Annotated in this window: 39 protein-coding genes; 29 read left to right on the top strand and 10 right to left on the bottom strand. The window is 42.0% G+C overall.

Going from position 1 to position 48,188, the window contains the following annotated elements; genetic code table 11:
- The first annotated feature begins 264 nt into the window (after nt 1–264).
- The 11 genes from GT641_RS12410 (at nt 265) to GT641_RS12360 (ending at nt 11,945) form a co-directional block, all read left to right on the top strand.
- Nucleotides 265–1,308 (top strand): L-threonylcarbamoyladenylate synthase, encoded by a 1,044-nt coding sequence (locus tag GT641_RS12410; RefSeq protein ID WP_173788488.1) that lies wholly within the window; start codon nt 265–267, stop codon nt 1,306–1,308.
- A 414-nt stretch (nt 1,309–1,722) separates the two neighbouring features.
- Nucleotides 1,723–2,151 carry a ribose 5-phosphate isomerase B gene (rpiB, locus tag GT641_RS12405; protein WP_021944910.1) on the top strand — a complete coding sequence of 143 codons (429 nt, stop codon included), beginning with the start codon at nt 1,723–1,725 and terminating at the stop codon, nt 2,149–2,151.
- A gap of 848 nt (nt 2,152–2,999) precedes the next feature.
- Entirely contained in the window at nt 3,000–3,308 is a 309-nt protein-coding gene (locus GT641_RS12400; RefSeq protein WP_204986402.1) for a hypothetical protein, read from the top strand.
- 38 nt (nt 3,309–3,346) lie between these two features.
- Nucleotides 3,347–5,395 carry a V-type ATP synthase subunit I gene (locus GT641_RS12395; RefSeq protein ID WP_161117698.1) on the top strand — a complete coding sequence of 683 codons (2,049 nt, stop codon included), beginning with the start codon at nt 3,347–3,349 and terminating at the stop codon, nt 5,393–5,395.
- A gap of 5 nt (nt 5,396–5,400) precedes the next feature.
- A complete protein-coding gene (locus GT641_RS12390) occupies nt 5,401–5,874 on the top strand; it encodes a V-type ATP synthase subunit K (RefSeq protein ID WP_008402619.1) in 474 nt (157 codons plus the stop codon).
- Between the two features lie 51 nt (nt 5,875–5,925).
- Entirely contained in the window at nt 5,926–6,519 is a 594-nt protein-coding gene (locus GT641_RS12385) for a V-type ATP synthase subunit E family protein (RefSeq protein ID WP_161117697.1), read from the top strand.
- 13 nt (nt 6,520–6,532) lie between these two features.
- Nucleotides 6,533–7,504 (top strand): V-type ATPase subunit, encoded by a 972-nt coding sequence (locus GT641_RS12380; RefSeq protein ID WP_008402617.1) that lies wholly within the window; start codon nt 6,533–6,535, stop codon nt 7,502–7,504.
- Entirely contained in the window at nt 7,497–7,817 is a 321-nt protein-coding gene (locus GT641_RS12375) for a V-type ATP synthase subunit F (protein ID WP_021944905.1), read from the top strand. The genes GT641_RS12380 and GT641_RS12375 overlap by 8 nt, the downstream gene beginning before the upstream one ends.
- A 21-nt stretch (nt 7,818–7,838) precedes the next feature.
- On the top strand, nt 7,839–9,602 hold the full coding sequence (locus tag GT641_RS12370; protein WP_161117696.1) for a V-type ATP synthase subunit A: 1,764 nt from the start codon (nt 7,839–7,841) through the stop codon (nt 9,600–9,602).
- A 4-nt stretch (nt 9,603–9,606) separates the two neighbouring features.
- Complete coding sequence (locus GT641_RS12365) at nt 9,607–10,977, top strand: V-type ATP synthase subunit B (RefSeq protein WP_161117695.1); 1,371 nt, start codon at nt 9,607–9,609, stop codon at nt 10,975–10,977.
- A gap of 302 nt (nt 10,978–11,279) precedes the next feature.
- Nucleotides 11,280–11,945: a V-type ATP synthase subunit D gene (locus GT641_RS12360; protein WP_021944903.1), complete on the top strand. Its 666-nt coding sequence runs from the start codon at nt 11,280–11,282 to the stop codon at nt 11,943–11,945.
- Between the two features lie 186 nt (nt 11,946–12,131).
- Here the strand turns inward: GT641_RS12360 and GT641_RS13255 are convergent, their stop codons facing one another.
- On the bottom strand, nt 12,132–12,626 hold the full coding sequence (locus GT641_RS13255; protein WP_243143771.1) for a hypothetical protein: 495 nt from the start codon (nt 12,624–12,626) through the stop codon (nt 12,132–12,134).
- Nucleotides 12,627–12,685: 59 nt separating this feature from the next.
- Nucleotides 12,686–12,946: a hypothetical protein gene (locus GT641_RS13250; RefSeq protein ID WP_243143770.1), complete on the bottom strand. Its 261-nt coding sequence runs from the start codon at nt 12,944–12,946 to the stop codon at nt 12,686–12,688.
- 80 nt (nt 12,947–13,026) lie between these two features.
- Here GT641_RS13250 and GT641_RS12350 point away from each other — a divergent pair, with 80 nt between their 5' ends.
- Nucleotides 13,027–13,335, top strand: a complete 309-nt coding sequence (locus tag GT641_RS12350) for a leucine-rich repeat protein (protein ID WP_347562896.1) — start codon at nt 13,027–13,029, stop codon at nt 13,333–13,335.
- A gap of 230 nt (nt 13,336–13,565) precedes the next feature.
- A complete protein-coding gene (locus tag GT641_RS12340) occupies nt 13,566–14,606 on the top strand; it encodes a hypothetical protein (protein ID WP_161117693.1) in 1,041 nt (346 codons plus the stop codon).
- A 114-nt stretch (nt 14,607–14,720) separates the two neighbouring features.
- On the opposite strand, the gene GT641_RS12335 is transcribed toward GT641_RS12340, so the two are convergent.
- The 4 genes from GT641_RS12335 to GT641_RS12320 form a co-directional block, all read right to left on the bottom strand.
- Entirely contained in the window at nt 14,721–15,566 is an 846-nt protein-coding gene (locus GT641_RS12335; RefSeq protein ID WP_243143769.1) for a M15 family metallopeptidase, read from the bottom strand.
- Between the two features lie 162 nt (nt 15,567–15,728).
- Complete coding sequence (locus GT641_RS12330; RefSeq protein ID WP_161117692.1) at nt 15,729–16,334, bottom strand: L-2-amino-thiazoline-4-carboxylic acid hydrolase; 606 nt, start codon at nt 16,332–16,334, stop codon at nt 15,729–15,731.
- Between the two features lie 17 nt (nt 16,335–16,351).
- Complete coding sequence (locus tag GT641_RS12325; RefSeq protein WP_161117691.1) at nt 16,352–17,182, bottom strand: class I SAM-dependent methyltransferase; 831 nt, start codon at nt 17,180–17,182, stop codon at nt 16,352–16,354.
- Complete coding sequence (locus GT641_RS12320; RefSeq protein WP_008402602.1) at nt 17,169–17,834, bottom strand: TetR/AcrR family transcriptional regulator; 666 nt, start codon at nt 17,832–17,834, stop codon at nt 17,169–17,171. Before GT641_RS12320 ends, GT641_RS12325 begins: the two co-directional genes overlap by 14 nt.
- Nucleotides 17,835–18,052: 218 nt before the next feature.
- Between GT641_RS12320 and GT641_RS12315 the strand changes: the two genes are divergently transcribed.
- Entirely contained in the window at nt 18,053–20,872 is a 2,820-nt protein-coding gene (locus tag GT641_RS12315) for a CDP-glycerol glycerophosphotransferase family protein (RefSeq protein WP_161117690.1), read from the top strand.
- Nucleotides 20,873–21,377: 505 nt separating this feature from the next.
- Here the strand turns inward: GT641_RS12315 and GT641_RS13025 are convergent.
- The gene (locus GT641_RS13025) at nt 21,378–21,809 is read right to left on the bottom strand and encodes a hypothetical protein (protein WP_243143768.1); all 432 of its coding nucleotides are present in this window, start codon (nt 21,807–21,809) and stop codon (nt 21,378–21,380) included.
- 190 nt (nt 21,810–21,999) lie between these two features.
- On the opposite strand from GT641_RS13025, the gene GT641_RS12300 reads away from it, so the two are divergent.
- From GT641_RS12300 to GT641_RS12265, 8 genes are all read left to right on the top strand, one after another.
- Nucleotides 22,000–25,269 carry a leucine-rich repeat protein gene (locus GT641_RS12300; protein ID WP_161117689.1) on the top strand — a complete coding sequence of 1,090 codons (3,270 nt, stop codon included), beginning with the start codon at nt 22,000–22,002 and terminating at the stop codon, nt 25,267–25,269.
- Between the two features lie 155 nt (nt 25,270–25,424).
- A complete protein-coding gene (locus tag GT641_RS12295; protein ID WP_008402015.1) occupies nt 25,425–26,207 on the top strand; it encodes a hypothetical protein in 783 nt (260 codons plus the stop codon).
- A 143-nt stretch (nt 26,208–26,350) separates the two neighbouring features.
- A complete protein-coding gene (potA, locus tag GT641_RS12290; protein WP_008402014.1) occupies nt 26,351–27,778 on the top strand; it encodes a polyamine ABC transporter ATP-binding protein in 1,428 nt (475 codons plus the stop codon).
- Between the two features lie 22 nt (nt 27,779–27,800).
- Nucleotides 27,801–28,598, top strand: a complete 798-nt coding sequence (locus GT641_RS12285; RefSeq protein ID WP_021943440.1) for an ABC transporter permease — start codon at nt 27,801–27,803, stop codon at nt 28,596–28,598.
- Nucleotides 28,598–29,410, top strand: a complete 813-nt coding sequence (locus GT641_RS12280; protein ID WP_008402011.1) for an ABC transporter permease — start codon at nt 28,598–28,600, stop codon at nt 29,408–29,410. The genes GT641_RS12285 and GT641_RS12280 overlap by 1 nt, the downstream gene beginning before the upstream one ends.
- Nucleotides 29,403–31,001, top strand: a complete 1,599-nt coding sequence (locus GT641_RS12275) for an ABC transporter substrate-binding protein (protein ID WP_161117688.1) — start codon at nt 29,403–29,405, stop codon at nt 30,999–31,001. Before GT641_RS12280 ends, GT641_RS12275 begins: the two co-directional genes overlap by 8 nt.
- A gap of 405 nt (nt 31,002–31,406) precedes the next feature.
- Entirely contained in the window at nt 31,407–31,733 is a 327-nt protein-coding gene (locus GT641_RS12270) for a nucleotidyltransferase domain-containing protein (protein WP_044945669.1), read from the top strand.
- On the top strand, nt 31,726–32,115 hold the full coding sequence (locus tag GT641_RS12265) for a HEPN domain-containing protein (protein WP_008402005.1): 390 nt from the start codon (nt 31,726–31,728) through the stop codon (nt 32,113–32,115). Before GT641_RS12270 ends, GT641_RS12265 begins: the two co-directional genes overlap by 8 nt.
- A 68-nt stretch (nt 32,116–32,183) precedes the next feature.
- Here the strand turns inward: GT641_RS12265 and GT641_RS12260 are convergent, their stop codons facing one another.
- Both GT641_RS12260 and GT641_RS12255 read right to left on the bottom strand, forming a co-directional pair.
- Entirely contained in the window at nt 32,184–32,825 is a 642-nt protein-coding gene (locus GT641_RS12260) for an orotate phosphoribosyltransferase (protein WP_044945666.1), read from the bottom strand.
- Between the two features lie 41 nt (nt 32,826–32,866).
- On the bottom strand, nt 32,867–33,937 hold the full coding sequence (locus GT641_RS12255; RefSeq protein WP_008402003.1) for a histidinol-phosphate transaminase: 1,071 nt from the start codon (nt 33,935–33,937) through the stop codon (nt 32,867–32,869).
- Between the two features lie 158 nt (nt 33,938–34,095).
- Between GT641_RS12255 and GT641_RS12250 the strand changes: the two genes are divergently transcribed.
- From GT641_RS12250 to GT641_RS12235, 4 genes are read left to right on the top strand one after another with little or no spacing between them, the layout of a single operon-like run.
- Nucleotides 34,096–37,662, top strand: coding sequence for a DUF5717 family protein (locus tag GT641_RS12250; RefSeq protein WP_161117687.1), 3,567 nt, complete (start codon nt 34,096–34,098; stop codon nt 37,660–37,662).
- 25 nt (nt 37,663–37,687) lie between these two features.
- A complete protein-coding gene (locus GT641_RS12245) occupies nt 37,688–38,983 on the top strand; it encodes a DUF5716 family protein (protein WP_161117686.1) in 1,296 nt (431 codons plus the stop codon).
- Nucleotides 38,971–39,807, top strand: a complete 837-nt coding sequence (locus tag GT641_RS12240; protein WP_008402000.1) for a hypothetical protein — start codon at nt 38,971–38,973, stop codon at nt 39,805–39,807. The genes GT641_RS12245 and GT641_RS12240 overlap by 13 nt, the downstream gene beginning before the upstream one ends.
- A 22-nt stretch (nt 39,808–39,829) precedes the next feature.
- The gene (locus GT641_RS12235; protein WP_008401999.1) at nt 39,830–41,200 is read left to right on the top strand and encodes an FAD-dependent protein; all 1,371 of its coding nucleotides are present in this window, start codon (nt 39,830–39,832) and stop codon (nt 41,198–41,200) included.
- A gap of 234 nt (nt 41,201–41,434) precedes the next feature.
- Here GT641_RS12235 and GT641_RS12230 read toward each other — a convergent pair whose 3' ends face one another.
- On the bottom strand, nt 41,435–42,919 hold the full coding sequence (locus GT641_RS12230; protein WP_161117685.1) for a zinc ribbon domain-containing protein: 1,485 nt from the start codon (nt 42,917–42,919) through the stop codon (nt 41,435–41,437).
- Between the two features lie 156 nt (nt 42,920–43,075).
- On the opposite strand from GT641_RS12230, the gene GT641_RS12225 reads away from it, so the two are divergent.
- The 3 genes from GT641_RS12225 (at nt 43,076) to GT641_RS12215 (ending at nt 48,094) form a co-directional block, all read left to right on the top strand.
- Entirely contained in the window at nt 43,076–44,047 is a 972-nt protein-coding gene (locus GT641_RS12225; RefSeq protein WP_243143767.1) for an AraC family transcriptional regulator, read from the top strand.
- A 140-nt stretch (nt 44,048–44,187) separates the two neighbouring features.
- Nucleotides 44,188–45,864, top strand: coding sequence for an alpha-glucosidase (locus tag GT641_RS12220; RefSeq protein ID WP_161117684.1), 1,677 nt, complete (start codon nt 44,188–44,190; stop codon nt 45,862–45,864).
- A 172-nt stretch (nt 45,865–46,036) separates the two neighbouring features.
- Nucleotides 46,037–48,094, top strand: a complete 2,058-nt coding sequence (locus tag GT641_RS12215; RefSeq protein ID WP_161117683.1) for a hypothetical protein — start codon at nt 46,037–46,039, stop codon at nt 48,092–48,094.
- Nucleotides 48,095–48,188: the final 94 nt, after the last annotated feature.

Raw genomic sequence — 48,188 nt, 5'->3', positions numbered from 1 at the left:
CAGTATAGGGAGTACTATGCCTGCTAAGCGATGTGTAGAAACTAAAAATATGTGTCTACTTTTTGTTGACTACTGCAATGAAGACGAAAAAACAGGTGCGATACCCAATGGTAGCATATAATAGAGGGTATAAGTGTGAGAATATAGAGATTATACCCATGATTCGGGAAGCTCTTTTTCACAGGTTGACACTGTGAGGGGATAAGGCTAAAATGAGACTGGCAGGCGATGTGCCTGACTATACAGGTAAGGCTGGTAATTAAAATGAAAACCATAGTAGCGAAAGCTGATCTGGAAAACGAAGAATTATTCCGGAAGGCTTCGGATATATTAAAAAGTGGTGGACTGGTTGCATTTCCAACAGAAACCGTATATGGACTAGGTGGAGATGCGTTAAATCCAAAGGCATCCGAAAAAATTTACAGTGCCAAGGGAAGACCATCGGATAATCCGTTGATCGTACATATTGCTGATACGGCAAGTGTATGGGAGTTGGCGGCAGAGGTATCCACACAGGCACAGATGCTGATGGAAGCGTTCTGGCCGGGGCCACTGACGATCATTTTCAAAAAGAAAGACATTGTACCGCATGAGACAACCGGCGGTTTGGAAACGGTAGCGATTCGTATGCCATCACATCCGGCAGCTATGAAGCTGATCAAAGATTCAGGTGTGTATATTGCAGCACCGAGTGCAAATCTGTCCGGAAGACCATCACCGACAACAGCAGCACATGTAGAGGAAGATCTGTCCGGCAGGATTGATATGATCTTAGATGGCGGACCGGTTGGAATCGGAATTGAGTCCACGATCGTAGATGTGACAGGCGATCGTCCGACAATTTTACGTCCGGGTTATATCTCAGCGGATATGATCAAGAATATCTTAGGAGATGTCATGATCGATCCGGCACTGGAAAGCGTGGATATGAAGGTCAGACCAAAAGCTCCGGGTATGAAATACACACATTATGCACCGAAGGGAAAACTCACGATCGTAGAGGGTGAGCGGGAAAAGGTTGCCGCAAAGATTGCAGAGCTGGTTGCTTGTAAGCAGGCAGAAGGATATAAGACGGCAGTTCTGTGTGATACAGAAAATACGGATTTATATTCCTGTGAAAATGTCCTTGATGCGGGAAGCAAAAAGAATGAAATTACGGTATCTTCATCCCTGTACCGGCTGCTTCGTTTGTGTGATGATATCGGCGCAGACTATATTTACAGTGAATCCTTCCGGGAAGGTGATATGGGATATGCGATCATGAACCGACTGATCAAAGCAGCAGGACATAGAATTATATCGGTGTGATATAATGAACGCAAAATTATTTGCTCGCAAGGATGCTGATTTTGCGGAATGCATAGAATGTGCGAAGCACATGATATAATGAACGCAAAATTATTTGCTCGCAAGGATGTTGATTTTGCGGAATGCATAGAATGTGCGAAGCACATGATATAATGAATGCAAAATTATTTGCTTGCAAGGATGCTGATTTTACGGAATGCATTGAGTGAGCTATGCTCACGATATAATGAGTGCAAGAGAACCAACATGCTTGCATGATTGGTGAACGACGAATTGGATCATGATAGTTGCGAAGCAACGGTAAGCACCAAAGGTGCGAATCATGATATAATGAAAAAAGTTAACATAGAAAAAACGGGTTGGGTGACAACCAACCGAAAAGATTTTGAAAACAAGAAAGGCAGGACAAAGAATATGATAGCACTTGGATGTGACCATGGTGGATACGGATTAATGCAGGATGTGATCAAGCATCTGGAAGAAAGAGGACTGGAATACAAGAATTACGGATGCTACAGCGAGGAATCCGTTGATTATCCGGTATATGCAAAGAAAGTTGCACATGCAGTAGCAGACGGAGAATGTGAGCGAGGAATCCTGATCTGCGGAACAGGAATCGGAATCTCTATTACAGCAAATAAAGTACCGGGAATCCGTGCGGCACTTTGTGGCGATTGCTTCAGTGCACAGGCGACAAGAGAGCATAACGATGCCAATATCCTTGCAATGGGTGCCCGTGTAACCGGACCGGGACTGGCACTCAAGATTGTTGACACCTTCCTTGACACACCATTCTCAAATGACGAACGTCATATCAGAAGAATCAAGATGATTGAAGAGTAAGGAAAAATACTATAAACTGCATATGCCAGCAAATGTGAGTGCCGGTCTGGGCCGACAGGCGAGTTAGCACTGGAACATTTGCGGATAAGGGATATGTAATTTATAGAAGATTATAAGTAGTAAGAAAAACATCATCTATCAGGGTGGAATGTATATACTTTATGTAGCAGACCTTTTCACACGTCGGTACTTAGTGAACTGTGTAAGCAGTGAGCTTAGAACCGTTACGTGTGAAACAGAACGAAAGTGTTCTGCGAAATAAAGGTATATATATCCTGCCCTGATAGATGATGTTTTTTGCATTGGGATTTAATGTATGTAAAATAACAACAACCATATAATAAGACCGCAGTCAGAAGATATTATCGAGGATTTCGATATGAACTGCATATACCAGCAAATGTGAGTGCTTGTTTGAGCCGACAGGCGAGTTGATACTGGTAATGTGGTAGAATAAAAATACAAAAGACCGGATGAGGGCATCTATATTTTATGTAGCAGACATTTTTACACGTCGGTACTTAGTGAACTGCGTAAGCAGTGAGCTTAGAACCGCTACGTGTAAAACAGAGCGAGAGTGTTCTGCGAAATAAAGATATAGATGCCCTCATCCGGTCTTTGTATTTTTACCTTAAAATTGTGCAAAATGACGTGAAAAATGGTTAAACTAAATTTGACAGTTTGTATTGTTTGTCAAAAATGCCTTAAAAACCCGTAAAATTTCATGACCTTTTGATGAAAAATCTATAAAAGAAGATAAATATTGCTTGAAAAGAGCACACTAACATAATAAAATATTAGCAGAGCGGCATTTCATGCCGAGATTAATAATTACGGAGGGAGAAATTATGCTACAGGAAGCCATGAAGACATTAGAAGATGCAGAAGCAAAGGCAGCCGAGATCGTAAAAGAAGCCGGTAAAAAAGCAGAAGCAATTCAGGCGGAAGCAAAGGAAAAGGCAAATGCGATGATCGTAGATGCAAATGCAGGTTCTAAAACAGATATGGCGGCTATCGCGGTCGACCAGAAGAAACTGGAAACTGATCTTGCAGAAAAAGCTTTGAAAGAAGCATCCGACGAGATTGCTTCCTTAAAAAAACGTGCATCCGAGCGAGAGGGTGAAGCCGTAGAGCTTGTGATCAAGCAGCTATTGTAAATGCTTGAATATCAGGATGCAGAAGGGAGGTAATCATTATGGCGGTATTGGCTATAAAAAAGATTGACATATGCGCCATGAAGAAAGACAGAAAAGCCATATTGGAGAAACTCCAGTCCATGGGAGCTTTGGAGATCCGGGCCGGTGGGGATGAGACGGATGTATTTAAGAAGATCAACACAACCAGTCAGCGTTCCAAATATGAAAAACGAGTCCAGAATACCGACGAAGCTTTAGAGATCCTTGGCAGATATGCACCGGAAAAGACATCGATGCTGCAGGCACTTGCAGGCAAAGCTGATGTAGACGATTCTGTATATAAAGATATTGTTGAGAATCGGCATGATTATAATATGATTGTGCAGAAGATCCGGGAAAAGGATAAGAAGATTGGAAACTGCAAAGCAGAGATTGCCAAATGTCAGCTTGCGATCGATGGACTGAAACCGTGGATCAATATGGATGTTCCGATCAATACGACCGGAACCGAACATACAGATGTGATCATGGGAAGCTTAGGACCCGGTCTTACAGAGAATATGATAGAAGAACTGGTTGCAAAAAGGCAGCCGGAGTTATCAGCTCATGAGATCACGGTGATATCTTCTGATAAAGATCAGACATGTATATTTGTGGTATGTTTGAAAACAGAGACGGAAAGACTGGAAGAAGCCTTAAGGGCAGAAGGATTTACCCGGATGTCGTATTTTTCAAAACGGACGCCGGAGAATAAGATCAAGAAATACCGACTCACGATAGAGGGGTATGAGGATGAGATCGAGGATCTGAAAAAACAGATTGCCGGATTTGCAGAAAACAGGCAGGCACTTAAGACCTTATCCGATTATTACAAGATCAGAGCTGAGAAATATCAGGTGCTTGGAACCTTGCTTCAGTCGAACAGTACATTTATCATAACCGGTTATGTGCTGGAACGGGATGAGGAAAAGGTAAAAGAAGAACTGAATCAGAATTTCGTGCTGATGGTGGAGACCGGCGAGATACCTGAGGATGAACCGGCACCGGTACAGTTAAGTAATAAGATGCCATTTGCATCGGCAGAAGGAATCCTGGAATCCTATGGACTTCCTGCCAGAGGCGAGATGGATCCGACGACACCGATGAGTTTATTCTATGTATTCTTTTTCGGATTGATGTTATCGGATGCGGCATATGGACTTATTATATTCCTTGCATGTTTCATCCTGCTTCGGAAGTTCCCGAAGATGGGAGATGGCATGAAGAAGTCGCTGACATTATTTGAATATTGCGGTATATCGACATTGATATGGGGTATCTTGTTTGGAGGATATTTTGGAGATGTGGTAGCAGTCGTATCACGAACCTTCTTCCATCATGAGATCACGATCGCACCGGTATGGTTTGCACCGCTTGACAACCCGATGAAGATGCTGATCTTCTCCCTGTTATTTGGATTGATCCATCTGTTCGGCGGTTTGGCGTTAAAAGGTTATATGTGTTTAAAGAAGAAAGATTTTGTAGGCTTCTTCTCAGATGTTATATCCTGGTATCTGCTCATCATCGGTCTGGTACTGATGCTGATGCCAACCAGTTTATTTGCATCGATCGCACAGGTAAGCTTCCATTTTTCAGATGGACTTAAGACCTTCAGCTATGTCATTACGATCTTAGGTGCAGCGATCATCGTTGTGATGTCCGGCAGAAGTCATAAGAATCCGGTGCTCCGACTGGCACTTGGTTTGTATGATATTTACAATATCACAGGCTGGCTGTCTGATCTGTTATCTTATTCCAGACTGCTTGCACTGGGACTTGCGACCGGTGTTATCGCACAGGTTATCAACCAGATGGGAAGTATGGTAGGAGATGGAATATTGGGCGCGATCGTATTCATTCTGGTATTCATCATCGGACATACATTTAACCTTGCGATCAATATGTTAGGTGCTTATGTTCATACATGCCGACTTCAGTATGTAGAATTCTTTGGTAAGTTTTATGAGGGTGGCGGAGAAGCGTTCCATCCATTTAAAGAAAATACAAAATATATAGATATAGGGAATGCAGGCATGAAAACCTGTAAAACGGAAATTAAGGAGGAATAATCAATATGACAATGGGTACAGTTTTAGCTTTAACAGGAGCTGCATTAGCAGTTATTTTGGCAGGTATGGGATCTGCTTATGGTGTAGGTATCGCAGGTCAGGCTGCATCAGGTGTAGTAAGTGAAGATCCAAGCAAATTCGCAAAGGTTCTTATCATCCAGCTTCTTCCCGGTACACAGGGTATCTATGGACTGCTGGTAGGATTCATCGCTTTATCAAAGATCGGTATTTTAAATGGTGCTCCTGCAGAGCTTTCAACAGCGACCGGATTACTGATCCTTGCAGCATGTCTTCCAATCGCATTAGTTGGTCTTGTATCCGCTATGCATCAGGGAAAAACCGCTGTATCAGCAGTTGGTATTGTAGCAAAGAAACCGGATCAGTTCGGTAAAGCAATGCTTTTCCCTGCAATGGTAGAGACATATGCGATCCTTGCTCTGCTCGTATCAATTCTTGCAATTAATGGTGTACCGGTATAAAACAGGCGCAGATTTGAAACATGATTGAACAAGTAGTACAGGAGGATTTGTATGACAGGATTAGAGAAGATCGTTGAACAGATTCTGGAAGAAGCAAACACTCAATCCGATATGATCCTTGAAGATGCACAGAAAAAGGCAGATCAGATTATAGAAGATGCAAAGGTGGAAGCAGATAAGATCAAGGCGGGTTCGGCTGAAAAGGTCAGCCATGTAAAATCGGACGGAAAGGCAAGGGCAAAATCCTCTGCCGACCTGAAGAAACGCCAGACAGTCTTAAAGGCAAAGCAGGAGATCATCAATGAAGTGATAGGTAAAGCCTATAACGGAATGATCGATATGGAAGTTGACAGATATTTCCATATGATGGAGCGTATGATCGGAAATGCAGTACAGCCGAAGAGTGGACAGATCAGCTTCTCAGCCAAAGATATGGAGCGGCTTCCGGCAGGATTTGCAAAACGGGTATCAGAGATAGCAAAAGCACATGGAGGAGATTTGACGCTCGCAGATAAAGCCAGTGATATAGACGGAGGATTTATCCTGATCTATGGCGGTATCGAGGAGAATTGTTCATTAGCTGCCATGTTCCATGCGCAGAAAGAAGAAATGGCAGACAAATTAAATTCCCTGTTATTCACATAAGGGAGGTAGAAAAATGGCAGACAAATATATATATGCTGTTGCCAGGATCCGGGCACTTGAGATGTCCCTGTTTTCACAGGCTGTGATCGAGCAGTTGATCGCCCAGAAAACATATGCGGACTGCCTTCAGTTCTTAGGTGAAAAAGGCTGGGGTGATACAGAAGCCGGAGTGCAGGATGCAGAGACCATTTTGAACAGGGAACTGGAAAAAACATGGACACTGGTCAAGGAGATGGTATCCGATCAGACAGTATTTGACGTATTGTTGATCCAGGATAGTTTTCATAATCTGAAGGCAGCGATCAAAACCGTTGTAGACGGAGAAGTTCAGGCAAATGTATTTTATGACAATGCATCTGTTTCGGGTGAAGCATTAGTCGAGATCATTAAAAATAAAGATTTCCAGTCATTACCGGAATCTATGCGGGAATGCGCGTTAGAGGCATATGAGTGTCTGGTGCATACCGGAGATGGTCAGATGTGTGATGTTATCATCGATCGGGCAGCCATGCGAGCAATGCTTGCGGCAGCGGAGAAGAATGGAGATGCATTATTAAAAGAATATGCAGAGACAGTTGTGGCAGTTGCAAATATCAAGATCGCAGTCCGTTCTGTAAAGACAGAAAAAGGACTGGATTTTATGAGACGTGCGATGGAGGAATGTCAGACGCTCAATGTGGAACGGCTGATGCGGGCAGCACTTTCCGGCATGCCGGATGTGATCAAATATCTGGAAGAAACACCGTATTCCGGTGGAGCTGCGGCATTATCAGACAGTTCATCCGCATTTGAACGTTGGTGCGACAACCGGATCATAGAGGCGATCCGGCCACAGAAATATAATTCATTTACGATTGGACCACTTGTTGCTTATGTACTTGCAAGGCAGAATGAGATTAAGACAGTCAGGATCATCCTGACCGGAAAGTTAAATCATCTGCCGGATGATGCAATCAGGGAAAGGGTAAGGGAAATGTATGTATAGAATTGCAGTATTAGGTGAATATGACAGCATCTATGGCTTTGCGACTCTGGGACTTGAGACCTTCCCGGTATCCGATGCAGAACAGGGCAGTACACAGCTCAGAAGACTGGCAGAAAGTGGATATGCCGTTATCTATGTAACAGAGAGCATGGCAGAGCAGATCAAGAAAGAGATAGAGAGATATAAGACGCAGATGCTTCCGGCGATCATCCTGATCCCAGGAGTTTCCGGTAATACATCCGCGGGTATAAATGGAGTAAAGAAATCCGTAGAACAGGCAGTCGGTTCGGACATTCTGTTCAGTGGAAACTAGGAAGGAGCGTGACCAGAAAACGTGGCAACAGGTAAGATAAAAAAAGTTGCAGGACCTCTTGTTATCGCAGAGGGAATGCGTGACGCGAATATGTATGACGTTGTCAGAGTAAGTGAGAGCCGACTGATCGGCGAGATCATAGAGATGCATGGAGATCAGGCATCTGTTCAGGTTTACGAAGAGACATCAGGACTTGGACCGGGTGCACCGGTAGAGTCAACCGGAATGCCGCTGTCCGTAGAACTTGGACCGGGACTGATCAGCAGTATCTATGACGGTATCCAGAGACCTCTGGATGATATCATGAAAATCTGTGGAAATAATTTGCAGCGAGGCGTTGAAGTTCCATCATTAAAGAGAGATATCAAATGGCCATTTGTTCCATGCGTTAAGGCAGGGGACAAGGTAGAGGCCGGAGATGTGATCGGAACCGTACAGGAGACAGTTGTCGTAACTCAGAAGATCATGGTTCCATATGGTATAGAAGGAACTGTAAAAGAGATCAAGAGCGGAGATTTCACAGTAGAAGAGACTGTATGTGTGATTGAGACAGCAAAGGGTGATAAGGAACTGACACTGATGCAGAAATGGCCGGTTCGTAAGGGTCGTCCTTATGCAGAGAAGATTCCGCCGGTTATGCCGCTTATCACAGGACAGCGAGTTGTCGATGCATTCTTCCCAATCGCAAAGGGTGGTGTAGCAGCAGTTCCCGGACCATTCGGTAGTGGAAAGACCGTTATCCAGCATCAGCTTGCAAAATGGGCAGAAGCCGATATCGTTGTATACATCGGATGTGGTGAACGTGGAAACGAGATGACAGATGTATTAAACGAGTTCCCTGAACTGAAGGATCCGAAGACAGGATACTCCCTGATGGAGAGAACCGTTCTGATCGCAAATACATCGGATATGCCGGTTGCAGCCAGAGAGGCTTCTATTTACACCGGTATTACGATCGCAGAATATTTCCGTGATATGGGATATTCCGTTGCGCTGATGGCTGACTCTACTTCCAGATGGGCAGAAGCACTTCGAGAAATGTCAGGACGTTTACAGGAGATGCCCGGTGAGGAAGGTTATCCTGCATATCTAGGAAGCCGTCTGGCACAGTTCTATGAGCGTGCCGGTATGGTTAAGACACTTGGTTCGGAAGGAAGAACCGGAGCCTTATCCGTAATCGGAGCCGTATCACCTCCCGGTGGTGATATTTCAGAGCCGGTATCACAGGCAACCCTTCGTATCGTTAAGGTATTCTGGGGACTGGATTCCGCACTGGCTTACAAGAGACATTTCCCGGCGATCAACTGGCTGACCAGTTATTCGTTGTATGTAGATAACATGGGAAAATGGTTTGAGGAAAATGTCAATGAGCACTGGATGGAAGATCGTCAGAAGCTTATGACATTATTACAGGAAGAAGCAGAGCTGGATGAGATCGTTAAGATGGTTGGTATGGATGCCTTATCTGCAGGCGACCGTCTGAAGATGGAAGCAGCCAGATCTATCCGTGAGGACTTCCTGCATCAGAACTCATTCCATGAGATCGACACCTACACACCACTGGATAAGCAGTTCCGCATGATGGAACTTGTGCTGGCATTCTATGAGGAATCATCAGAGGCCTTGAAGAGTGGTGCAACTATAAAGAATATTCTGAACATGGAGGTTCGTGAGAAGATCGGACGTTTCAAATATACACATCCGGAAGATGTGGAAGCAGAATATGACAAGATCATAAAGGCACTTCATCAGGAACTGGAAGCAGCCATAGCAAAGGAGGACTAAGCACATGCCAAAAGAATATAGAACCATACAGGAAGTTGCAGGACCTCTGATGCTGGTACATGGTGTAGAAAATGTCACCTATGATGAACTTGGTGAGATCGAGCTTGCAAGCGGCGAAGTCAGACGATGCAAGGTTCTTGAGATCAATGGTGAAGATGCACTGGTACAGTTATTTGAGAATTCAACAGGTATTAACCTTTCAAACAGTAAAGTAAGATTCCTTGGACGAAGCATGGAGCTTGGCGTATCAGAAGATATGCTTGGCCGTGTATTTGACGGACTGGGAAGACCAATCGATAAAGGACCGGATATCCTTCCAGAGGAGAGAAGAGATATCAATGGTCTGCCAATGAATCCGGCAGCCAGAAATTACCCATCGGAATTTATCCAGACAGGTATCTCTGCTATTGATGGATTAAATACACTGGTAAGAGGACAGAAGCTGCCGATCTTCTCAGCATCAGGACTTCCACATTCGAAGCTAGCAGCCCAGATCGCAAGACAGGCTAAGGTACGTGGAACAGATGAACCATTCGCCGTAGTATTTGCAGCTATGGGTATCACCTTCGAAGAAGCGAACTTCTTCACGGAGAGCTTCAAGGAGACAGGCGCGATCGACAGAACTGTACTGTTCATCAACCTTGCAAATGACCCTGCGGTTGAGCGTATCGCTACCCCTCGTATGGCACTGACCGCTGCGGAATATCTTGCATTTGAAAAGAACATGCATGTACTGGTTATCCTGACGGATATCACAAACTATGCAGATGCGTTACGAGAAGTATCTGCAGCCCGAAAAGAGGTTCCGGGTCGTCGTGGATATCCCGGATACATGTATACAGACCTTGCAACCTTATATGAAAGAGCAGGAAGACAGCGTGGCAAGAACGGTAGTATCACAATGATCCCGATCCTTACCATGCCTGAGGATGATAAGACACATCCAATTCCTGACTTAACAGGATATATCACAGAGGGACAGATCATTTTAAGCCGTGAGCTTTACAGAAAGGGCATAACACCACCGATCGATGTACTTCCATCCCTGTCACGTCTGAAGGATAAGGGTACCGGTGAGGGAAAGACAAGAGGAGATCATTCCAGCACCATGAACCAGTTATTTGCGGCATATTCCCGTGGTAAGGATGCGAAGGAGCTTATGACGATCCTTGGTGAATCAGCATTGTCGGATATCGATATTTTATATGCAAAGTTTGCAGAAGCATTTGAAAAGGAATATGTATCTCAGGGTTATGAGACAGACAGAAGTATCGAAGAGACATTAAACATCGGCTGGAAGCTGTTATCGATCCTGCCTCGTGCAGAACTGAAACGTATCGATGATAAGTGGTTAGATATGTATTATGGAAAGTAACGAGAAGCGCGTGAGTAGACTTGCAAATGGGATGCTTGAGCTTGCTCATAGCAGACGATTTGCAAGGATACGAGCATGGTTCGACAGAACCCACCGAGCCGACAGGCGAGGTGGAGCGCTTCGAGTTAATAAACGGAAGAGCGCTAGAGCCGACAGGCGAGGTGGAGCGCTTCGAGTTAATAAACGGAAGAGCGCTACGAGCCGTTAGGCGAGGTGGAGCGCTTTGAGTTAATAAACGGAAGAGCGCTACGAGCCGTTAGGCGAGGTGGAGCGCTTCGAGTTGACTTTATAAGGAGGCAAAAATGGCAGCTACACAGGTAAATCCTACCAGAATGGAACTGACCCGTTTAAAGAAGAAGCTTGTTACGGCAACCAGAGGCCATAAGCTGTTAAAAGATAAACGAGATGAGCTGATGCGGCAGTTCCTTGATATGGCAAGAGAGAATATGGCGCTTCGTGAGAAGGTTGAGGCCGGTATCAAGGCCGCCAATACGAATTTTGTCATAGCAAAAGCCGGCATGTCTGAACAGATCCTTCATACGGCACTGATGGCACCGAAACAGGAAGTCCAGCTTACCTGCAAGGATCGAAATGTTATGAGTGTAGATATTCCGGTATTTGAATATACAACAAAAAGTGCGGATGAGAATGATATCTATTCTTACGGTTTTGCATTTACCTCCGGTGATCTGGATGATGCAGTAAAGTCACTTGCTGACATCCTTCCGGATATGCTGAAACTGGCGGAGATCGAGAAATCCTGTCAGCTTCTGGCATCGGAGATCGAGAAGACCAGACGACGTGTAAATGCGCTGGAGCATGTTATCATTCCTGAGACAAAGGAGGGCATCCGATATATCAGCATGAAGCTTGATGAGAATGAGCGAAGCACGCAGGTGCGACTCATGAAGGTCAAGGATATGATGCTGGAGGAAGCCCATCACTATAAAGAGCATCAATTTGAGTGATGCAGACGGACGAAAACTCCTGATATTATACATTGTTATTACGCAAAACGCTTGCGCTCTATCCTCGGTGCAACGGTACGTAAGGCAGCAAGGGACGCTGCTTAAGAACCGGCACTCGGATAGGTTTGCTACATAACAAGTATAATATCAGGAGTTTTCTGCTTGTTATTATATATAAATAAGATTTTATTTGTTTCGTTCAGCAAGTTGAGCCTTTAATCTTGCAATCTCATCATTTTTTTCAGATAAGGTAGCATTCATTTTAGATACTGCTGCATTTTTTTCAGCGATGGCTTCATCCCGTTCTTTTTTCAGCTCATCGATCATGTAGTTGACGGTATTCTCATCCAATTTTCGTAATGCTTCAGAAAACATGGTAACAACCTCCTCCGGGTGATACAGATATTCTGACATATCCATGCAGATAGTCTCCATCCATGGATAGTCGGATATCAGTGCTGCAAGGTCATCCATGGTAGTTGCCGTTAACAGGGATAACCATGCGTTAAGTTCGTTGATATCTTTAGAATACTTACTTTTTCGGAAGACGTCAAGGGCAACGACATAGTATTCCTGTAGAAGACGAAGGTCGATCCCGGTATCAAATGCTGCTTTTCCATGATGCAGATAAATGTCAGCCAAGTCGGCAGTCTTACATTCATTCGGGCTGTTTTCAAACATTACGATCGTATAAACGGTTTTCAGATCCTGATAGGTGAATGTACTTCCCTTTTCCCCTTTTACTCTGATAGTTTCTTAAAAAATGGATCATAGGTTAATGGCAGACTTTTCTTCCCTTCCATGAATTCGAGAAAGCGCGATTTCCATTTGTCAGGCCAGTTCAGATATGTCCGGTAAATGGATGGATTCTTCTTTAATTCTAATAGATATTCATCGTTGGTTCGGGATGGGAAAAGCTGTTTAATATTTGTAATAGAAGACTTTGACCTGTTATATTCTGATGTGGTCATGATATTATTGTTTTTATTTTCATTGTACATAAATTTATTTCCTCTTAATTTCCGGCGCCTTTTTTGTCGACAAGAAAGCCAAGAAACTTACCATTCCTGCAACTGTAAAAGTGAAATACGTTACTTATAAAGTAACTGCGGTTTCTGATAAAGCATTCAAGGGCAATAAGAAGCTGACAACAGTTACAATCGGAAGCAATGTAACGAAGATCGGTAAAGAAGCATTCTCTGGTTGCAAGAACCTGAAGAAGATCACCGTTACGGCTGGAAAGCTGAAGACCATCAGTAAGAATGCATTCAAGGGCATTAATAAGAAAGCAACCATTACTGTGAAAGGCACAAAGAAAGCAAAGATTGCTTTAAAGAAACAGTTGAAAAAGAAATCCATCGGATATGTAAAGACATGGAAGATAAAATAATAAGGAACTGAATTTATAAACCCCTTGCCTGTTATGGATATGAGAAATATATGAATCTATAGCAGGCAGGGGTTTTGTTATATTTTATATGATATGAGATGTTGTATCCGGATTTTTTATGGTTAAACTTGTTTTCCCCTCGGATATCCGTTACAATCAAACATGGAGAGACGGCGGCAATATATTAAGATATGCATGTTATTCTGTTCTGTCAGGAAAGGAGATGGGACATGGATAACGAATTAATATATTCCGCTGATGCGACATATCAGAAAGCACAGTATGATGCCAGCGCCAAACGGCTACTGGGTCAGAAGATCATACTGGCGCATATACTGATAAGAATAGTAGACGAATTTAAAGGCATGGATGCAGAGACGGTCGCTTCGCTGATCGAGGGCGAACCGTATATCAGCCAGGTTCCGGTAGAACCCGGATTAACGAACAAAGAAACAGTGGATTCCGGAACCGGTGAATGGATTGTCGGGCTGAATACAGAAAGTTCCGAGATCGATGAGGGAAAGGTGTATTTTGACATCATTTTCTATGTACGGATGCGGGACGGACTGGCAAAAATGATCATTAATCTGGAAGCACAAAAGGATGAACCGACAAAGTACTTTATCTTAAATCGAGCAATCTTTTACGCCGCAAGGCTGGTATCTTCCCAGAAAGATCGGGAATTCACAGGTTCCGACTATAACGAGATCAAACAGGTATATTCGATCTGGATTTGTATGAATATGAAAGAGAACAGCCTAAGCCATATTCATATGGTAAAAGATGATCTGCTTGGAGATCAGGACTGGAAAGGCAATCTGGAGATCCCTAATATCGTGATGATCGGGCTGGCGAAGGAGATTCCACCAAAGGAAGAAAGATATGAACTGCATCGATTGCTTGGAGCGTTACTATCGCAGACAATGACGGCAGAACAAAAATTGAAGCTTATGAAACAGGAGTATGACATACCGGTAGAGAGACGCGGTATAAGAGATGGGGTGAAGATCATGTGCAATCTGAGTGAAGGCGTAGAAGAAATGGGATATGTAAAGGGCGAAGCCGCGGGAATGATTGCTGGCAGAGCAGAAGGCGAAAAAATAGGCGAGGCACGAGGCAAGGCCATTGGAAGGTCTGAAGGAAGATTAGAAGGAAAATCTGAAGAAAGAGCTGATATTATCCTGAAAATGCATAAGAAAGGCTATTCCTTAGAGCAGATCATGGATGTAACCGAAATGAGTGAAGCTGAGATTAAGGCAATCATAGAATAAAGACATAGGCAGAACAGGTAACATGTATATTTTAGTAGAAAATCCAGATATGGCAGAAATGCCGTATCTGGATTTTCTAATATAAATGTAAAACCAAGGAACAGTTTTTTATATTTATTGCTGTATTTCCAGATATTCCTCCAGGCAAATTCCTTTATCGTGGATTTCCTGTGCCACATTTTTACCAACATAGCGGTAGTGCCATGGCTCATAAGAGATTCCTGTAATATCGGATTTATCAGAAGGATAGCGGAGAATGAAACCATATTTGTAGCAGTTTGCCATGAGCCATTGCTGGGTAGCGGTGTCTCCCTGTGAATCATCCAGATTCTGGTTGCTGACAGAACAGATATCAACGGTAAGTCCGAGCTGGTGTTCGCTGGTTCCGGGATAGGCGACCCAGGTAGCGGCATAGGCTTTTGCATCATCACCGCTATAGCCCTGTTCGATATAAGAATTGTATTTATTCGTGTAGAGCTGTTCCTGCTTTTCCTGTGTCCGGTAAGATGAACAGATAAGTGGATCAAGACCTTCGGCTCTGGCATCATCCATCATAGCCTGTAAGCCATCATATGCATGGCGGTCAATGGATTGACCATTTCGGAGCTGTACCAGATCTACGCTCCAGTCAGATGGTAATGTGTGAGACATATTGACCAGAGTTAAGAGCCCATTATTTTCCGCCTCTGTAGCAGAAGCAAGTGTTTGAAGAACTGCCTGAGTATCAAGATCGGATGATTCTGAATTATTATCTGATCTCCGGGTTGAAGTTTGTACTGCCTGTGCTGACAGTTCGGTGGCTTCATCGCTGCCGGTAGTGGAAGCAGATATATTTTCTGATGATAACTTCATTTTTTTGATCTTTCCTGCGATGATTACAATCATTAATAATACTATGTAAAGGACTGCAAGTGATATGACAGTTCTTTTCTTTACCATACTTCCGAATATATGTAACATAATATGTCCTCCTTTGTAACTGCTGTTAAGTCTATAACTGCACTGCATAGAAAGACACTCAAAAAAGCATAAGAAATGAATCAATTCTGCATCTTTTTTTGCACAGATGACCGTCTGCATTTTTTGACAGATTATGCTAATTTGTACATATCGTTTTTCGATTTATTTTCTACTGTATCTGAAATCGCAGAGATCTGCGCCCTCGGCGATTGTCTTCGTCCGGGTGAGCTTCATTTGCATCATATCCGCGAGAACATAGTCCATCCGACAGAGATATTTCGCCAGTTCAAAGCATCCTTCATCCCGGCACAGATTACAGATGCCGCAGGTATGATAATCATAACCAAGTTCAAAATCATCCTGTGGAGTTCCCTCAATGATATCAACGACCCAGTCATTTTCATATCGGCGTAAATGAGAATCTGCTGACCATTTCAGTCTGTCCGGCAGCTTCTTTTTATCGAGATAGCTGTCAACGTTTCCAAGAACCATATGGAACAGCCGATTGGAAGATAAGCCATCCTTGTACAGTTCATAGCAGGCTTCCGGTGACAGGGATGTCTTACGGTTTAAGGCGATAAAATATGCCCCCATGCAATAGGAACTCATGAGTCTGGATTTGCCGATGCCCTTTGCATTTTTCATAATAGATACATATTCCTGCTTGATCGCTTTTTTATTAATATCCAGTTTTTGTTTTGCTGCCTGTTTCATACAGGAGCTGTGATAGAAATATCCAAATAATTTCTGCGTAAATCCATATTCCATTTTAAGCTGCCTCCATATTAATCAAATTCCAATTCGATGATCTGGCACATTTTTGATCGATCCAGATAACGGAAAACTATATTTGTAATAAAACCATAGCGCATGTCCAGCGGACGGTAACCTGTCAGATATGGGTTGCTCACTGCAGATGAGATATGACCGCTCCATTCCTTTAAAGTATGTACATCGTCTACGCTGAAATACACATTGATATCTTTCATTTCAAAGCCCTTTAACCAGGTCTTCAGCATACTTTTCAGTCCTTTTTTCTTCGTTGCATCAAAGACCAGTTTTCCACCGGTGAAATGTTCTGCCATGGCGGTAAACAGCTTTTCCACATCGGTCTTTTTAAAGTAGTAGAATACGCCGGATGCAAAGAATACGATGCCATCTTCAGGGTGGAAATCAATCTGATCGAACCAGGATATATCGTTCAGATCACAGGCAATGTTGAACTCCCGTTCATGGTTGCCGAGCAGCTCGTTCCGGATCGCAATGGTATCCGGAAAATCCAGATTGTAGCCTTTGGCCTTTCCGTTATCGACCTGGTGGAATGTGGTGTCAAGGCCACAGCCGAGGTTTACAACACAGGCATTTGGGTGTGCTTTCAGATAAGCACGACAGGCGCTTGCCATATCATATTGTCTGGTCGCACCCATAATGCAGCCGATATTTCCCAGCATACCTTTCATATTGTCCGGAACTGTAAAATCAATTCTATCGAGAAGCGCCTGGCAGTCATGATCCATGAAGAGATCCGGATAGAGATCCATAGCATATTTTCTTCCATACAGAGGAATCAACAGTGTTTCCTGTACGGTTCCTTTTTCAATCTTAATTTTTTCCATGTTCTGGGTCCTCCTGTTTTCTTATTCCAAGTTCCGCTTCCAGTCCGTGAAGCAGAATATTCATTGCCTCTAAAAATGCCTGTTTGCTCTCAGATGTGATTCCGTTCTTACAGTCATCATCTGCGATTAAATCGCAGACCATAGAGAATTCGGAAGATGAGAGCATGTATATCGTTTTCTCCGATAACATATTTGATGCCAGCCCGCGTCTGTATAATTCTGAATAATACTGCAGGCTGAATGGGACGCAGCGGTCGATATAGATTTTACGAAAACGGTTCAGATATGTACCTGAATCATTTTTCAGCAGCATATGAAATAACTGCATGTCACCTTCTAACAGTTCGAAGGTGCGGACCGATATTCGTGAATATAAGATCTGAATCAGCTGGTCATCAGACATGGCAGAAAAATCTATATTTAACATGGATTCTGTGAGCTGCATAAGTTTATTGCCACTTTCAGCAAAAATCTCTTCAAACATATCCTCCTTACCGGAGAAGTGCTTATAGATCGCTCCCGGGGTTATACCTGCCCGTGCTGCAATTTTTCGCATTGAAGCATCCTGATAACCATACTCCAAAAAGATTTCTCTGGCACTTGTAAGGATGGCTTCTCTTGTTGCTTTTGTACTTTCTCGGATTGTTCTCACTCCTTTTTGTTCAAATGGTAAACACTGTTTACTTTATAGCACAGATCATAAATGAAATCAAGAGAATAATGAATATAAGATTAAAACGCTGAATACAGCCAATATCTTGCACTTGCGTTATATGTAAAATTTATGTACAATATTACTGTATGTCTATTTGTAAGTTGACATAAGTCTAAATGCGTATGAAGTAATAGAAAAGTGCAGGAGAAATGAAAATGAAATTATCGATTATTTGCTATTTGTCGGATGATAAGAAATTAAATCAGACAACAGTGGAAGCACTTGAGAAAATGGCATCCTATAGTCTGGAGCATGACAATCAGGTTACAGTCGCAGGAAAGCATGTTGATAAGAAATATAATAATGGTAAAAAAGACTCGGTAACAGCTTCCTATGAGGTGGAGGTTATTTTAAATACAGATCGTGTACAGGACGATCGTTCATGGTATGAAAATGTTATTACCAGAATCGGAAATCATGCATTTACAAGTAAAGTAAATAAAGAAACGTATGTATCCGAGCAGGACGCACACCAGAAGATGGCAGAGAAGGCTTCCGGTGATTATATTATGATCATACATGCAGGTGATGATATCTCGTCGAATCTGGCAGAAGTATTTGTAAAAGGAAATGTTCACTGCTATGACATGGACACATATATGATAACAAAGGCGTTTCATGATGAGACATTTGGAGCGTTTCGTAATTATAAAAAGGTTACGGATGGAGAGGATATCAAATCCTTTTATATTATTGATCTGAAAAGTAAGTATGATTGTTTTCCATTTGGATTTGGTGGCGTGATCATCCGTGCAGAAGCATTCAAAAAGCAGTCGGTTGATCCGGCTCTTGGACTGGAGGCAGAACGGGATTTTATGCTTCGATTGATGGCGAAGACGATGAAGACATGTTTTCTGCCATATGCGACATTAACAGCGTATGAGTATGAAGAACACGATAATACTTTCTATCGCGGACTGTATATGAGAGAGTGGTATTTTGAATCAGTTACTGATTTCTGGATGCCGTTTTTACAGGAAATGAAAGAGACATATGGAAGTATTCCTGTATTTATCCAGTATAATTTCATGTATTCCATTATGGCGAGATTTAATGGAAACATGGATAATAAGAATAAACATGTGATCGAAGAGGGACATGGTGAAGAATATCTGGAATTGATCGGACAGGCATTTCGTCTGATCGAGGAAAATATCATGTTGAACCGGAATAAGGTAAAAGATTGTATCACCGGTGATACGATGAAATGGGTATATGGAATCCTTCGAAACGGAAAAGACTATAAGTTTGAACGTTTCTTCCTCGCAGGAAAGATCTATTACGGAATTGGAGATACATTATTTAACTCTCTGATGAGCCTTTCCACAAATATATTATTTATAAATTACAGAGATGGTAAGCTGGAGATTGACGGTACGGTTCATCCGATCCTTTATTCAATGGTGGATGAAGTGTATTTCCGGTATGACAATAAGAAATATAAGATCCAGTATAATGAGAGATATGGCCTGACAAAGGCATTTGGTGCGGCAATCTGTAAGAGGCACTCATTCCATTTGTCGATTCCGGTTAAGGATAAGTCTGAATCTGAGTTATTCTGTGAGGCGGCGATCGGAAGTCAGTTAGAGCCAATCAATATTCGCTATCCATCGCATTTCAGCCGTGTCTGCAATGCCTTTGGAAGCAGCCATTGGGTATTCGGAGATAACAGAGAATACATGATGACAGCGGAACGAAAGGGTATCATCATCCGTAAGGTCAATAAGCGTCAGAAGTTTATCAAGGAACTTAAGCTGTTAAAAGACATGCTGATGAAGAATAACTACACCAGAAAATATGCATTACTTAGAGTTCTGTATTTTATCTGCAGACCGTTTATGACCGGAAAGCCGATCTGGATGTATATTGATAAGATCTATAAGGGTGGAGATTCTTCCGAGTATCTGTACAAATATGCAAGTGCGCAGAATAAGAAGATCAAGCATTATTATCTGGTCGATAAGAAGAGTACGGATTATAAGCGTTTGAAGAAAGAGGGCTACAAGCCGTTGGTTCGTGACTCCTTGAAGCACAGACTTGTTTTCCTGTATGCGGATATGATGGTTATATCGAATTCAACAGTATATGCATTTAACGGATATACACTTACAAATTCATCTTATATCAGAGATCTGACGCATTTCCATGTCTGTTGCGTTCAGCATGGCATGTCAGTTCAGAAGATCGCGATCGCACAGAACAGACTTCGAGATAATACCAGATTGTATTTCTGTGCATCGAAGTATGAGATCGATAACCTGTCAAGACCGGTATATGATTACGTTGGCTATGATGCCTTGAAGCTTACCGGTGTGCCGCGTTATGACGGACTGAAGGATCGTGCGAAGAAGCAGATCATGATAAGTCCGACATGGAGAATGCAGGCGGCTATGCCGGTTCGTACCAGTGAGAGCGAACAGCGTGATTATAATCCGTTGTTTAAGGAGTCCGAATATTTCAAGGTATTTAATGCACTTATTAATGATAAGCGTCTGATCGATGCTGCAGAGAAATACGGATACCGGATCAAATATGTATTACATCCGATCGTAAGTTCTCAGGTGGAGGATTTTGATAAGAATGATTTCGTAGATATCGTTCCGGCAGTTGGTGATATGAGTTATGAGGATATGTTCTGTGAGTCCAGTCTGATGGTAACGGATTTCTCAGGAATCCAGTTCGATTTTGCTTATATGAGAAAGCCGTTGGTATATCTGCATCATAAGGATATTCCGCAGCATTATGAGGAAGGAACTTTCCATTATGATACGATGGCATTTGGGGAAATCTGCCATGATAATGATGAGCTGATCCATACATTGATCGAGTATATGCAGAACGACTGTAAGATGAAGCCGGAGTATGTAAAACGTGCCGATGACTTCTTCTATTACAGAGATCATAATAACTGTGAGAGAATCTATAAAGAGATGATAGACTATCAGGAGAAGTATGTCCTTCCTGAGAGATATTAAATAAACAAGTCATAGAAACAGGCAGTTTCAACGATTAAAAAGTTGGAGACTGCCTGTTTTTTTAATAATCCGGCAGATGTTTGAGAATGGTATTTTATTATATCAGGCATAAGAAATATTTTGTTATTGCTATATATTTGCTTGAGTTTCCGCAAAATGTAATTCCAAAATAGTTAAACGTACCCAAAGTGCCAATCTGTCTTTTTTTGAAAGAAAGACAGTTTGTTGATTAGAGGCACTTAAATAAGCCCCGCCGGAACCGGACTTCAGGAGAACTATTCTTTTATCTATCTAAGCGACTAGCTTAAGGCAAAGTTGACGGTATGTCGGACGTTTTGTTCGAAACCAAAGCCTGGCGCCCTCTTTTGCATATGAAAGTATACCAGAGATGCCTTTCGCCAATCGGTAATAGCAGAAGAAAACTTTTTTCTTCACAGGATTTGCTGTTTTTATGATTGCACAAAGCTTCCGTACACGGAAGTTTTCGAATTGAAACATCTGTTTTTTACAACGAAAATATTCTTCGATTTTCCACCTTGAAAAATAGGTTCTTGCCACCTTGATTTATTGCATCAAATGTAATCGTGTTGGCTGATTTATAATCTTTTTCTGAAGATGAGTGTATTCTGGAAAATATACTGACAGGATGGTTGCTGGTGGTAAGAGCACAAGCCTCTGTGACATGATATCCTTTTTTATATACATTTTTTGTGGAAGTACTTTCGGAACCATCACGTACGATGCCAAGAGACTCAAATTTATAGCCGTTCGGTTTTACAACATCGCTGTCATCTATATGAATCACAGGTTCAGAAGGAACCAAGGTTTTGATCATCTGAAGGTAAGAAGCAGCAGCTTTTGCAGGAGTTCCTTTTTCAAGATGTCTGGAAAGCCCTTTTGAAAATTTATTTGTAAAAGTTAAAATTTTTCGTTTCATTTGGTAGGTATTTTAGGCATTTTTTGAAAGTTGTTTATAAGGAAGCGGTAATAATAGGGTGTCTGTGGATAAATCTGCGGAAACTCAAGTATATATTTGAGATTGCACGATTGGAATCTGATATGGTAAAATAGAAAAAATGCAGATATGATTTGGAACAGATTGTGCAAAATGAAAGGGAGCGAGTACTATGAAGAAACGAACAAGGATAGGCGCGATGCTTGCCGGAATGGTATGTGGTATATGCCTGGCGATTGCCCCGGTAACGGGTGTATTTGCAAAAGCAAACAGCGCAGAAGAATATGAACAGGCGTCATCCGCAGAATTATTTGCAGGCACCAAGGCAGTGAAGCTGGATGCGGACAAGATCGGGGAGACATCTTCGTATAATGACATGGTGTATGTACCAGAAAAGAATGGTATGTTTTTTTTGCATACGATAGGGGAAGAAGTATACGACAATTCAAAGCAGTATGAGATCGTCTTTTATGATATGACAAATGAAACATATACAACAGTATATACCAGCAGATATTATATAGAAGATGCATATATGAATGAAGATGCCGTTTATTTTGCGACCACAGATTATAAGAGAAATACAGATGCTTCATCGGATTCATACAGCTATGCCTGTCAGGTAGAGATTGACAGTTATAATTTTAAGACAGGAGCAGAAAAACAGCAGAATTTTGATACATTTAATGTAAATGGATATTGGGCAAATCTTATATCAGCGCTCGGTGTAGATGGAGCGGGCAGATATTATATAGCAACACACGAGGATGAATTATATTTGTTCAGTCCGGATGGTAAGCTGTTGAGCCAGAAAGGCGGAGCAGAGGATATATATGAATTCCTGGGCTTCGATCAGACGAATGGAAACTTTTACTATCTGGGGCAAGAGAACTGGAGATACTGGGGCTTCGATCACAGCATGGCGAGCCTGAAAGCAGGAAAAGTGAACCGTGATAATTCCATCACGATCAAGGGTGCGAACATGATGTATCTGTATCAGTTTGGCTGGTTTACGCATAAGACACCGGTACGGATGCTGAATGGACGATATCTTGCTACATTATCTACATTTAATGGAGAGATCTGTGCACTGGTGGATTCCAATCAATATGATATCAATGATGTCACAGAGAGCTCGACCAGTATCAATCTGATCGATAGCAGCGTATCGGTATCGCCAATTAATATTGCAAATAAAAAGGCATTAAAGATGGCATTTTATACAGCTGATTCCGACTATGGCGATGATGAAAATTTTGATCTTTCCAGTATCGGACCAAGATGTGTATTAAATGGGAGCGGAACCTCACTGATCGTAAAAACAGATAAAAAAGTATTGACAGAATATGATATAGCAGCGAACAAAGAAAAAATCCGTGTGCAGACCACATATCCTATATACACGTTTTTTATGGATAAGAATAACAACTGTATTGTGATAGAAAAAAAGAATAGCAATTACTATCTTGAAACCTTTGACTGGACATATCCGACTAGCTTTAATGTAAATGCACCTGCAAATATGAAGGTTGGAGAATCAGGGACAGTAGCTTGCAGCACAAATGGTGGATTTTCACTGGATTACTCTTATAAGAGTTCGGATCCAAAGGTTGTAAGTGTGGATCAGAAGGGAAATCTGAATGCATGGAAAAAAGGAACTGCTAAGATTACGATTAGTGCATCGCCTATCAATGTAAAGAAGACAATCACGATCAAGGTAACGGATTCGACCTTGTCAAAGAGAAAGACTGCATACAGATCAACCGGAGCAGTTGGGACGGTATCGGCAACGATGCACCGGAGTATCAATTCAGGCTATACATATGGAGATGTTCAGACGGCTTATCTGAATGCCAGAGCAGATGGAACCTTTGAACGTGTGGAATATATCCGGGGCTATGTAGTCCGGGAGATTTATGATTCCTCCTACCGGTTAAAGAGCCGGAAAAAGATCAAATGTGAACTTCCATTATTTGGTGGGTATTACAGTGGTGAGAAATACAACTATCTGGTATTTGGTCAGTCAAATCCAAAAGAGCGCAAATCAAAAGAAGTAATTCGAGTTGTAAAATATGATAAGAACTGGAAACGGCTTAAAGCGTGTTCAATCAAGGGCGCAAATACATATACACCATTTGATGCTGGTGGCCTCTCGATGACGGAGACAGCAGGTAAGCTGTATATCCATACCTGCCATAAGATGTTTAAAAGCAGTGATGGATATCACCACCAGGCAAACTGCACTTTTGTAGTAAAAGAGAACAGCATGAAGCTTGTAGATTCTTACTATGATGTGATGAACCTGTCTGTAGGTTATGTCAGCCATTCCTTTGCACAGCAGATTGCAACCGATGGAACCTATATTTACCGGGCAGATCTGGGGGATGCATATCCGAGAGGGATTGCACTTACAGCAACGGAGGTGAGTAAAAAGGTTGGAGAACCATCTATGTATGGAACCGTTATCTCTATACCGGGGTATGAAGGAAATAATTATACAGGTTATACATTAAATGATCTGAAGCTTGGAGATAATAATTATATTCTGACAGGAACCGGTATTAAAAGCGAAAAGACATCAGTAACGAACGTCTACATTAATGCGGGGTCCAAGACAAAATTACAAAATGATGCTACATGGATCACAAACTATACAGCCAAGGATAAGATCACAGTTATGAATCCAAAGCTTGTGAAGATCAGTGGTTCCCAGTTCCTTCTGTTATGGGAAGAAAAGAATACAAAGAAAAATACATATACGACAAAGATGGTGCTGTTAGACGAAGCCGGAAATAAAGCATCAGCAATCTGCGCATCACCACTTGCACTTGCCATGTGTGAACCGGTCGTTACAAAATCCGGTATGGTTGTATGGTATGTCACAAATAATGGTTCTCCTGTATTTGTAGAGATCAATCCATACCAGTTATCCAAGGTACAGACAAAGTCCAAGCGCGTGAAAACTTTCAAGAAGGATAATACTTTATCATTTGATAATACAGTAAAGACAGGATATCGGAAAGGTGATGTCGTGATCAAAAATAAGATGATCTATAAGATCACTTCTTCAAAGACGGTTGCCTTTGGTGGAGTAACCTCGAATTCAGTTACGACACTTTCGATTCCTAAGACCGTGAAGCTTGGTAAGAAGACCTATCAGGTAACAGCGATCGCATCTCGTGCCTGTGTAAACAGAACGAAGCTGAAAAAGGTTACAATAGGCGCAAATGTAACAAAGATCGGCAGTTATGCATTTTCCGGCTGTAAGAATCTGAAGACAGTTACGATCAAGTCGAAAAAGTTAAAAGCATCTTCAGTAGGATCGAAGGCATTTACAAAGATTCAGGCAAAGGCTACGATCAAGGTTCCGAAAGGAAAGAAGACGGTATATAAGAAGTTCCTGTTAAAAAAGGGAATTACAAAGAAGATGAAGATAAAATAGAGAGCCGGAGATTTCTGTAGTCGATGAGCTGTCAGGCATTTATATGTCTGACAGCATTTTCTTTTATGAGAAAGGAATGACCTGTAAAGTAAAAATAATACGCTAAGTATAAAAGAATATGATATTGTCCAGAATATAGAAAAAGGGTGGTGGACATGTACGTGAAAAGATCAGCGAAGATATACATGGTGCTGCTTGTCTGGATCGCAGCAGCATTGCAGTTTTTTATAAATGAGAAAATGGACATAGAAGAAGTATTTGCCGGAGTGCGGGAGGCAGATGCACAGAGGCAGATCGATGCGGATGTGAGTGCATGGGGTGTGTATCAGGTGTCTCATTCTCGTCTGGCGCCGACAGCAATAAAAAATCTCCTGTTAAATACGGCTGAATATTTTGGCTTAACTTCCGGTGAACTGACAATCACCGGACAGGATGATTCTATAACAACATTTCAAAGTAACGCGGAAAGTGAGTCCTGGAGGATCACTTTTCTTGTTGATTCTAATACCGGTCAGAGTTATCTGATCTTTCATACGGACAATATAGAAGCAGTTGACCGGATTCATACGTTTTATAATGATCTGAATATTGATGAGACAGTGAGCGTCGAAGCAGATCTTTCTTTGCAGACAGCAGAGAGTGTGATGCAGAAGAAGACACATCCGGCAGAAATGAAAAAGATATCAGATACAGACTTGTTCGAGCAGCCGTCAGGGAAGGACACATTATTAGAAAAATTGCTGGCTGAGCTTCCGGTCACAGGGCTTACGCAGACTCCGGATGGCTGGTACGGGCGGCTGAATTCCAGCGTGCATCTGAGTGATCTGGCAGTGAATAAAAATGTTCGGCTTCAGGGGACGGATTACGGTTCGGTTCATCTTCAATTCGGCGATAAGACAGATCTGGTCAGGTTGTATGCGTCGGTTCTCAGACGATGAAATTTCAGATGTAAAATTTACACAAAACCTAAGAAAAATAACACGAAATATATATTAATTTTCTCCCGGATATGTTAGAATTAGTTGATTTTTGTCTAATGATAAAAATTACAAATAACTTGAAAAGGAGAGTGTATAAATAATTGGAAAACATTATTGAGTTAAAGCATATCACAAAAAATTTTGATGATAACTTTACGGCTGTGGATGACTTTAATCTGGAGGTACAGCGTGGGGAGTTTGTAACCTTTTTAGGGCCGTCCGGTTGTGGTAAGACGACCACACTTCGAATGATAGCCGGTTTTGAGATGCCGACAGAGGGGGAGATCTTATTAAATGGTAAGGACATCAGCAAGTTACCACCAAATAAGCGCCCGATCAATACGGTATTTCAGAGATATGCATTGTTTCCACATTTAAATATTTATGACAATATTGCATTTGGTCTGAAGCTGAAAAAGCTTCCAAAGGCTGAGATTGAAAAGAAAGTAAAAAAGGCCCTTGAGATGGTAGATCTTGAGGGATTTGAAGATAGACGCGTTCAGACATTGTCCGGTGGACAGCAGCAGAGAATCGCGATCGCACGTTCACTGGTAAATGAGCCGGAGATCCTGCTGCTTGATGAGCCGCTAGGTGCGCTGGATCTGAAGATGAGAAAAGAGATGCAGCTCGAATTAAAGGGAATGCATGAGAGACTGGGAATCACCTTTATCTATGTAACCCATGATCAGGAAGAAGCGCTTACAATGTCAGATAAGATCGTTGTAATGTCAGAAGGCCGTATCCAGCAGATCGGTACGCCGGAGGATATTTACAATGAGCCGAAGAACGCATTTGTTGCCGACTTTATCGGAGAAAGCAACATTTTTAATGGAATCATGACAGACAAATTAAAGGTTCGTTTCTGCGGTGCGGAATTCGAATGTCTGGATGATGTAGAACATGGAACACAGGTGGATGTCGTAGTACGTCCGGAGGATATCCTGATCGTGCCACCGGAGCAGGGAGCAGTAAAAGGAACGGTTATCTCTGTGGTATTTAAAGGTGTTCATTATGAGATCACAGTACAGTCCGGTAAAAATGAGATCGTGATACAGTCCACAAAGTCTGCAAAGGTAGGCGACATGGTTGGACTGAATGTAGAACCGGATGGTATTCATGTTATGCCTGCGGAGAAAGCACTGAACCGCATCGAGACAGGAGTTGACAAATATTATAAGCTGGAATTCTTAGATGGTGAGCTTGAGTGTGATCTGAGTAAGATCGTTCCGTCGTCTCATTATGAGGATGGTGTATTAATGGATGCGTCCGGAGATGTCATCGATTATGAGCGGCTCAAGGTGATCTTAACGATCAAGCCGGATGATATTACGATGAGTGATGATCAGGAGGAAGGTATCATATCCGGTCATATCATTAACCTGATCTATAAAGGAGACCACTACAGCTATGTAGTCCGTACGGAGAATGAGGAAGACTTCATTGTTCACGATGAATATCTCTGGAATATGGATGACTTTGTCAGCCTTGTGATTCCAAAGGATAAGATCCACTTTGAACTTAAGAAATAACCGAAAGCAAAAGGAGACAGAGATGAGTACATTACGTTTTTCCAGAAAACAACTGTGTGTGCCATATGCATTGTTCCTGATATGCTTTGTGGTTGCACCGCTTATAGTCATTATATATTATGCATTTACAAATGGAGAGGGGCAGTTTTCGCTGGAGAACCTGACAGGATTCTTCACCAGTCCGAACACGATCGGAACCCTTGCCTACAGCTTTGCGATCGCCTGTGTATCGACGGCAGCAGCTTTGTTGCTGGCGTACCCGATCGCCTATATACTTGCCAGAAGTGAATGGAAGAAAAAGTCGATCATTGTTATGATCTTCGTTCTTCCGATGTGGATCAATTTTACGTTAAGACTGACTGCTTTAAAAGAAGTCTTGACGTTGATCGAGCATAATCTGGCATATTATCCGTTTTTGAATTCCGTGATCGGTATGGTATATGATTTTCTTCCATTTATGATCCTGCCGATCTATACAACATTGATGAAGTTAGATAACAGTCTGTTAGAAGCAGCAAATGATCTGGGTGCGAGCTCTGTTCAGACATTTTTAAAGGTGACGCTTCCGTTATCTGTTCCGGGTATCATCAGTGGTATCGTGATGGTATTCCTTCCGTCTATGACGAACTATGTTGTATTGGATATGTTGTATAACAGCACTTATGTTATGGGTAGCCTGATAGGTAGCTATTTTGCTGCATACGATTGGCACAATGGATCCATGATCGCACTGGTGCTTCTGTTGATCATATTAATCTTTACTCTCTTTACAAATAAATATGAGGGAGAAGACAACAACAGAGGAGGTGCATTGTTATAATGAAAAAAGGATTTCGGGTTGTTTTTATTATATTGATGTTGGTGATCCTCTATCTGCCGATTCTGATCCTTGCAGTTTATAGTTTTACGGATTCGGCAAATATCGGAACAATACACGGATTTTCCGTTCAGAATTATATTACGTTATTTACAAAGCCTGAGCTTGCAGATATGATCTGGGGTACGGTTCTTCTTGCGGTTGGATCTGCATTGATTGCCACTCTGCTTGGAACATTGGGTGCGATCGGTGCATTTTATTCCAAGAAACTTGCATCGGGGATCGTATCTGCGATGAATCAGGTTCCGGTTGTAAATGCAGATGTTGTAACCGGTTTTTCAATCTGTATCCTGCTGATCGTAGTATTTGGTGTCAGTAAGGAATCCTATGTGCCGCTGGTCGTTGGACATGTTGTGCTGTCTGCCCCGTTTGTCTATCTGTCAGTTGTACCGAAGCTAAAGCAGATGGATGGAAGCCTGTATGAGGCAGCTATGGATCTGGGTGCATCACCATTTACCGCACTGGTAAAAGTAGTCCTTCCACAGATCCTGCCGGGGGTGATTTCAGGATTTGCACTGGCAATTACCCTGTCATTAGACGATTATTTCATTGCAAGCTATACGAAGCCTGCGACCTTTGATACGATCAGTACTTATGTCGTAAATGCGACGAAAGGATCTCAGACAGAGATCAAGACTGCTTTATGGGCGTTATCAACAGTGATCTTCGTGATCGTTATACTGATCGTTGTTGGTATGAATATGACATCAAAGGCAAAGGCGAGAGCCGGAAAGGCAGGTGGCAGATATGAATAAGAAGAAGTTATTCAAAGGATTTGCCGGCTTCTGTGCCGGACTTATGATGCTTACACCTGCGGCTTATCTGGTACATGCGGAGGCAGATAATAATGTGCAGGATCAGACAGAAGCATCTGCCATATCAGATAATACAGGAAGTGATGCAGCAAAGACAGATGCTGCCGATGTACAGAAGTCGGATGATACGATCGTGCTTCGAGTATCCAACTGGGAAGAATATATCGACCTTGGAGAATGGGATGAGGACGAAGTAATCGACCTGGAAGATGGAACCGAGATCTTCGGTGAGAATTCCATGGTGACGGATTTTGAGAACTGGTACTATGAGACATATGGTCAGAAGGTAAAGGTGGAATATTCCTGTTTTGGAACAAATGAAGACCTTTATAACATGCTTACTCTTGGTGATAAATACGATCTGGTTTGTCCATCCGACTACATGATCATGAAGCTGATGGCAGAAGAAAAAGTAGTTCCGTTTTCGGATTCGTTTTATGACACGAGTATAGAGGAAAATTATTATGCAAAGGGAGTATCTCCATATATCAGACAGACCTTTGATGAAAATGAGATCAATGGTGAGAGCTGGAGCAAATATGCAGCCGGATATATGTGGGGTGTAACCGGTATCTTATATAATCCGGAGGAGATAACGGAGGAAGAAGCAGGTACATGGAATATCTTGGATAATCCGAAGTTTGCACGTCAGGTTACGATCAAGGATAATGTGCGTGATTCTTATTTTGCGGCACTTGGTATTTTAAAGCAGGACGAACTGACATCAGAGGAATTCACAAATGCAGATACTTATCATGATGATCTGCTTCGGGTAATGAATGATGTCAGCCCGGAAACGATACAGGAAGTACAGGATCTGCTTCAGGATATGAAGGACAATGTATATTCCTTTGAGACAGACAGTGGTAAGGCAGATATGGTATCCGGCAAGGTACTTGCAAATTATCAGTGGTCCGGTGATGCGGTTTATGCGATGGATCAGGCAGAAGAAGATGATCTTTATCTTGATTTCGCCGTGCCGAAGGAATCTACTAATCTCTGGTTTGATGGCTGGGTGATGTTAAAGGATGGTATCGATGAAGATGCCAGAAAACAACAGGTAGCAGAAAGCTTTGTGAACTTTCTTTCAAGACCGGACAATGCAGTCAGAAATATGTACTACATCGGATATACTTCTGTTATTGCAGGAGGCGAAGATGATAATACAGTATTTGATTATCTGAACTGGAATTATGGTGCGGAAGATGGAGAAGAAGATACAACAGAATATCCGCTTGGTTATTTCTTCAGTGGTGATAATTCGGATCCTGATTACATCATAACAGCTCCGGAGGAGCAGACAAGACGTCAGCTCTATGCCCAGTATCCGGACGAAGCGGCGATCGAGCGAAGTGCGATCATGCAGTACTTTGATGCAGATGCCAGCAAACGGATCAATCAGATGTGGATCAATGTCCGCTGCTATAACATTAAGGATGTAACTCCGCAGGTGTGGGTGATTGTAGTAATATTGATCCTTGTGGCAGCAGGGCTCATCGTGCATTATAAGCGTTCTCATTACCATAGTTAATAGTAAGTTGCAAGTATAGTGCCGGTGATTGACAGAAAGTTTAAAGAATAAAAATAGGAATCTTTTATGTTTTGAACACACAATCGTTAGTTTTTTATTTGACTTTTGTGGAACAAGATATGAAGGGTTCCTCTTTTTTGTGGGCGTTACCAGGTCAGTGCGAAATCAAATAATGCAAAATTATCACGGATATTTTCTGACCGGGTTGATACCGGATGACACGAATCCGAAGAAATGGACGAATGAAAGCTGTCCAAAGCATGAATAATAAGATGAAATAATTTTTCAGTGATATTTGAGGAATTTTGGGATTATAATAGATTTAAATGGCATTAATAAATAAAAAATGTTATTATAACTACATAATATATGAATAAAAATAATCAGGAACAGGAGGAAAATTTTATGACAAGACAGGAAGTTTTAATGACCTTTGCACAGGGTACTAAAAAAATATTGGAAAATAATTTCTCTAAAATTATTGTCTATGGTTCTTATGCTCGTGGTGATTATAAGGAAAATTCAGATATTGATGTTATGATATTAACCCCCTTTTCAAAAGAAGAAATAGAACAAGTCGAGAACAAAATTTTTGATCTTGCTTTTGAATTAGAATTGGAATCAGGCATTGTGATTAATCCTGTTCTGGAAAATGAGGAACATTATAAATATTGGTTGGGGGCATTGCCGTTTTTTGATAATGTAGAGAAGGAGGGGATAGTAATTGGATGAGAGACAAAAGAATTTAAGTAATTATCGAATTGCTGAAGCTGAAGATAGTTTGAAAGTAGCAGCACATTGTTTAAAAGAAGGTTTGTATAAGGATTCGATTAATCGGTCTTACTATGCTGCATTTTATGCAGTAAAAGCTATATTGGCGTTGAGTACAGTTGATTTTAAGCGTCATAAAGATGTTATGGGATACTTTAATAAAGAATATGTGGCTAAAGAAATATTTCCGCGTGAAATAGGAAGAAAGCTTGGAACGCTACAAAGAGTACGTGAAAAAAGTGATTATGATGATTTCTATATTGCGTCGCGAGAAAAAGCGGAAGAACAGTTTCAGACAGCGAAGCTGGTTATTGGTGAGGTAAAAAAATATTTGGAGGAGTAATAAAGATAATGATAATAATAGAAGCCTGGGAGAAATTTCTCCCAGGCTTCTATTTTGGATACTATAAATTATAATTCAGAATAACCATAGCTGTTTACAATAGCTTCAATGCGGTTTCCGGCCTGACACATTGGACACTGATCATGAGGATAAGTCTTGTAATCAGGGAGATCCTTTTCGGTAAACAGTGCATGTACCGGATAGCCGTCAACCTCTGTCGCAACAGAGAAGATAGCAGAGATACCTGCGATAGAACCACCGTAGTATTTGATACACTCCAGACTCTTTTTGATCGTTTTACCGGTTGTAGCAGATGCGATCAGAAGAAGCACATGCTTGCCTTCGATCATTGGCTGGAGGTTGTCACGGAAGATCAACTGACCGGAGCTGTGAACCTCAGGTGTAACAACGTAGATGGACTTGTGCTGGTTCATGGAAGTGATACCGTTCTGGCTTAAGGTTTCTGCCAGATAAGCACCGATCACTTCAGTACCATCCATGCAGACGATCGTATCAACGATAGTTGATGCTACATATTCGGTTCCCATGGATTTGGCAGCGGCAGCAGCCATAGTGCCTCTGACTTTCAGGGTTGTCATATCAATGTACTGGTTGATATGAGAATGGTTTGTAGCAAAGTGACCGTTCATCACTTTGATGTATAACTGATTGTTGTAAGAAGATGTTAATTTCATTGCGTCATGTTTCATATGTATGTACCACCCTTTCATTTAAATAACATATATAGTTGTTATACGATCTCTAAAATTGTATTTACGACCAGATCATTCTGTTCCGGATTCATGAAGCAGAAGCGGATATAAGAATTATCCAGTCCTGTGATATCTGCACAGCTTCTGATATACAATCCCTTACTCTGACAATGATCCACAACCGTCTGTGCGGAAATGTCTTTTTTCAGTAATTTGACCAGAATAAAATTCGCATCCGGCTTATAGAGCTTGATCGTCTTGCGGCTTGCCAGTGCAGAATAGACCAGATTCCGTTCCGTCTTCATCAGTGTCTGGGTTTTGCTTATATAAGAAGCATCCTTGAACATATCGATGCCGGCTGCCTCTGCAAGTGTATTGATCGCATAAGGAAATCCTGTGATCGACATTGTCTTTTTAAATACCGGATTTGATGTAATTGCATAGGCTAATCGAAGTCCGGGTACTGCAAAGAATTTGCTTGTATTTCTGAGAACGTAGAGATTGTCATATTCCTTAACCAGCGGAATAGCGGTGCAATCATCCTTATCCTGAACGAAATCCATATACTCCTCGTCAACGACCAGTGCAATATCATTTCCTGTACAGATCTTTGCGATGAATTCCAGAGATTCGCGGTCGATGACCTGTGATGTTGTTCCGTTTGGATTCGAGATAAATACCATATCAATGGATTCATTTAACGTAGAGATGAAATCCGCAATATCCAGTTCGTAGTTTTCTTCTTCGGATAACTGATAGTATGTGATATCACAGCCGTTCATTTTCAGGACCTTCTCATAGTTGTGTGCTCCCGGTGAAAGAAGAACAGCATGCTTTGGACTGTTGAATTCGATCAGGAGTTTGATAAATTCATATGAGCAGCTTCCGACAATGATATCGTCCGGATCCGCACCTGAATAGCCTGCGATACTTTCCTTTAATCTTGTATATGAGCCATCCGGGTAACGCTTCAGATCTTCGATGCTGTTAAGAATGACATTTTTGACAGAATCCGGAACCCCGAGCGGATTCATGTTCAGGTCAAATCTTACAGATTCATTCTGGGAGAGCAGATTGCTTCCAGAAAGATGTGATGTACTTTTTCCCATAAAAAATTCCTCTTTTTCCATATATAATGTTTCAAAAAACTATTTATTTTGCTATAATCAAAATATATGTTTTTATATAATTATACCGATTCGGGGATTTAATTACAAGAAAAATACATGAGTTTTAATAAAATGATTACGAAAGCAAGGAGAACCAGATGAAAGGGATCGTAGAACAGTACGCCAGAGGAGAATTCAATGTAGAAAGACCGGATATTGATATTTCCATTGCAAAGCTGGAACTGGCTGTGGAAGCCGGCTCCATATTTCAGGGAACCTTTAAGGTGGTGTCGAAGAATGATGTACCGATCAAATTGATGGTATATGACAGCAGATACCTGTTCGATTTCAAGAGTCATACATTTGTAGGCAGACGGAATACGGTTGCCTTTTCTTTTGATGCCCGCGGAATCGAAGAGGGCAAGAGCTTCAAAGGACATATCAACATCATAACGGATGGTGGAGAATATAAGATCCCGTATAGCGTAGAGGTTGTTCCGCCTTATGTTTTGGTAGAAGACAAACGGATCGAGGATTTGTTCCAGTTCGCGACCTTCGCAGAGGAGCACTGGGATGTAGCAGTTCAGATCTTTGACAGCCCGGAATTCGTGCGTACCTTTTTAGGGGATGACGCGATCATTAAGGGTGTCTATGAGAGTCTGAAGAAATCGTTATCCATCAATCAGGCAATGGAAGAATTCCTTGTATATACCCATAAGAAACGTGTGCTTACACTGACAGCAAAGCAGCGTGAGCTGTTGATCGAGATGCCGGATGAGCTGGTTCGGGCAACGATCTCCGTAAATAAGAACACCTGGGGTTATACCCATACCTATATTACATCAGACAGCGATTTCCTGATTCCGGAAGCAACCAGGATCACAGGTCAGGATTTCACTGGAAATAATTATGAGCTGAACTTCCTGATCGATCCGACGAAGATCCCGGAAGGGGTATCAGCGGGTTATATCCATTTTAATAATACCCTGCAGAATATCAGTGTAAAGGTCAGCATCAAGAAGCCGGAAGTTCAGAGAACAGAGCCGAAAAACCGTCATGTGAATTTCATGATCAAGAAAGGCCATGAGGCACTGGCAAAAGCATACATTGATTTCCGTACGGATAAGATGTCACTTGCTGATTACACGAAACGTTCGACAGAGGCACTGGAAACACTGGTCAAATACAGACCGGAGGATAATATCTACCGTCTGGGACTGCTTCATATGAAGCTGTTAGAGGGCAAGACGGAATATGTAAAACAGGAATTTGTTCGTATCGATGCAGATGCCGATCTGAACGAGGCAGGCAGCATGGAGAAGTGTTATTACAGTTATCTGAAAGCACTTCTGACAAAGGATAAGGACATGATCGACAGCACGGCAAGACTTGTCCGCGGACGACTGGAACAGGAGAAGGACAAGCTGTTTTATTTCTGGCTGCTGTTATTTGTGGACTACAGTTATACAGAGGATAAATGGAATCTCTATGAGGATATCCGGAAATTATATAATGAGGGTGTAAACAGCCCAGTTATTTACTTTGAAATATGTGATATGTTCAATAAGCAGCCGCTTATGATGAAACGGATCGCACCGCTTGAGATCTCAGCTATCCGATGGGGTATGCGGCATGAGTTTGTATCCGAAGATGTCATTATGGAATTCGTAAAGACGGCTGCAAGAATGAAGCTCTTTGATATTCACGCATTCAAGATGCTGGAGAATATCTATGCAGCAAAGCATGATCGTATGACACTGGATACGATATGTGAAATTCTTCTCAGATTTAAAAAATGTGATAAAGAGTATCATGTATATTATCAGGATGCGGCAAATGCAGGAATTAAATATGTTGGTTTGTATGAGGGCTTCTTAAAGAGCATGGATAAGAAGACGTATCAGCCGATACCGGAATCCATTCTCCGTTATTTCAATTACAAGAATACGTTAGATGATGAAGAGCTGGCGTATCTCTATGCAAATGTCATCATGAATAAGGCACAGAATATGAATGTGTTCCATGAGTATATTCCGGCGATCGAGAACTTCATGGAGAAGAAGATCATCGACGGAGAAGTGAGTGATGATCTGACGGTTATTTATGAAGAATTTCTGGAGCCGGAGAGCGTGAAGCCGGAATTTGCATCAAAGTTAATTAATATCATATTCAAGCAGAAGCTGACCTGTCGGAATAAGAATATTGTATCAGTGGTTGTAACACATGAGGAACTGGAAAAGAGTGAACAGGTGGATGTGATTGATGGAGAAGCTTATGTAGAGATCGTGTCAGAATCCGCTATCATTACATTACTTGACAGTCGGGGCTGCAGATATATCAATACGGTACCATACCGGCTTGAGCCGGTTGTCGGAGAAGAAAATTATCTGGATATCTGTAAAGAGTATAATCCGAAGGATTACCGCCTGTTATTATTTGAGTATAACGATATAGACAGCTTTTCATATAAGGATGCATCCGAGATCAATCTGGCGCGTGATATCTCTAACTGCCCGAATATCAGTTATCTGATCCGGCAGAGAGCACTCCGCCATATGGTTGAGTATTATCATGAGAATTATGATGCGGATATTTTATATAAATATCTGTCACGAATTGATCTGGATTATGTGGAAGTAGAGGACGCTTCCCGGATCATTACATATTACATTTCTTTACGGATGTATGAGCAGGCATTTAACGGAATCCATCGGTTTGGATATGTAGATGTGGATGTGGATGAACTGATACGGATCGCGGAATTCGGAATATCCGATAAGCGCTATGATGATGACAGGACGTTATTATCCATTTGTGTATATCTGTACCGGAGGGGGTATGCGACACAGAAGGTTCTGGCATTCCTGATCAATAACTATAATGGCTCGTTAGAGGAAATGGCAGAGCTGTTTAAGGCAGTTAACACAAATTATCGTGATATTGATATGCTTGCAGAGAATATCTTGGCACAGATGATGTTTGCAGATGCTTATACAGAGGCAATCTTTGATATTTTTGCGCTTTATTACGCAGGTAGAAGCAGGGGCATGGTAGTCAAGGCATTTTTACGGTTCTGTGCATACCAGTATATTATCAAGGATCTGAAGATTCCTGCGGATATCATGGAATGTCTGTATAAAGAGGTGGAGAAGAAGAACATTACAGATGAGATTTCAGAGATGGCGCTGCTCTCTTATTTTGCAGGTTGCGGTGGACGGTTCTCGGCAGAACAGAAGGAATGGATCCGGAATACAGTTCGTCATTTTATAGACAGCAGTAAGATCTTGCCGTTCTTTAAAGAATTTGCATCCTTTGTAACGTTGCCGTATGATATGAAGTTTAAGACCTATCTGATCTTTAAGGGCGAGAGCGGCAGACAGATCTGGGTAAGCTACAGCTTCGGACAGGAAAGCAACAGTATGGCACATTACAAATCGGAGCGAATGAATGAGATCATACCGGGAATCTATATCAAGGAATTTGTTGTGTTCCACGGAGAGACGCTGTTATATTCCATTGATGGTGCGGAGAGCGGTAATTCATCCATCGTTGAGAGTGATATTTTAAAGAATACAACATGTCATAAGAAGAACAGTAATCGATTTGAGCTGATCAACAGTATGCTGATCAGTCAGGAGACAAGAAATGATCAGGAGCTGATCCAGGCGATGGATACCTATCTGAATAACACACATTTCTTTGAGGAGAATCTGATATTGTTATAAGACAGCAGAAACAGGAGGAGATAACATGACGGAACATCCATTATATCTGGGATTGGATCTGAGTCCGGAGTATACACAGTTAAGTTATTATAAGCTGGATGAAGGAGTACCGGAATCAATCTGTCACAGCGATTCCAAAGATACATATCTGCTTCCAAATATTATGTTTTATACAGATAAATATAAAGACGGAACCGGAGCAAAGGATGAATCCGGTTGGAGTGTCGGAGCGGTGGCTGCAGGAAAACGGTTCAAGGAAGATGGCGTGGTGGTTGACCGTATTTACCAGAAGACGATCATCAACGAGGACACGGAGATCTATGGAACAGGTTATAAAGCAAAAGACCTTCTGGTCAAAATGCTGCTGCTTCATATCCGGGAATTTACAAAACAGTTTGAAAGCTATGAGATCAGGCGGCTGGTAGTAACGATCGCAGATGCAGATATTCATATCATCAAGGCAGTGCAGGAGTTACAGAAAGCACTTCATCTGAGTGATGAACAGTTTGAGATTACAAGCCATATAGACAGTGGAATTTATTACATCTTTAATCAGCCGGAGTCATTAAGAAATAACAGTGTGGTGCTGTTTGATTTTAACAGCAGCGGACTTGATTATTACAGATTCGATATTACGCATAACAAATCACCGGAGATCGTAGATGTATTTCATCAGAACCTGAAAGACCGCTTGACATTTTCAGCGTTTAAGAAGGACGATGAGGAGTTGGATGAGCAGTTCGCAGCAATCTGTCAGGAGCTTCTGGCAGAGACTTATGTGTCCTCGGTGTTCCTGACCGGAATTGGCTTTGCGGATAACTGGCTGAAGGAGTCGGCGACGATCCTCTGTCAGGGAAGACGGGTATTTGTCGGTCAGAATATCTATACAAAGGGAGCCTGCTACCGGGCATTTGGCGACCGGCACAGCAAGGTGCTTGACCGTTATCTGATCCGGTCGGAATATACAGTTGGCTTTGATATAGGTATCAGTTTAAATGATGACAGCAAGACATTTGTGCCGATCACCAGAGGAGGACAGGAATGGTTCCACACAAAGGGAAAATTATATATCTTTCCGGACGAATCGAATCAGGTGGAGCTGATCTATCGCAACATATTGACAGGAGATTATGATAAGGAGCATATCGAGATCCACGGACTGCCGAAGCGTCCGCCGAAGACGACCAAGATCTCACTGGAAGCGGAATTCTACAGTGCGGAAAAGGGAGCGGTTGTTATCAGGGATGAAGGATTTGGAACGATGTTTCCGACCACAAATAAGATATATAGGAAGGAATTTGACCTGAAATGGGAAAAATAATTGTATGTAATACAAAAACTGCACAGAATCCATATACGTTCCTGAATACCAAGGTATCTGTATATTCCTACGAGGAATTGTGTTATTACCTGTATAATAATATGGTGCTGGTTGGGGAAGAAGATGTATCGGCGAGATTGTCGGCATGGATCAGGAGGGAGCTTGATCTCACAGAACTTGCAGACAAGATCGATACATTACTTGACAAGCATGCATTTGTTCAGGATATCATGGTGGAGATCCTAGTGTATGGCGGATATTACAGCAGTGAAGAAGTACGACAGTTTATGGCGGAATGCCAGAAGCTTCGTACGTTAAAATCATACGAAGTCGAGAAGCTGCGGGCGGATGGATATCTGCGGTACAAGCATTATATAAAAGCGGGTGCGATCTATGATGAGGTTATCTGCTATCTGGAAAAAGAAAAACAGGAGGATGAATTCCTCGGAAATGTATATCATAATAAAGCAGTTGCTCTGGCCGGAAATCTTCAGCTTGATGAAGCAAAGAGCTGTTTTATTAAGGCATATTCGTTAAATAAGAACGAGGAATCCCTGATCGAATATTTCTGTGTGCTGGCAGTTACGGTGGATACCGCGACACTTGAAAAAGAGATTAAGAAGCGGGGACTTCCTGCGAACTTCCTAGAGGATCTGATGAGTGAAGTTGGCGATTCTAAAGAAGATGTGCGGGAGCTTCCAATCTACAATAAAGTCCAGAAAGCGGTTTATAACCGACTTCATGGACATATTGAAGATTATGACAGACGTATGGATACGATCCTGTCGGAATTAAAAGACGAATTCCGGGATCAGCTTGTCTGATAAATGAAAGGTAAAGTTGTGTATGAAGTATGATGTGATTATTATCGGTGCAGGACCGGGAGGAATCTTTGCGGCATATGAACTGATGAAGAAGAAACAGGAGTATAAGATTGCTGTATTCGAGGAAGGATATACCTTAAAAAAGAGAAAATGTCCGATCGATGGCGATAAGATCAAGAATTGTATTAACTGTAAGCATTGCTCGATCATGTGTGGATTTGGCGGAGCAGGTGCATTCTCAGATGGAAAATACAATATCACAAATGATTTCGGTGGAACACTGTATGAATATATCGGTAAGCAGAAAGCTGTTGATCTGATGAAGTATGTAGATGAGATTAACATGGAAAATGGCGGCGAGGGAACAAAGCTTTATTCAACCGCCGGAACGAAGTTCAAGAAGCTTTGTCTTCAGAACAAGCTGAAGCTTTTGGATGCGTCGGTTCGCCATCTGGGAACTGATATCAACTATGTTGTTCTTCAGAATCTGTATGATCAGATGAAGGATCATATAGACTTTTATTTTGATACACCGGTTGATACAGTACAGGTTATTGATGGTGGTTATCGTATCATCTGCGATAAGGGTGAATTCGACTGTGATAAATGTATCGTATCCGTTGGACGAAGCGGAAGCAAATGGATGGAAAAGGTATGTAAGGAGCTTGAGATCCCTACAAAATCCAACCGCGTCGATATCGGAGTCCGTGTGGAGCTCCCGGCAGTTATCTTCTCACATCTGACGGATGAATTATATGAAAGCAAGATTGTATATCGTACGGAGAAATTCGAAGATAATGTCAGAACCTTCTGTATGAATCCAAATGGAATTGTGGTAAATGAGAATACGAATGGTATCATCACTGTAAACGGACACAGCTATGAGGGTGATGAGAAGAAGACAGAGAATACAAACTTTGCACTTCTGGTTTCCAAGCATTTTTCAGAACCGTTTAAAGACAGTAACGGATATGGTGAGAGTATCGCAAGATTATCTAATATGCTGGGCGGTGGTGTAATTGTACAGAGATTTGGAGATCTGGTTCGAGGCAGAAGAAGTACCGTGAAGCGTATTGAAGAAGGGCTGGTAACACCGACCTTAACGGCAACACCGGGTGATCTGAGTCTTGTTCTTCCAAAGCGTATCTTAGATGGAATCATGGAAATGATCTATGCACTGGATAAGGTAGCACCGGGAACAGCAAATGATGATACTCTGTTATATGGTGTAGAGGTTAAGTTCTACAACATGGAAGTGGAGTTGGATGAGAATCTGGAAAGCTGCCACAAGGGCTTATATGTGATCGGAGATGGCAGTGGCGTAACGCATTCGTTGTCCCATGCCTCCGCCAGCGGTGTCTATGTTGCCCGCCATATCATTGGAGAAGAATAGGATTGAATAAAAGCTGGAGCTGTCCTAATGGCATCCGCTAACATATAATATGAATCCCCCTATACATGACATTGACGGATTTTCGTTATGAACTGCACATTGCCAGTAAATACGAGTGCTTGTCTGAGCCGAAGACGAGTTAGCACAGGAGTATTTACGAATCAGGCATGTGCAGAGAATAGAAAATCCGGCACGTCATTATAGAGGGGTTCGTATTGTATGTGGACGAAGGCATTAAGACAGCTCCAGCTTTTCAATGACAAAGCCTGCATTTTCCATATGGTAGTCATTGCCACAGTAAGGGCAGATGCGCTGGCGTACGGAATCGAAGCTTGCGCCACAGGCAGGGCAGTGGACGGAAGTAATGGAGAAACCGGGCGGTTCCATGTAGGCGGTATTACGTCGGAGGGATACGTCGATACAGTCGCCCCGACGGTTTATGGCGCCATCATGTTCACTGTAGTTGATCCACCAGGTACGAAGATTCAGGCACAGTTCACTTCCCTCCATGTGGATATCATTGACAGTTAAAGCCTGCATGTAGGTCATCTCGATGATATCCTGAAAATATGGATCAAAAGAAGAACCACGATAGAAAGCAAGGTTTTCCGGGTGATCTGCCAGAACGGTCATGCGGATCAGGGAGATGATCTGGCCTTCAAATTTCTCGAAAGAAAAAACAGGATCATAAGGCGCAAATGCTCGTGAGATCTTTCCCTTTGCTGTCACATAAGACCAGAATGGAATACGTTTTCGACCGTCACGATTGAACTGCTTAATGATCAAAAGAATGGATGAAAGCATAAGTCCGGTGATGCCGCCGAAGATCAGTGTGACAAAATAGGACATGATCAGGCTGGCAGGAATCGGATTCTCCCAGTCTGAAAGAAAGGAAATAAAAGTAAATAGAAATACAACCAGAATAGTGATCCATATGGTGGAGCCTCGTTTGTTTACATTTTTCATGGAAGCATTATTCCGGATAAAATAGGTATTCGTGACACGCGGGAACAGATCCTTTATCTGGAAAACGGTGCTGCAGTATGGGCAACCCTGTGTCAGGGCAGCAACCGGATTGACAGCGCCACAGTTCGGACAGGTCATGGTCATATGATGAAGCTCTGCTTCATTTGGTGTATGCACAACCACCTCATACATGATATCATCTGATTTCCGGTCATATATGGTGCCGGATGTATTTTCAAATCGCAGATGCCGGTTGATCCTTTCGTCCATGGTATCAACGGAATACCAGACCGTGTTTCTTGTAAGATAAGAGGTGCCATTGGTGTCTTTGGCAGGCGTTGTGTAGTGGATCATTTGGATACCTTTGCGATTCAGACGTTCCTTCTGCAGGTGGAGGGCGTAGGAGGTATCACCGTCACAGCTCTTTGGCGGAAGGCCGGAATCATACCAGTGATTCAACTCTATGGCAAAATCATCATAAATGCTTTTGTGTTTTTCCCATGAAGGTTTGTATTTCTTAAATGCGGTCACCTGTTTTATATAGCGTATCAGTAATATAACGGCAATTATGATCAGTACGATGCCGATTCCAAGGAAAATAAATCTTGGCGTACGATCGATCTCGCAGGTGTATACAGAGGCAGACAGAATTCCTGCTGCCAGAACGCCGATGCTTTTAGGGAACAGAGTGGCATCCGGCAGTGAGACCGGATGATTTCGTTTGATATTTGATATTGGTGGGAGTATATCCATTCTTTTTCTCCTGTTAAAAATTTGATCATTGGGTAATATGGGGGAAATTATAAGAAAATAAATGCAATGTACGATATAAAACCATTTGTCCCATATAGGAAAAGTGTATAATGAAATATAGAAGATGTTCAGCATAAAATAAGAAAGGACCAAAGCATGAAAAAGCAGGAAACGGCAAATACATCGTTAAAAGAGAATAGAACACATGGAACGGTGCAGTATCCGATTGCTTTGTACGAATGGAACGGAGAAAATGAGTGGCATGTGGTTCCGCATTGGCATGAGGAAATGGAATGGCTCTATTTTCAAAAAGGCGATTTCCCGGTATGGATAAATACAAAGGAGTATCAGGTTCATGCACCGGCATTTATGTGCATCCATCCGGAAGAACTGCATGCACTGATCCTGGAAAAGGATGGTATAGAAAGTGCGGTTGTGTTCCCTCTTGATATCCTGTGCTTTGAACGGTATGATGCGGCGGAGGCGAAGGTGCTTGGCCCGCTTGCAGAAGGAAAGCTTCGGATGCCGGTTCTGTGCCAGAGCGGGGATGCGGCATTTGAAGAATTAAGTGCTTGTTATAAAGAGATCGAACAGATGCTCAGGCAGATGGAAGAATATGATACGAAGAAAGCGCAGCATCAGGATTCTTCAATAACGCGTGAGAACATGCCAGGAGAACCGAAACAGAATCTACAGAAAAATATGCTCTATTTGAATATCAAGGCAAAGATGTTAGAGCTGATCGCAGTTGCATATAAGTATGACCTGCTTACAAGACAGGTCAGGGAAGGCAGGGAAGAATCCGGGACGGTAGAGAATCTGAAAAAGGTGTTGCAATACATCGGGGAGCATTACGGTTCGTCGATCCGCCTGTCTGAACTGGCGGAGCTGGTCAATATGAATGAACAGTATTTTTGCCGGTATTTTAAGAAGAATATCGGGAAGACGATCACAGAATATATCAATGTGATCCGTGTGGAGAAAGCGGCAACGGCACTTGCAGAGACAGAGGATAAGATCATAGATATTGCATCTGCCTGTGGATTTGACAATATCGGATATTTTATCAGACGCTTTAAAAAGGAGAAGAACATGACACCTTCCGAATATCGTAAAAAGTCAAAATAGTACAATAAAATAGTCAATTTAAAGATAGAAAACCTCTTTGTATTCCGTATACTGTAATTAAAGTGTAAAAAGAACGAGTATCTGTATCCGATGGTGGAACAGATACAGACAGTATAAAAGGAACACAGGAGGTTTTTATAATGAAAAGAAAATGGTGGCATGGTAAAGTAGCATATCAGATATATCCAAAGAGTTTTCAGGATACAAATGGAGATGGAATCGGTGATCTTCGTGGCGTGATCGATCATTTAGATTATCTGAAAAGTCTGGGAATCGATATTATCTGGTTATCTCCGATCTATCAGTCTCCATTTGTCGATCAGGGTTATGATATTTCAGATTATTATAAGATCGATGAGATCTTTGGAACGATGGAAGAATTCGATGAGTTGTTAGCAGAAGCGAAGAAGCGGGATATGTATATCATTATGGATCTTGTTATTAATCACTGTTCTGATCAGCATGAATGGTTCCAGAAAGCATTAAAAGATCCGGAGGGTAAATATGGCGATTATTTTTATTTCCGTAAGGGAAAAGACGGCAATCCGCCAAGCAATTACCGGTCTTATTTTGGTGGAAGTGCATGGGAAAAGGTAGAAGGAACGGACTATTATTATCTTCATATGTTTGCAAAGGAACAGCCGGATCTGAACTGGAACAATCCTGAGGTATTAAATGAATTATATACCATGATCAACTGGTGGCTGGATAAGGGCGTTGCGGGTTTCCGTATCGATGCGATCATCAATATCAAGAAAGATCTGAGTTTTCCGGATTATGAGCCGGACGGACCAGATGGAATGACAGGAATCTTCCGTATGGTTGAGGGCGTCGATGGCGTTGGTGAACTGTTAGAGGATCTGAAGAAGCATACATTTGAAAAGTACGATGCGTTTACAGTTGCTGAAGTATTCAATATGAAGAAGGATGAGCTGGAAGAATTTATCGGTGACGACGGACATTTTTCAACGATGTTTGATTTCTCAGCGCATGAGATGACCTTTGGCGATCATGGCTGGTACGATGCGAAGAAGGTCGGATTTGATGATCTGAAAAAGGTGATCTTCCATGCACAGAAGGAATGTGAAGATGTTGGCTTCCTTGCAAATATTATAGAGAATCACGACGAGCCGAGAGGTGCGAGCCGTTATCTGCCGGATTACCTTCAGAATGAAGACGGAATCAAATTACTGGGAACGATCAGTGTTATGCTGCGTGGTATTCCGTTTATTTATCAGGGACAGGAGATCGGTATGCGTAACTGTCATATGGCTTCGATCGATGATTACAATGATATTAGTACAAAGAATGAATATGCAGTTGCAATCGATGCTGGCTGCACGGTAGAAGAAGCGATGGAAGCCTGCTATGAGAACAGCAGAGATAATGCTAGAACACCAATGCAGTGGGATGATTCTGCACAGGCAGGATTTACAACCGGAACACCATGGCTCTTTGTAAATCCAAATTATAAAGAGATCAATGTAAAAGAACAGCTTGGCAGGGAAGATTCAGTATGGTACTATTACCAGAAGCTGATCGCACTTCGTAAGTCCGAGGACTACAAAGAAGTATTTACCTATGGCAAGGTCGTTCCAATGTTTGTGGAGAAGGATGGAATATTTGCATATGCAAGAAAGACGGAAGACCAGACCGTTTACATTATAACGAATTACAGCAGAGAAGATATCACGGTTGATCTGCTGACTGCAAATGAGCAGCCGAAGCTTCACGTTTTGTTAGATAATAAGAATGACGTATGCTTAAATGGCAACCGTATACGGTTAAGCTCCGGGCAGGCAGTGATCCTGGGATAATGCTTTGAATAATTGATCAACATATAAAACCATTAAAATGATGGCGAAACAGCGCTTAAAAACCATCATTTTGATGGTTTTTATTAGTTACAAGGAAATTAATATATGATATTCTGTTAAAAAGTGGAAATAAATTAGGGGTATTATAATGGCATAGAAATGGGGTGTATATATGAGAAGGAATTACAGGGAAGGTATCGGCAGATGGCTGGCAGGAGTGCTGGTTATCAGCATGACACTTGGACAGATAACAGGCTGTCAGGTGACAGGTGGGGATCAGAATGGGGGAACAACTTCCAGGTATCTGACAGAAGAAAATACTGACAGGGCAGATGGCTCACAGACGACAACCGAAGAACCGACCACAGAAGAAGAGTGGAAATCGATCGTCTCGGGGGAATACTACAAGCAGGCAAAGGTATCCGGATATACAAATCTGTATCAACTGGATATAAAAGTAGAGGAAGATAATATTTACATCAATAAGATGTTTGCTTTTGGGGATGCTCTTGGAATCCAGTATTGCGTAGGAGAAGACGGTTATCTGGCACTATATGATCTGGCGGATCTCAGGCAGAAAGCGGTTGTAAGCTGCCCGAAGAATACATATGCGTCAGATGTATTTTCAAATGGAACCGATGAGGTGGTTCTCTATGATAAAGGCAACAAAGAGCTGATCCGTTATGGATCCTTGTTGGATAATGAGTCTGTTATGCCAATCGAAAAAGGGACACCGGACAGTTATCTGATGTCAAAGGATCTCACCGGCTTCTTCTATACAAATGCAGAGGATGAACAGATCTATGAATATGATCTGCGGTCAGGGGAAGAGTCAGAGGTGTGTCTGGCATATTCAGGAGAAGGAAAAGATACAACGCTGCTAGGATATGCGGAAGAACCGGAGTATCTGGTGGTGTCGGCATATGATAATACGGCAGAACGTGTGGAGGTCAGATGTTATAGTGTGACCGGTGAAGATATAAAAGAAACCGGTGATTATGATATCGTGCAATTTGAAGGAAGTGGGGATAAGTACTACGCATCGGTATATGCGGATGGTCAGGTCTATCAGGTGTATGGAGAAACTTCCGGGGAAGAAGCGGGTATTTTGTTCCCGGATAATACAGGTGATTTTCAGGTTGGCTGCGATGTAGAACATGGTCTGGCTATGTATGGCAGTTCCAGCCAGTCGCAGGAGACGAATACACAGAAGCTGCAGTTCCGGATCTATAATGTGGATACCGGTAAATGTGAAAGCAGACTTGCAGTAACATTTCCGTTTGATGAAACAAATTATATCTATATCGATCAAGGTACTTATATAGATACATACAACTTCTTTGTATTTTCAACGAGCGGACTCACACCGAAAATATACATATGGAATCTGAACGATGCGCGCAGCATTTCCGGTGATTCCAGAGTCTACCGTTATCCATGGAGTTATCTGGATCATCCGTCCGATGAGCTGAAGCAGGAGCTGCGGCAGCAGGCAAAGGATATCGGAGGTCAAAATGGTGTAGAGATACATATATTTGATGAAGTGACGGAGTGCAGCAAGGATATCTACCGGTATGAGGCATCAGACAATGCACTTCTGACTGCTCAGTCATTGGAAGTTCTGAAGAATGAGTTGAAGAAATATCCGGATCGGATGTTGAAAAATCTGGATGATGGATATGGAAGCATATTAAAGATCTATCTGGCAGGTGCGATCATAGGAACAGATGAAACGGCACTTACAACAGCTGCCGGAGTTCAGAATACTCTGGAGAATGACACATTTCTGGTTATTGATATCAATGATCAGTCCTCCTATATCAGCACGATCCACCACGAGATCTTCCATGCGATCGAGAACCATATGAATTACACCGGCTGTTGGTTTGATGAAGGAATTTGGTCGGAGTGCAACCCGGATGGATTCGATTATGATTACGATTATATTGCAAATGAAAATAGCTATGACAATACCTATGTTGCATTTTCATCCGGTGATGCGTCAGAGATTGCATTTATTGATACCTACTCAAAAAGCTTTCCAAATGAAGACCGTGCGAGAGTATTTGAATATGCCATGACGGATCAGCAGAATGATAATGGATTCTTTAGCTATGAAAGAATACGGAAAAAGTTAAAGGTGATATCGGATCAGATGAGTGCATGTTTCCCGGAGGATGATGGAGCGACACTTATGCCGTGGGAAAGAGTATTGATGTATGAAAAATAGCAAGATTACGTTTAAAATGTAGGTTTGTCAAACATATGTTACACAGATGCCAGATAATCCTTTAGTACCTGATTTGGAGATTTCCATCCTAATG

The organism is Clostridium sp. BIOML-A1, from assembly GCF_009874105.1.
Taxonomy (GTDB): Bacteria; Bacillota; Clostridia; order Lachnospirales; family Lachnospiraceae; genus Coprococcus.
This window is presented reverse-complemented; position numbering and strand designations above follow the sequence as displayed.

Bases quoted from the DNA above. Each gene is read 5' to 3' on its own strand.
- GT641_RS12410 (WP_173788488.1), top strand. From the start codon at position 265: ATGAAAACCATAGTAGCGAAAGCTGATCTGGAAAACGAAGAATTATTC.
- rpiB (WP_021944910.1), top strand. From the start codon at position 1,723: ATGATAGCACTTGGATGTGACCATGGTGGATACGGATTAATGCAGGAT.
- GT641_RS12400 (WP_204986402.1), top strand. From the start codon at position 3,000: ATGCTACAGGAAGCCATGAAGACATTAGAAGATGCAGAAGCAAAGGCA.
- GT641_RS12395 (WP_161117698.1), top strand. From the start codon at position 3,347: ATGGCGGTATTGGCTATAAAAAAGATTGACATATGCGCCATGAAGAAA.
- GT641_RS12390 (WP_008402619.1), top strand. From the start codon at position 5,401: ATGACAATGGGTACAGTTTTAGCTTTAACAGGAGCTGCATTAGCAGTT.
- GT641_RS12385 (WP_161117697.1), top strand. From the start codon at position 5,926: ATGACAGGATTAGAGAAGATCGTTGAACAGATTCTGGAAGAAGCAAAC.
- GT641_RS12380 (WP_008402617.1), top strand. From the start codon at position 6,533: ATGGCAGACAAATATATATATGCTGTTGCCAGGATCCGGGCACTTGAG.
- GT641_RS12375 (WP_021944905.1), top strand. From the start codon at position 7,497: ATGTATAGAATTGCAGTATTAGGTGAATATGACAGCATCTATGGCTTT.
- GT641_RS12365 (WP_161117695.1), top strand. From the start codon at position 9,607: ATGCCAAAAGAATATAGAACCATACAGGAAGTTGCAGGACCTCTGATG.
- GT641_RS12360 (WP_021944903.1), top strand. From the start codon at position 11,280: ATGGCAGCTACACAGGTAAATCCTACCAGAATGGAACTGACCCGTTTA.
- GT641_RS13255 (WP_243143771.1), bottom strand. From the start codon at position 12,626: ATGTTTGAAAACAGCCCGAATGAATGTAAGACTGCCGACTTGGCTGAC.
- GT641_RS13250 (WP_243143770.1), bottom strand. From the start codon at position 12,946: ATGTACAATGAAAATAAAAACAATAATATCATGACCACATCAGAATAT.
- GT641_RS12340 (WP_161117693.1), top strand. From the start codon at position 13,566: ATGGATAACGAATTAATATATTCCGCTGATGCGACATATCAGAAAGCA.
- GT641_RS12335 (WP_243143769.1), bottom strand. From the start codon at position 15,566: ATGTTACATATATTCGGAAGTATGGTAAAGAAAAGAACTGTCATATCA.
- GT641_RS12330 (WP_161117692.1), bottom strand. From the start codon at position 16,334: ATGGAATATGGATTTACGCAGAAATTATTTGGATATTTCTATCACAGC.
- GT641_RS12325 (WP_161117691.1), bottom strand. From the start codon at position 17,182: ATGGAAAAAATTAAGATTGAAAAAGGAACCGTACAGGAAACACTGTTG.
- GT641_RS12315 (WP_161117690.1), top strand. From the start codon at position 18,053: ATGAAATTATCGATTATTTGCTATTTGTCGGATGATAAGAAATTAAAT.
- GT641_RS13025 (WP_243143768.1), bottom strand. From the start codon at position 21,809: ATGAAACGAAAAATTTTAACTTTTACAAATAAATTTTCAAAAGGGCTT.
- GT641_RS12300 (WP_161117689.1), top strand. From the start codon at position 22,000: ATGAAGAAACGAACAAGGATAGGCGCGATGCTTGCCGGAATGGTATGT.
- GT641_RS12295 (WP_008402015.1), top strand. From the start codon at position 25,425: ATGTACGTGAAAAGATCAGCGAAGATATACATGGTGCTGCTTGTCTGG.
- GT641_RS12285 (WP_021943440.1), top strand. From the start codon at position 27,801: ATGAGTACATTACGTTTTTCCAGAAAACAACTGTGTGTGCCATATGCA.
- GT641_RS12280 (WP_008402011.1), top strand. From the start codon at position 28,598: ATGAAAAAAGGATTTCGGGTTGTTTTTATTATATTGATGTTGGTGATC.
- GT641_RS12275 (WP_161117688.1), top strand. From the start codon at position 29,403: ATGAATAAGAAGAAGTTATTCAAAGGATTTGCCGGCTTCTGTGCCGGA.
- GT641_RS12270 (WP_044945669.1), top strand. From the start codon at position 31,407: ATGACAAGACAGGAAGTTTTAATGACCTTTGCACAGGGTACTAAAAAA.
- GT641_RS12260 (WP_044945666.1), bottom strand. From the start codon at position 32,825: ATGAAACATGACGCAATGAAATTAACATCTTCTTACAACAATCAGTTA.
- GT641_RS12255 (WP_008402003.1), bottom strand. From the start codon at position 33,937: ATGGGAAAAAGTACATCACATCTTTCTGGAAGCAATCTGCTCTCCCAG.
- GT641_RS12250 (WP_161117687.1), top strand. From the start codon at position 34,096: ATGAAAGGGATCGTAGAACAGTACGCCAGAGGAGAATTCAATGTAGAA.
- GT641_RS12245 (WP_161117686.1), top strand. From the start codon at position 37,688: ATGACGGAACATCCATTATATCTGGGATTGGATCTGAGTCCGGAGTAT.
- GT641_RS12240 (WP_008402000.1), top strand. From the start codon at position 38,971: ATGGGAAAAATAATTGTATGTAATACAAAAACTGCACAGAATCCATAT.
- GT641_RS12235 (WP_008401999.1), top strand. From the start codon at position 39,830: ATGAAGTATGATGTGATTATTATCGGTGCAGGACCGGGAGGAATCTTT.
- GT641_RS12230 (WP_161117685.1), bottom strand. From the start codon at position 42,919: ATGGATATACTCCCACCAATATCAAATATCAAACGAAATCATCCGGTC.
- GT641_RS12225 (WP_243143767.1), top strand. From the start codon at position 43,076: ATGAAAAAGCAGGAAACGGCAAATACATCGTTAAAAGAGAATAGAACA.
- GT641_RS12220 (WP_161117684.1), top strand. From the start codon at position 44,188: ATGAAAAGAAAATGGTGGCATGGTAAAGTAGCATATCAGATATATCCA.
- GT641_RS12215 (WP_161117683.1), top strand. From the start codon at position 46,037: ATGAGAAGGAATTACAGGGAAGGTATCGGCAGATGGCTGGCAGGAGTG.